54 protein-coding genes (1 of these 54 running past the window's edge) are annotated in these 57671 nt (G+C 36.5%); 31 read left to right on the top strand and 23 right to left on the bottom strand.

Annotated features, from left to right (window positions below; all coding sequences use genetic code 11):
• Positions 1 to 665 carry the 5' portion of a ribosome biogenesis GTPase Der gene (gene der, locus FHP04_RS09810; protein ID WP_139856008.1) on the bottom strand. Its footprint begins 643 nt before the window's first position, so the window shows 665 of its 1308 coding nt (coding positions 1–665); its start codon is at positions 663 to 665; its stop codon lies beyond the left edge, outside the window.
• 242 nt (positions 666 to 907) lie between these two features.
• On the opposite strand from der, the gene FHP04_RS09805 reads away from it, so the two are divergent.
• Positions 908 to 1399: a GTP-binding protein gene (locus tag FHP04_RS09805; RefSeq protein ID WP_139855927.1), complete on the top strand. Its 492-nt coding sequence runs from the start codon at positions 908 to 910 to the stop codon at positions 1397 to 1399.
• Positions 1400 to 1443: 44 nt separating this feature from the next.
• Here the strand turns inward: FHP04_RS09805 and FHP04_RS09800 are convergent, their stop codons facing one another.
• The gene (locus tag FHP04_RS09800; RefSeq protein WP_139855926.1) at positions 1444 to 2232 is read right to left on the bottom strand and encodes a M90 family metallopeptidase; all 789 of its coding nucleotides are present in this window, start codon (positions 2230 to 2232) and stop codon (positions 1444 to 1446) included.
• Complete coding sequence (gene era, locus FHP04_RS09795; RefSeq protein ID WP_139855925.1) at positions 2232 to 3119, bottom strand: GTPase Era; 888 nt, start codon at positions 3117 to 3119, stop codon at positions 2232 to 2234. The genes FHP04_RS09800 and era overlap by 1 nt, the downstream gene beginning before the upstream one ends.
• Positions 3120 to 3219: 100 nt before the next feature.
• Here era and FHP04_RS09790 point away from each other — a divergent pair, with 100 nt between their 5' ends.
• The 4 genes from FHP04_RS09790 (at position 3220) to FHP04_RS09775 (ending at position 6474) form a co-directional block, all read left to right on the top strand.
• Positions 3220 to 3411: a DUF5522 domain-containing protein gene (locus FHP04_RS09790; protein ID WP_139856007.1), complete on the top strand. Its 192-nt coding sequence runs from the start codon at positions 3220 to 3222 to the stop codon at positions 3409 to 3411.
• Positions 3412 to 3488: 77 nt separating this feature from the next.
• A complete protein-coding gene (locus FHP04_RS09785) occupies positions 3489 to 3866 on the top strand; it encodes a GxxExxY protein (protein ID WP_139855924.1) in 378 nt (125 codons plus the stop codon).
• Between the two features lie 76 nt (positions 3867 to 3942).
• A complete protein-coding gene (locus tag FHP04_RS09780) occupies positions 3943 to 5925 on the top strand; it encodes a urocanate hydratase (protein WP_139855923.1) in 1983 nt (660 codons plus the stop codon).
• A 12-nt stretch (positions 5926 to 5937) separates the two neighbouring features.
• A complete protein-coding gene (locus FHP04_RS09775) occupies positions 5938 to 6474 on the top strand; it encodes a DUF4136 domain-containing protein (protein ID WP_139855922.1) in 537 nt (178 codons plus the stop codon).
• Between the two features lie 63 nt (positions 6475 to 6537).
• Here FHP04_RS09775 and hemL read toward each other — a convergent pair whose 3' ends face one another.
• The 5 genes from hemL to FHP04_RS09750 all read right to left on the bottom strand — a co-directional run bounded on the left by hemL (position 6538) and on the right by FHP04_RS09750 (position 13451).
• Complete coding sequence (gene hemL / locus FHP04_RS09770; protein WP_139856006.1) at positions 6538 to 7827, bottom strand: glutamate-1-semialdehyde 2,1-aminomutase; 1290 nt, start codon at positions 7825 to 7827, stop codon at positions 6538 to 6540.
• A gap of 88 nt (positions 7828 to 7915) precedes the next feature.
• Positions 7916 to 8743: a glucosaminidase domain-containing protein gene (locus tag FHP04_RS09765; protein WP_139856005.1), complete on the bottom strand. Its 828-nt coding sequence runs from the start codon at positions 8741 to 8743 to the stop codon at positions 7916 to 7918.
• Position 8744: 1 nt separating this feature from the next.
• On the bottom strand, positions 8745 to 9668 hold the full coding sequence (locus FHP04_RS09760) for a 1-aminocyclopropane-1-carboxylate deaminase/D-cysteine desulfhydrase (protein WP_139855921.1): 924 nt from the start codon (positions 9666 to 9668) through the stop codon (positions 8745 to 8747).
• Between the two features lie 59 nt (positions 9669 to 9727).
• Complete coding sequence (locus FHP04_RS09755) at positions 9728 to 12220, bottom strand: DUF5686 and carboxypeptidase-like regulatory domain-containing protein (RefSeq protein WP_139855920.1); 2493 nt, start codon at positions 12218 to 12220, stop codon at positions 9728 to 9730.
• A 250-nt stretch (positions 12221 to 12470) separates the two neighbouring features.
• Positions 12471 to 13451 carry a pyruvate dehydrogenase complex E1 component subunit beta gene (locus tag FHP04_RS09750; RefSeq protein WP_139855919.1) on the bottom strand — a complete coding sequence of 327 codons (981 nt, stop codon included), beginning with the start codon at positions 13449 to 13451 and terminating at the stop codon, positions 12471 to 12473.
• A gap of 326 nt (positions 13452 to 13777) precedes the next feature.
• Here FHP04_RS09750 and FHP04_RS09745 point away from each other — a divergent pair, with 326 nt between their 5' ends.
• From FHP04_RS09745 to FHP04_RS09695, 11 genes are all read left to right on the top strand, one after another.
• The gene (locus FHP04_RS09745) at positions 13778 to 14518 is read left to right on the top strand and encodes an electron transfer flavoprotein subunit beta/FixA family protein (RefSeq protein ID WP_139855918.1); all 741 of its coding nucleotides are present in this window, start codon (positions 13778 to 13780) and stop codon (positions 14516 to 14518) included.
• A 126-nt stretch (positions 14519 to 14644) separates the two neighbouring features.
• Entirely contained in the window at positions 14645 to 15610 is a 966-nt protein-coding gene (locus tag FHP04_RS09740) for an electron transfer flavoprotein subunit alpha/FixB family protein (RefSeq protein WP_139855917.1), read from the top strand.
• 155 nt (positions 15611 to 15765) lie between these two features.
• Positions 15766 to 16389, top strand: a complete 624-nt coding sequence (locus FHP04_RS09735; protein ID WP_139855916.1) for a bifunctional nuclease family protein — start codon at positions 15766 to 15768, stop codon at positions 16387 to 16389.
• Between the two features lie 93 nt (positions 16390 to 16482).
• Positions 16483 to 18195 (top strand): NupC/NupG family nucleoside CNT transporter, encoded by a 1713-nt coding sequence (locus tag FHP04_RS09730; RefSeq protein WP_139856004.1) that lies wholly within the window; start codon positions 16483 to 16485, stop codon positions 18193 to 18195.
• A 155-nt stretch (positions 18196 to 18350) separates the two neighbouring features.
• Positions 18351 to 19175, top strand: a complete 825-nt coding sequence (locus FHP04_RS09725; protein ID WP_139855915.1) for a thymidylate synthase — start codon at positions 18351 to 18353, stop codon at positions 19173 to 19175.
• A 15-nt stretch (positions 19176 to 19190) separates the two neighbouring features.
• Positions 19191 to 19625, top strand: a complete 435-nt coding sequence (locus FHP04_RS09720; RefSeq protein ID WP_139855914.1) for an energy transducer TonB — start codon at positions 19191 to 19193, stop codon at positions 19623 to 19625.
• Between the two features lie 49 nt (positions 19626 to 19674).
• Positions 19675 to 20133: an energy transducer TonB gene (locus FHP04_RS09715; RefSeq protein WP_139855913.1), complete on the top strand. Its 459-nt coding sequence runs from the start codon at positions 19675 to 19677 to the stop codon at positions 20131 to 20133.
• Positions 20134 to 20244: 111 nt separating this feature from the next.
• Positions 20245 to 21426 (top strand): ergothioneine biosynthesis protein EgtB, encoded by a 1182-nt coding sequence (gene egtB, locus FHP04_RS09710; RefSeq protein ID WP_139855912.1) that lies wholly within the window; start codon positions 20245 to 20247, stop codon positions 21424 to 21426.
• Positions 21427 to 21440: 14 nt separating this feature from the next.
• Positions 21441 to 22412 (top strand): L-histidine N(alpha)-methyltransferase, encoded by a 972-nt coding sequence (locus FHP04_RS09705; protein WP_139855911.1) that lies wholly within the window; start codon positions 21441 to 21443, stop codon positions 22410 to 22412.
• Between the two features lie 51 nt (positions 22413 to 22463).
• The gene (locus FHP04_RS14715; protein WP_246051411.1) at positions 22464 to 22703 is read left to right on the top strand and encodes a Kazal-type serine protease inhibitor domain-containing protein; all 240 of its coding nucleotides are present in this window, start codon (positions 22464 to 22466) and stop codon (positions 22701 to 22703) included.
• Positions 22704 to 22757: 54 nt separating this feature from the next.
• Positions 22758 to 23138 (top strand): (deoxy)nucleoside triphosphate pyrophosphohydrolase, encoded by a 381-nt coding sequence (locus FHP04_RS09695; RefSeq protein WP_139855910.1) that lies wholly within the window; start codon positions 22758 to 22760, stop codon positions 23136 to 23138.
• Here FHP04_RS09695 and FHP04_RS09690 read toward each other — a convergent pair.
• Both FHP04_RS09690 and FHP04_RS09685 read right to left on the bottom strand, forming a co-directional pair.
• Positions 23127 to 25097, bottom strand: coding sequence for a DUF2075 domain-containing protein (locus FHP04_RS09690; protein ID WP_139855909.1), 1971 nt, complete (start codon positions 25095 to 25097; stop codon positions 23127 to 23129). The two genes, FHP04_RS09695 and FHP04_RS09690, sit on opposite strands and share 12 nt — an antisense overlap.
• Positions 25098 to 25367 (bottom strand): helix-turn-helix domain-containing protein, encoded by a 270-nt coding sequence (locus FHP04_RS09685; RefSeq protein WP_139855908.1) that lies wholly within the window; start codon positions 25365 to 25367, stop codon positions 25098 to 25100.
• Positions 25368 to 25910: 543 nt separating this feature from the next.
• Here FHP04_RS09685 and FHP04_RS09680 point away from each other — a divergent pair.
• From FHP04_RS09680 to FHP04_RS09660, 5 genes are all read left to right on the top strand, one after another.
• Positions 25911 to 26393, top strand: a complete 483-nt coding sequence (locus FHP04_RS09680; RefSeq protein ID WP_139855907.1) for a hypothetical protein — start codon at positions 25911 to 25913, stop codon at positions 26391 to 26393.
• A 96-nt stretch (positions 26394 to 26489) separates the two neighbouring features.
• A complete protein-coding gene (locus FHP04_RS09675; protein ID WP_139855906.1) occupies positions 26490 to 27365 on the top strand; it encodes a hypothetical protein in 876 nt (291 codons plus the stop codon).
• Between the two features lie 44 nt (positions 27366 to 27409).
• Entirely contained in the window at positions 27410 to 27889 is a 480-nt protein-coding gene (locus FHP04_RS09670; RefSeq protein ID WP_139855905.1) for a hypothetical protein, read from the top strand.
• Between the two features lie 366 nt (positions 27890 to 28255).
• Positions 28256 to 30262: an ATP-binding protein gene (locus FHP04_RS09665; protein WP_139855904.1), complete on the top strand. Its 2007-nt coding sequence runs from the start codon at positions 28256 to 28258 to the stop codon at positions 30260 to 30262.
• Between the two features lie 11 nt (positions 30263 to 30273).
• Positions 30274 to 30900 carry a response regulator transcription factor gene (locus tag FHP04_RS09660; protein ID WP_139855903.1) on the top strand — a complete coding sequence of 209 codons (627 nt, stop codon included), beginning with the start codon at positions 30274 to 30276 and terminating at the stop codon, positions 30898 to 30900.
• Positions 30901 to 31011: 111 nt separating this feature from the next.
• Here FHP04_RS09660 and FHP04_RS09655 read toward each other — a convergent pair whose 3' ends face one another.
• The gene (locus FHP04_RS09655; RefSeq protein WP_139855902.1) at positions 31012 to 31788 is read right to left on the bottom strand and encodes a DUF1206 domain-containing protein; all 777 of its coding nucleotides are present in this window, start codon (positions 31786 to 31788) and stop codon (positions 31012 to 31014) included.
• A gap of 179 nt (positions 31789 to 31967) precedes the next feature.
• On the opposite strand from FHP04_RS09655, the gene FHP04_RS09650 reads away from it, so the two are divergent.
• A complete protein-coding gene (locus tag FHP04_RS09650; RefSeq protein ID WP_139855901.1) occupies positions 31968 to 33446 on the top strand; it encodes an exonuclease domain-containing protein in 1479 nt (492 codons plus the stop codon).
• A gap of 91 nt (positions 33447 to 33537) precedes the next feature.
• On the opposite strand, the gene FHP04_RS09645 is transcribed toward FHP04_RS09650, so the two are convergent.
• The 10 genes from FHP04_RS09645 to FHP04_RS09600 all read right to left on the bottom strand — a co-directional run bounded on the left by FHP04_RS09645 (position 33538) and on the right by FHP04_RS09600 (position 46162).
• Positions 33538 to 34194, bottom strand: a complete 657-nt coding sequence (locus FHP04_RS09645; protein ID WP_139855900.1) for an HAD family hydrolase — start codon at positions 34192 to 34194, stop codon at positions 33538 to 33540.
• A gap of 90 nt (positions 34195 to 34284) precedes the next feature.
• A complete protein-coding gene (locus tag FHP04_RS09640) occupies positions 34285 to 35292 on the bottom strand; it encodes an LLM class flavin-dependent oxidoreductase (RefSeq protein WP_139855899.1) in 1008 nt (335 codons plus the stop codon).
• Between the two features lie 106 nt (positions 35293 to 35398).
• Positions 35399 to 36466 carry an NADH:flavin oxidoreductase/NADH oxidase gene (locus tag FHP04_RS09635; RefSeq protein ID WP_139855898.1) on the bottom strand — a complete coding sequence of 356 codons (1068 nt, stop codon included), beginning with the start codon at positions 36464 to 36466 and terminating at the stop codon, positions 35399 to 35401.
• 117 nt (positions 36467 to 36583) lie between these two features.
• Positions 36584 to 36910, bottom strand: coding sequence for a hypothetical protein (locus FHP04_RS09630; RefSeq protein WP_139855897.1), 327 nt, complete (start codon positions 36908 to 36910; stop codon positions 36584 to 36586).
• Between the two features lie 7 nt (positions 36911 to 36917).
• Positions 36918 to 39701 (bottom strand): aconitate hydratase, encoded by a 2784-nt coding sequence (gene acnA / locus FHP04_RS09625; RefSeq protein WP_139855896.1) that lies wholly within the window; start codon positions 39699 to 39701, stop codon positions 36918 to 36920.
• 171 nt (positions 39702 to 39872) lie between these two features.
• Positions 39873 to 40916 carry a T9SS type A sorting domain-containing protein gene (locus FHP04_RS09620; protein ID WP_139855895.1) on the bottom strand — a complete coding sequence of 348 codons (1044 nt, stop codon included), beginning with the start codon at positions 40914 to 40916 and terminating at the stop codon, positions 39873 to 39875.
• A gap of 81 nt (positions 40917 to 40997) precedes the next feature.
• Positions 40998 to 42218: a BaiN/RdsA family NAD(P)/FAD-dependent oxidoreductase gene (locus FHP04_RS09615; protein WP_139855894.1), complete on the bottom strand. Its 1221-nt coding sequence runs from the start codon at positions 42216 to 42218 to the stop codon at positions 40998 to 41000.
• A gap of 68 nt (positions 42219 to 42286) precedes the next feature.
• Entirely contained in the window at positions 42287 to 43006 is a 720-nt protein-coding gene (locus tag FHP04_RS09610; protein WP_158319134.1) for a T9SS type A sorting domain-containing protein, read from the bottom strand.
• A 71-nt stretch (positions 43007 to 43077) separates the two neighbouring features.
• Positions 43078 to 44517, bottom strand: coding sequence for a pyridoxal phosphate-dependent decarboxylase family protein (locus FHP04_RS09605; RefSeq protein WP_139855892.1), 1440 nt, complete (start codon positions 44515 to 44517; stop codon positions 43078 to 43080).
• Between the two features lie 175 nt (positions 44518 to 44692).
• Positions 44693 to 46162: a T9SS type A sorting domain-containing protein gene (locus FHP04_RS09600; protein WP_139855891.1), complete on the bottom strand. Its 1470-nt coding sequence runs from the start codon at positions 46160 to 46162 to the stop codon at positions 44693 to 44695.
• A gap of 100 nt (positions 46163 to 46262) precedes the next feature.
• On the opposite strand from FHP04_RS09600, the gene FHP04_RS09595 reads away from it, so the two are divergent.
• From FHP04_RS09595 to FHP04_RS09565, 7 genes are all read left to right on the top strand, one after another.
• Entirely contained in the window at positions 46263 to 47303 is a 1041-nt protein-coding gene (locus tag FHP04_RS09595) for an endonuclease/exonuclease/phosphatase family protein (RefSeq protein WP_139855890.1), read from the top strand.
• A 229-nt stretch (positions 47304 to 47532) separates the two neighbouring features.
• Positions 47533 to 49047 (top strand): catalase, encoded by a 1515-nt coding sequence (locus FHP04_RS09590; protein ID WP_139855889.1) that lies wholly within the window; start codon positions 47533 to 47535, stop codon positions 49045 to 49047.
• Between the two features lie 125 nt (positions 49048 to 49172).
• Positions 49173 to 49742, top strand: coding sequence for a YceI family protein (locus FHP04_RS09585; protein ID WP_139855888.1), 570 nt, complete (start codon positions 49173 to 49175; stop codon positions 49740 to 49742).
• A 2-nt stretch (positions 49743 to 49744) separates the two neighbouring features.
• Positions 49745 to 50125 (top strand): nuclear transport factor 2 family protein, encoded by a 381-nt coding sequence (locus tag FHP04_RS09580; protein ID WP_139855887.1) that lies wholly within the window; start codon positions 49745 to 49747, stop codon positions 50123 to 50125.
• Positions 50126 to 50387: 262 nt separating this feature from the next.
• Positions 50388 to 51635, top strand: coding sequence for an amidohydrolase family protein (locus FHP04_RS09575; protein WP_139855886.1), 1248 nt, complete (start codon positions 50388 to 50390; stop codon positions 51633 to 51635).
• Between the two features lie 67 nt (positions 51636 to 51702).
• Positions 51703 to 52434, top strand: a complete 732-nt coding sequence (locus tag FHP04_RS09570; protein ID WP_139855885.1) for an MgtC/SapB family protein — start codon at positions 51703 to 51705, stop codon at positions 52432 to 52434.
• A 54-nt stretch (positions 52435 to 52488) separates the two neighbouring features.
• Positions 52489 to 53661 carry an MFS transporter gene (locus FHP04_RS09565; protein WP_139855884.1) on the top strand — a complete coding sequence of 391 codons (1173 nt, stop codon included), beginning with the start codon at positions 52489 to 52491 and terminating at the stop codon, positions 53659 to 53661.
• 5 nt (positions 53662 to 53666) lie between these two features.
• Here the strand turns inward: FHP04_RS09565 and FHP04_RS09560 are convergent, their stop codons facing one another.
• Positions 53667 to 54023 (bottom strand): winged helix-turn-helix transcriptional regulator, encoded by a 357-nt coding sequence (locus tag FHP04_RS09560; protein WP_139855883.1) that lies wholly within the window; start codon positions 54021 to 54023, stop codon positions 53667 to 53669.
• A 209-nt stretch (positions 54024 to 54232) separates the two neighbouring features.
• Between FHP04_RS09560 and FHP04_RS09555 the strand changes: the two genes are divergently transcribed.
• Positions 54233 to 55156, top strand: coding sequence for a ClpXP adapter SpxH family protein (locus FHP04_RS09555; protein ID WP_139855882.1), 924 nt, complete (start codon positions 54233 to 54235; stop codon positions 55154 to 55156).
• A gap of 317 nt (positions 55157 to 55473) precedes the next feature.
• Positions 55474 to 56736 (top strand): T9SS type A sorting domain-containing protein, encoded by a 1263-nt coding sequence (locus FHP04_RS09550; RefSeq protein ID WP_158319133.1) that lies wholly within the window; start codon positions 55474 to 55476, stop codon positions 56734 to 56736.
• A 207-nt stretch (positions 56737 to 56943) separates the two neighbouring features.
• Here FHP04_RS09550 and FHP04_RS09545 read toward each other — a convergent pair whose 3' ends face one another.
• The gene (locus FHP04_RS09545; protein ID WP_139855880.1) at positions 56944 to 57456 is read right to left on the bottom strand and encodes an NADPH-dependent FMN reductase; all 513 of its coding nucleotides are present in this window, start codon (positions 57454 to 57456) and stop codon (positions 56944 to 56946) included.
• Between the last annotated feature and the right edge of the window lie 215 nt (positions 57457 to 57671).

Below are 57671 nucleotides of genomic sequence, written 5' to 3'. Positions count from 1 at the left end.
AATCCAAAACGGTTGTATTTTGTATCTATACTATCACGGGTAGTACCTGCAATATCTGTTACGATATATCTATCTTCCCCAATAAGGGCATTAATAAACGATGATTTCCCGGCATTCGGGCGACCAACAACAGCAAATCGCGGTAACTCACTATCATCTGGTTCATCAGTATCAGGTAATGCCTTTACAAGATCATCCAAAAGATCTCCTGTACCACTTCCATTTATACTAGATAGATTGTATTGATATTCAAATCCTAAGGAATAAAACTCTAATGCGGCATTCACACGTGAAGCACCGTCAACTTTATTAATAGCTAGAAAAATAGGTTTTTTTGATCGTCTAAGCAGCTTTGCAACTTCTTGATCCATACCTGTAACGCCACTTTCTACATCTACCATAAAGATAATTGCATCGGCTTCATCTATAGCTAATTCTACTTGTTTATCAATTTCAGCTTCAAAAATATCATCGCTCCCTTTTACATAACCACCAGTGTCTATTAGCGAAAACTCTTTTCCATTCCAATCGCTCTTTCCATAATGACGGTCGCGAGTAACACCGCTCACAGCATCAACTATAGCCTCTCTACGCTGAATTAATCTGTTAAAAAAAGTGGATTTCCCAACATTTGGTCTCCCCACTATGGCAACAATGCTCATAATCTTAAATTTAGGGTGCAAAAATAGGTTTTAGTTCGCACAAAAAATACTATTTTAACCGCTTATAAAAAAATAGTTACTATTTGATATTTTAATATCATTTAAAACTGTAACACTTAAGACGAAGGATAAAAGGGTTTTATAACTTAAAAAACGCCTCGAAAATCAGATAACCTTCAGGTTTAAAACAAGGTTTATAGAATACTGAATCTTCTATTTAATTATTAAAAGTACAAGAGTGAATTATGCTTCCGAATGAAATAGTTTTAAGACCGCGATTTAAAATCGAGTTAGAACAACCACACTCACAAATACTTGGCAAATTCTCTGAAGCAAAAAACGCACAAGAGAGATTTCATATATCTTGTATAGACGATCATATCTTCATAAAACTTCCAAAAAACAAGCAGGATTTTTGGTCTCCACAACTTCATTTAGAAATTTCTGAATCCGAAAACACTAGTACCCTTCACGGTTTCTTTGGACCAAATCCAACGGTATGGACTATGTTTATGTTTTTTCACGTGGTAGTAGCGATATTGTTTATGGTAGATTTAATTTGGCTTTATTCCAACCATAATTTAGGAAACCCTATAGCGCTTCAAATCGGGATAGCAGTAGCATTAATAATTATCTGGTTCTTGCTCTATTTAGCTGGAAGTATAGGAAAGAAAAAAGGAAAACCGGGAATGCGAGAACTGTATGATTTTATGAATGAAGTTTTAAATTCTAATTAGCAGACGACTATTCCTTTCCAATAAAGTAGAAACATTTTTAAGTTTCACTTTTTAGAATTCTTCTTCGCTGGATTTTGCTGAAAACATTTTTCTAGCATTTCATATAGTTCAGGATGTTTTCTTTTAAAAAGCGCTGGCCGCTCAAAAAAATATTCTGAAGCTACTGCTAAGAATTCAATCTCACTAGTTCCGCCATACGCCCGAATATCAGATTGATTATTATTTATGGCTTCCATTTCCTCGTGCATTAATTTCAACCAAGGAGTAATATATTGTCGTTGTAGTAGTCGCTCAGGCACACCATCTGCTTCCCCATCCATTTTATCGATAAGGTGAACAAATTCGTGAACCGATGTATTTCCTTTATCGGTTTCATTCTTAAAACCGTGATGCAGTGCTTTTTTAGAAAGAATCATTTGTTTTTCAAATCTTCCCGAACCAACAAGGCCGGCGATAACACGCTTTTCACCATTCGTTTCAAACACAAGCTCGTCGTTGAAATTATCTGGGTAAAGAATAATCCCGCTTAAATTGTTATAATGCCATTCTTTAAAACCAAAAACAGGAATTACAGAACTTGCGGCAATTAGCACTTTATCCAATTCCTCTAAATCTGTATTAACGGCTTCAATATAAACTTCGCTTAAAAAAAGCATCATTCGCTCGCGAAACCCTTTTTGTTCAGATTCAGAAAGATTTCTGTAAAAAAGTACATTCTCCTTCAAAAGCGGTTTCCATTCCTCAGGAAATGGTTTAACTGGACGTTTTTTGTTTTGTGTAAAAGCATAAACCGCAAACGCCACTAATGCAATAAAGAGAATTACATAAATCATTACTTGTTATTATACCCAAAACGGCGTAATTGTCTCTCGTCGCTACGCCAATTTTTATTCACTTTCACATATAATTCAAGGTGAATTTGTTTTCCGAAGAATTTCTCTAGATCCTTTCTTGCTTCTATCCCTACTCGTTTTAAGGCCGAACCTTTATGACCAATAATAATCCCTTTTTGGGTATCGCGTTCAACCATAATCACACTGCGAATTCGGATTATGTTGTCGTCTTCAAAAAACTCTTCTGTATCAATTTCTACAGAATATGGAATTTCTTTTTTATAGTGAATCAAGATTTTCTCGCGAATAGCTTCGTTTACGAAAAAGCGTTCAGGCTTATCCGTTAGCTGATCTTTTGGATAGAAAGCTGGTGATTCAGGTAATAATTCGATGATTCGATTAAATACTTCAGGAACTCCAAAATTTTGAAGTGCTGAAATAGCAAAAATCTCGGCATTTGGTACTTTTTCTTGCCAAAGCTGAAGGGCTTCAGTAAGCAGCTCTTCATTCCCTAGGTCGATTTTATTTATAAGAAGTAATACGGGAATCTTGGCGTTTTTAATTTTATTAAAGAAAGCTTCATCTTTAAGCTCCTTTTCACCTAATTCTACCAAATACAATAATACGTCGGCATCCTCAAAAGCAGATTTCACAAAATCCATCATACTTTCCTGCAACTGATAAGCAGGTTTTATAATTCCTGGAGTGTCGCTCAATAACACTTGAAAATCATCCCCGTTTACAATCCCTAAAATACGGTGACGGGTGGTTTGCGCTTTAGAAGTAATAATTGAAAGTCGCTCGCCCACAAAAGCGTTCATTAATGTACTTTTGCCCACGTTAGGGTTTCCTATTATATTTACGAATCCGGCTTTATGTTTTGTCATTACTGTAGTATTAGTCTTGCAAATTTAAAGCTTAATTATTGAATGGATGGATTACAATTCATTTTTAAAAATTCATCATCGAAATCCGTACTTTTGTAATATGTTATTTCCAAAGAAAAAAATAGAGCTAGAAGAAGGTGATTACTACCTTACTCCTGAAGGATATAAATGTTTTACCGAACAATATCATTTAAAACGTGGGTATTGCTGCCAAAGTGGATGTCGCCATTGTCCGTATGGGTTTGATCCTTCCACTTCGCGGGTAGGTAAGAAAAATGTAAAGCGTCAATAAAAACTTTGCATACTCTATACCATTGCGTGAACCCTCGCACCGCAGAGTCGCAGAGGACGCAAAGAAAAATATACAACATGACTGAAAACGAGATTTCTTCAAAAATTATCGGTGCCTGTATAGAAGTTCATAAACAACTCGGACCTGGACTTCTTGAGAGTACCTATGAAATCTGTTTAGCTCATGAATTAAAATTAATGGGTTTGGAAGTGAAACAACAAGTAGCTTTACCTGTAGTTTATAAAGATATTAAACTTAACGCAGGATACAGAATTGATATGATTGTAAATAACAAAGTTATAATTGAAATAAAATCTGTAGATGCATTAGCACCAATCCATACGGCTCAATTATTAACCTATTTAAAATTAAAAGAATTAAAGCTTGGTCTCTTAATCAATTTTAATTCTGTAAAATTAATTGATGGACTTAAAAGAATAGCAAATAACTTATAACTCTGCGAGCTTTGCGCCTTTGCGGTTAACATTTTCGATGTAAAGCTACAGACGTTTCACAGAAAACATATAAATAATGAACTTTAAAGAACAAATACAACAAGGAATTCCTTCTGTTTTACCAGAAAAGAAGGCCTACGACCCGTCTATTAATCACGCGCCAAAGCGAAAAGAAATTCTAACTGACGAAGAAAAGGAATTAGCTTTACGCAATGCGCTTCGTTATTTTGAACCGAAACAACACGCCACCCTCCTACCTGAGTTTCGTGAGGAATTAGAAAAGTACGGACGTATCTATATGTATCGTTTCCGTCCAGATTATAAAATGTACGCACGCCCTATCGAGGAATATCCAGGAAAGAGTGAGCAGGCAAAAGCTATTATGCTAATGATTCAAAACAATTTGGATTATGCTGTAGCGCAACACCCACACGAACTTATTACTTACGGAGGAAACGGTGCTGTTTTCCAAAACTGGGCGCAGTATTTATTAACGATGAAATACCTATCGGAAATGACCGATGAGCAGACATTAGCTGTTTATTCTGGACATCCTATGGGACTTTTCCCTTCGCACAAAGACGCTCCAAGAGTTGTCGTTACCAACGGAATGATGATTCCTAATTACTCAAAGCCGGACGACTGGGAGAAGTTCAACGCGCTTGGGGTTACCCAATACGGACAGATGACGGCGGGAAGCTATATGTACATTGGCCCACAAGGAATTGTACACGGAACTACAATTACGGTTCTTAATGGATTTAGAAAAATTAAAAAGGCAACTCAAGGCGGATTATTTGTAACTTCAGGTCTAGGAGGAATGAGCGGTGCTCAACCAAAAGCTGGGAATATTGCAGGATGCGTTACCGTTTGCGCCGAAGTAAATAAAAAAGCCACAGAAACCAGACATTCTCAAGGTTGGGTAGATGAGGTTATTTCAGATTTAGACGAACTTTCAAAACGTGTAAAAGAAGCTACTGCTAATAAAGAAACAGTTTCTATTGCCTTCGACGGAAACGTGGTGGAAGTTTGGGAAAAGTTTGCAGAAGAAAATATTAAAATTGATTTAGGAAGTGATCAAACCTCACTTCACAATCCGTGGGCAGGAGGTTATTACCCTGTTGGATTGACATACGAGGAAGCCAACGATATGATGGCTAACAACCCTGAGCAATTCAAAAAGGAAGTTCAGAGAAGTTTACGCCGCCAAGTTGCAGCTATTAACAAACACACTGAAAAAGGAACGTACTTCTTCGATTACGGAAATGCATTTTTGCTAGAAGCTTCGCGTGCCGGTGCCGATGTGCTTTCTGATGAAAAAGGAAAAGAATTTAGATACCCTTCATACGTACAAGATATTATGGGACCAATGTGTTTCGACTTTGGTTTCGGACCTTTCCGTTGGGTTTGTGCTTCAGGAAAAGCAGAAGATTTACAAAAAACCGATGAAATTGCCTGTGAAGTTCTTGAGGAATTGATGAAAAATTCCCCAAAAGAAATCCAACAGCAAATGCAAGATAACATCACATGGATTAAAGGAGCTCAGCAAAACAAACTTGTTGTTGGCTCTCAAGCCCGTATCCTTTACGCCGATGCCGATGGAAGAATCCAAATAGCTTCTGCATTTAACAAAGCGATTTCTGAAGGGAAAATCGGACCTGTTGTTTTAGGTCGCGACCATCACGATGTATCCGGAACCGATTCTCCTTACCGTGAAACCTCTAATATTTACGACGGAAGTAGGTTTACTGCAGATATGGCTATTCAAAATGTTATTGGCGATAGTTTTAGAGGTGCTACTTGGGTAAGCATACACAACGGCGGTGGCGTTGGCTGGGGTGAAGTTATAAACGGAGGTTTCGGAATGGTTCTTGATGGTACTAATGACGCACAACGACGACTTGAAAACATGCTTTTCTGGGATGTAAACAACGGAATATCAAGACGTAGCTGGGCAAGAAATGACGAAGCGGTTTTCGCAATTAAACGCGCAATGGACAACAATCCAAACCTAAAAGTTACGCTTCCAAATTTCGTTGACGATAGTTTATTCACCTAAAAAATAAAATCTATGAAAGCACTTAAATTTTTACCGCTGTTGCTGCTTTTCGTTTTCACTTCCTGCTCCACCGTTCGTGTAGCAACTGATTACGATAAAGAAGCAAATTTTAATCAATACCGTTCTTTTGCCTTTTTTAAGCCTGGAATAGACAAGGCTAAAATAAGCGACTTAGACAAAAAACGAATCCTTCGTGCTATTGATGCAAACCTAAGTGCAAAAGGAATGTCGAAATCTGAAACTCCAGACTTACTTGTAAGTATTTTTACTAAAGAACGCGAGCGTGTTGATGTTTACAACAACAACTTTGGCTACGGTTGGGGATGGAGCCCGTGGTACTACGGAACTTACTATGGTGGAAGTAGCGTTTCACGCACTACTGAAGGCACACTTTTTATAGATTTAATAGATGCAAAAACTAACAATCTGGTTTGGCAAGGAATGGGAAATGCAGATTTAGTGACTAGCAATATGGAAAAGAAAGAAGAAAGGATTCGCGAGATTGTAGCTAAAATTTTAGCTGAATATCCTCCAGGATTGAAGAAATAACCCAACAAAAAAAGGCTTTTACCGAAATGTAAAAGCCTTTTTTTATTCTTGTAAGTATTTCTGTTACGAAAGACTTTTAGCAACCTTGCGACAAGCTTCAATGGTGAAATCTAAATCTTCATACGTTAAAGCATCAGAGATAAACCAGGTTTCAAAAGCACTCGGTGCAATGTAAACACCTTCGTTTAGCATTCCGTGGAAAAACTTTTTGAAGTTATCATTACTCGCAGCAGCGGCAGAATCAAAATTAGTTACTGGCGTTTCAGAGAAATGAATTGAAATCATCGAACCAAGACGATTGATTGTGAATTTTACATTTTCAGAGGTTAAGGCTTCACTTAATCCTTTATGTAAGTATGCTGTCTTTTCGTTTATAGAATTGTAAATATTTCGATTAGCATCTAATTCTTTTAGCATTGCAAGTCCTGCAGCCATAGCCAATGGATTTCCACTTAACGTTCCCGCTTGATAAACAGGACCAATTGGCGCTAAATAATCCATAATTTCTGCTCTTGCAGCAAAAGCCCCTACAGGCAGTCCACCACCGATAACCTTACCAAAGGTTACAATGTCTGCATCAATACCAAAAAGCTCTTGTGCGCCTCCAGGTGCAAGCCTAAAGCCCGTCATCACCTCATCAAAGATGAGTAAGATGTTATTATCATCACAAAGCTTTCTCAACCCTTGTAAGAAACCATCTGCAGGTGGAATACATCCCATATTTCCAGCAACAGGCTCAAGAATGATACAAGCTATTTCGCCTTGATTTGCAGCAATAGTTTCAGCTACATTATCTAAGTCGTTGTAAGTAGCAAGAAGAGTGTCTTTCGCAGTTCCTTCGGTTACACCAGGGCTGTTAGGCTCTCCAAATGTAATCGCTCCACTTCCGGCTTGAATTAGGAATGAATCACTATGACCGTGGTAACAGCCAGCGAACTTGATAATTTTATCTTTTCCTGTAAATCCACGTGCCAATCTAACAGCACTCATACACGCTTCAGTTCCACTGTTTACAAAACGAATTTTATCAACATTAGGAACCATAGATACGGCTAGTTTAGCAATATCGGTTTCAATTTCAGTTGGCATACCGAAAGATGTTCCGCTTTTAGTTTTGTCGATTACCGCATCCACTACAGGTTTGTGAGCGTGCCCTAAAATCATTGGTCCCCACGAATTAATGTAATCTACCAGCTTATTGCCATCTTCATCATATATATAAGCTCCTTCTGCCTTTTTTGCAAAAACCGGCGTTCCTCCCACCGATTTAAAAGCTCTTACTGGAGAATTCACTCCTCCTGGAATTACTTTTTGTGCTTCTACAAACAAAGCACTACTTCTTTGATAAATCATACTCATAACAAAATTCTTTATTTCTATATCACACCTAACGCTACACCACATAAATAAAAAGTGCAGATAGGTATATTTTAATGCATTATTATTTTGCTGAACCCAAGTATAAAACCTGGCCTACAGAAATGGTGTTATCTTTTAACCCATTGTATCTCTTAATAGCCTCCACAGTTACGTTGAAGCGTTGCGATATATTATACAAGGTATCGCCTGGCTTTACATAATACGTAGCGATTTCGATATCGTTGGAAGTAGGTTCCGATACTTTTCCGCCTAAAACCTCTTTGTCGAATCTATCTAAACGATATCTTTCAATAATACTAATAAGTTTTTCTGGATATTTAGGGTCTGTAGCATAACCCGCTCTACGAAGTCCTCTCGCCCAACCTTTATAATCGTCTATACGAAGACTAAACAAATCTTGGTAACGGCTGCGTTGCGTCAAAAACAGGGAATGGTCGCGGTACGAATACTTTGGATGTGTATATTTTCGGAAACACTCTTGCTTTTCATCATCGTCGTGATACGCTCTTTCGCCTTCCCAACCTGTATGGCATTTTATTCCAAAGTGGTTGTTTGCTTTTTGGGTAAGTTCGCCCGCACCAGCACCACTTTCTAAAATCCCTTGCGCCAAAGTTATACTTGCAGGGATCTTGTAATTTACCATATTGTCCTTTGCAATATCGCGATACTGATTTATATAAAATTCAACGCGCTCATTATACGAAAGGTTTTTAGGTATAATAACTACTTCCGGCTCTTCCGCTTTTGTCCCTTTTTCGTCGGGTTGTTGCACTTTTACAACACGCTCTGTTTTGGGTTTTTTTGTATAGCGAGTAGCTGTTTTTTTGGATTTACAACTCCCGAAAAATATTACACTAATTAGTGAAAGGGCGATAAGTCTAGCAATCATTTTATTCAATTGTAGGAAGGTTTTTCGTTTTCAACTTTTTATTAATACCAGCAATGCCTTGAAGGCCTCCAGTATGCACGGCAAAAATACAGCTATTTTCTTTGAAATACTCATTTTTAAGCAGCTCAAAAATACCGTACATCATCTTGCCAGTATAGACAGGATCTAACGGAATTGCCGTTTTTTCCTTAAACTCATTTATGAAACGTATTAATTTAGGATCTATTTTAGCATAACCCCCAAAACAATACGCATCGGTAATAGTATAATTAGTTTTAGCAGTGAATTTTTTAATTTCAGAAGTCTGAAAATTTCCTTTTAAAGCTGAAAATCCGAGTACATTTTGATGCTCTTCTGAAGCATTTATTAGGCCAGCTATTGTTCCTCCTGTGCCAACTGCAACACAAATAGTATCGAATTGTTTAGTGTGTTCGTCTAAGATTTCTTCACAGCCTTTTACAGCTAAATGATTACTACCCCCTTCAGGAATGATATAACATTTGCCTGTATTTTTTATTAATGAATCAAGAAAGGACTGACTGTCTTTATTTCGATACGCTTCACGTGAAATAAAAAGAAACTTCATGCCACATTCTTTAGCAAAGCTAAGCGTTGGGTTTTCAGAGATTTTACTTTCGAGTTCTTCCCCTCGAATTACTCCGATGGTTTTAAATCCCATTTCCTTTCCTGCTGCTGCCACTGCTGCTATATGGTTTGAATATGCTCCCCCAAAAGTAAGTAGCGTTTCGTGATTTTCTTCTTTAGCACGCAGTAGGTTGTATTTCAGTTTTCTGAATTTATTTCCTGAAACGAATGGGTGCAATAAATCTTCGCGCTTTACAAAAAGCGAATATCCATTAATGCCAAACAAACTGAGATCAACTTCTTGAATCGGGCTCGTAATATGAGTGGTTTTTAATGGCATTTGGCAAAGGTAAGAGTATATTTTAAGTACTTAAAAGCACTTCTAAAGAAAAGAGTTTTCTAAAACTCAAACCCAAAAACTCCAGTAACACCAAAGTCTCTTGCCCCTGGATTGTCTAGGTAGTTTCCACGGAAGTTAAAGTCTAACCTAAACACGCGGAAAATATTCCCGACACCTACACTCCACTCCCAGTAAATATCTTCAGGGGCTTTGTAAACAATGTTCGATGCGTTTAAATCTATATTTTCCTGCGAAATGGTTCCGTAAACAGCTCTAAATCCAACTACTTCACGTAAGTCTAACTTTCGAAGCAATGGAATTCTAGAGAAAACTCTTCCTCCAAAGTTGTGTTGTAAATGTAACGAAGCATAAGTATCGCTCACAAATTCGTAATAATCCAGCTGGGTAAAAGTGTTGTATAAACTAAAGTACGTTTGGTTTCCAGGAATTGGGTTTAGCAAACTTAAAGGCACAGCTCCAATGGTTGTTCCTACTTCCACAGTAGATAACAGTCGGCCAATTCCGCCAATATTCCACGGTTGTGTGTATAGCGCTTGCAACTTTTTGTATTCAAAATCTCCACCCATTACATCTTTTAAACCATAGCTATAGCCTGCAAAGAATGATGGGAAGTTTCCAGTGTTTATAACTGTTCGTTCCACCCCATACCCTGAAGTTTTTCTACCCGGGGTATAGAAGAATCCAAACTGAATTTCAGCTTGTTTTAAATGGCTTTTTACATCTCCTGTAAAAACGCCATCTTCCATCACTTTATAATCGATACTAAAAGTATCGGTAGCCGATTTTAATGTTCGGTAAGATCCTGTTAACCGAATGATGAAGTTTTTCCAAGGCTCAATATCAAACCCAATTGTACTTAGGTTTATCCTCGAAAGTCGGTCGTTAGACCCTACAGAAAGCAGTGAAGACGACGCAAGGCTACGCCCTAATACATCGTTGCTGTTGGTTAAACTCGAACCAGTTTGTTCTACATCTCTTCTATTACCTCCAAAAACTGTTAGTCTTGATTTTCTATCTAAAAGCCATTTGGCTGATAGTCCGTATTTAAACCTATCGTCTTTAAAACCATAGGCCCCAAAACCTTCTAATCGCCATTGGTCGTTCTGACTAAAGTACGTACGTCCTCCAAGGCGTATTCGCATTCCTTCGGCTTCATTAAATCCGAAGATTGAAAACACTGGACCAATATCAAAATTGTTTACTTCGTAATATCCACTTGCTAGGGTTGCACCAATATTATACAAGGCTTTAAAACGCCCAACTGTTTTCAAGGTGTCGAGCATTTTATATACTCCCTTTTCATCCTTACTAAGCTTCTCCATTCTGTTTTCATCCCAGAAATCATCAGGACGGTTATAAACATCGTAATTGTATGGATCTACTTGTTTGGTGTAGAATTTCTTGTCCTTAGGAATATCAAAAACATACTTATCATAAAGTGTTGTTCTTTTTCCATAGATACCTTTGGCAGCTTCTTTCTTCTGAAAACTAAAATCGCTTAAGAAGTAATCGCGGGTAATAAGGAAAATGGAGTCGTTTAACACATCAAACTCCTGCTCGATATACACATCACGTACCCAGTTTAGGTTTGCACTTTTTGAAGCTTGAAGATTAATTTCCTTAATCGCCCAAGTGGTGTCGTTTACCCAAAAATCTCCTTTAAAAGTAAGTTCGTTTTTACGACGTGGATAGTACACAATATTGTAACACCATTTGTTGTCACGATACGCACTGTCTTGAAGCACATAGTTGTACACATCTATTCCAGTGCGAGAAAGCGGACTGGTAAAAGCTTTATCAAAAAACTTTAGGTAGTTATCGTAAACGTCGTATTCGCTATAAAGATCTTTTATAAATGCAATAAGCGTTTGATTGTTGTCAAAACCAGAGTTTTTATTCCCTTGAAGCACTTCTTTTTCTTGCTTCAGAGTATTATCACCATACACTTTTGAAACTGCTTCATTTATAAAAATTGGCAAATAAGTATTTCCTGTAATTCGAGAGGTATCGGTTTGTTCAAAGACAAATTCCATTCCTTTGAAAATACGATTACTCATTAGCGCGCTATCGATTGTGTTTAAATCGAACTCTAACTTTTCATATTTATCGTATTGGTATTGTTTGAACTTTTTAACCCCGTTCTCTCTTCTGTTTTCCCAAATTTTACGCAGTATGTCTAGTGCCGGGTTATCTTTTTTAGAAGTTTTTCCGGTATAAATTACTACTTCATCCAGGGCATCGGAAGTTTCTTCCAAAACCACTTCCATATTATAAGTGCTTCGTGCGGTAAGCTCCTGCTCTTTAGTAGTAAACCCCATAAATGAGAATACTACAGCCCTATACGTTTTATCGCTTTCTAAATAAAATCGACCGTTTTCATCAGAGATAGTTCCCTCTTGCGAATCTTTAAAAATAACATTGGCAAATGATACAGGATATCCCGTTTCATCCTTAATTACCCCACTAACTTTCGTTTGGGCAAAAATCGAGGCACTTAGAATTAAAAGCGAAATGACTAAAAAGTGCTTCATATAAATTTACTCTGGAGGATAAAATATTTATTCTTTAAGAATGACTAAATAACAAATCACAAATAATAAAACATTAATTAAAAGGAAAAACTATTTTGATGATTTTTCGATAATTGCTGAAAGAATTTTCTTAAACGCTGTTATTTAAAAAAGTAAACTTTTAGTTACATTTTAATTCGGCCAATCTGTAATAAGTCAACAAAAATATCTTTTGTTTCCCAACTACAAATTAGCCACTCCTCGCTACCTTCTACTTTTTATAAAGCACTTTCTTCACTGCCTTAATAACGTCTTCGCTATCTGGCAACCATTCTTTTAAAAGAACAGGTGAATATGGTGCTGGAGTATCAGCGGTGTTAATTTTTACAATAGGAGCATCTAAGTAGTCAAACACATTGTTTTGAACTTGATACGTAATTTCGGTAGCAACGTTTCCGAATGGCCACGCTTCTTCCAGAATCACCAAGCGGTTTGTTTTCTTTACCGATTCGTAAATTGCTTCATAATCTAATGGACGAACAGTACGAAGATCTATAATCTCACATTCAATTCCTTCTTCAGCAAGAGTTTCGGCAGCTTTATAAGCTTCTTTAATAATTTTACCAAAAGACACAATGGTTACATCCGTTCCTTTTCTTTTAATATCGGCTACTCCAATTGGGATTAGGTATTCTCCTTCTGGCACCTCACCTTTATCACCATACATCTGCTCACTTTCCATAAAAATAACGGGATCGTCATCGCGAATTGCACTTTTCAACAAACCTTTTGCATCGGCAGGGTTACTAGGAACAATTACTTTTAATCCAGGACAGTTAGCGTACCAGCTTTCAAAAGCCTGGCTGTGGGTTGCAGCAAGCTGACCCGCAGAAGCAGTTGGCCCACGGAAAACGATAGGAATATTAAATTGTCCCCCGCTCATCTGGCGCATTTTTGCGGCGTTATTTATAATTTGATCAATTGCAACTAAAGAGAAATTGAAGGTCATAAACTCAATAATAGGTCTATTGCCATTCATAGCAGACCCTACACCTATACCTGAAAAACCATTTTCTGAAATTGGAGTATCAATTACACGTTTTGCTCCAAACTCATCTAGCATTCCTTTACTAGCTTTGTAAGCCCCGTTGTATTCGGCAACTTCCTCACCCATTAAATAAATAGATTCGTCGCGACGCATTTCTTCACTCATCGCCTCAGCAATAGCTTCTCTAAATTGTAGTGTTTTCATATCTCGTTGTAGTTTATCCTAAGCTTTATTATAAACCTAGTAAGCCTTACATATTTATTTTATAATTTTTTATCCTTGTTCCGCTTTTTTAAAACGTTGCAGCCTCTTAAAAAACCCAAAGAATATTTTCTTAAGTTTTTTTTAGGGAAAGCAAAAATACTATAATTCCAATCTGATTAAGTAATATTTCAAAGATTTAACCAAAATTTATTATGCACGCATAGCAAATAAAAGCTAAATTATTATTAACTTCGCCCGCAAGCAAACCGCTGTATATTACCTATAGTAGGTTTGTACAATTTTTACAATTCAAAAATAGTATAAAAATGAAGATATTAGTCTGTATTAGTCACGTACCGGACACAACGTCAAAGATTAACTTTACTGATGGCGACACTAAGTTTGATACTAACGGTGTTCAGTTTGTAATTAATCCAAACGATGAATTTGGTCTTACACGTGCAATGTGGTTTAAAGAAAAGCAAGGTGCAACTGTACACGTTGTAAATGTTGGAGGTCCAGAAACCGAACCTACACTTAGAAAAGCGTTAGCGATTGGTGCTGATGAAGCAATTAGAATCAACACTGCTGCAACCGATGGTTTTTCTGTTGCAAAACAACTTGCAAACGTAGCTAAAGAAGGTGGGTACGACCTAGTAATTGGTGGTCGTGAGTCTATCGACTACAACGGTGGAATGGTTCCAGGAATGGTAGCAAAACTAATAGGAGCTAACTTCGTAAACACTTGTATTCACCTAGAAGTTGACGGCGATAAAGCTACGGCAATTAGAGAAATTGACGGTGGTAAAGAAACGCTTAAAACATCACTTCCGCTTGTAATTGGTGGACAAAAAGGATTGGTAGAAGAAAGTGATCTTCGCATTCCTAACATGCGTGGTATTATGCAAGCGCGTACTAAGCCATTGAACGTAAAAGAGCCTGTTGACGCAAATACTGAAACAAGCACTGTTTCATTTGAAAAACCAGCACCAAAAGGAGCTGTGAAATTGGTTGATAGCGTAGACGAATTAATTAACCTACTTCACAACGAAGCGAAGGCTATTTAATTTGAAGCACCAAATGTAAGCACCAAATAACAAAAAATTGGAAGTTATTTGGAATTTGGTGCTTCAGATTTGGAATTCCAATCCCGATAGCTATCGGGAAAATAATAATTACAAAATAAAACAGATATGATCTTAGTATATACCGAATCAGAAGAAGGAAAATTAAAGAAAATAGCTTTGGAAGCAGTTTCTTACGCAAAGGGAATTGCAGACCAAATGGGTACTTCCGTTACAGCTGTAGCTATCAATGCGAATGATACTTCAGAATTAGGAAAGTACGGTGCTTCTAAAGTTTTAGAAGTTTCTGACGATAAATTAAACAAGTTTAACGGCGAAGCTTATGCAGATGTAATAGGTCAAGCTGCTAAAAGTGAAGGTGCAAAAGTTATTGTTTTAACATCGAGTGCAAACAGTAAGTTTTTAGCGCCTACATTGGCTGTAAACCTAGAAGCAGGTTTTGTTCCTAACGTTGTTGAATTGCCATCTAGCACTTCACCTTTTAAAGTGAAGCACAGCGTTTTCACAAACAAAGCTTTTGCTAATACCGAAATAACAACTGATATTAAGATTGTTGGAATTGGTAAAAACTCATACGGTTTAAAAGAAAATGAAACTTCAGCTACTACTGAAGCCTTCACTGCAAACCTTGACGCTCACGATTTTGATATGGAAGTAGTTTCTGTAGATAAAGCTACCGATACTGTTACTATTGCTGATGCTGAAATAGTTGTTTCAGGAGGTCGTGGACTTAAAGGACCAGAAAACTGGGGAATGATTGAAGAGCTTGCAGGTATTTTAGGTGCTGCTACAGCTTGTTCTAAGCCAGTAAGCGATATGGGTTGGAGACCACATAGCGAACACGTTGGGCAAACTGGTAAGCCAGTAGCTTCAAACCTTTATATTGCTATTGGAATTTCTGGAGCAATTCAACATTTGGCAGGAATTAACGCTTCTAAAGTGAAAGTTGTTATCAACAACGATCCGGAAGCTCCTTTCTTTAAAGCTGCAGACTACGGGATGGTAGGCGATGCTTTTGAAATCGTTCCTGAGCTAAACAAAAAATTAAAAGAGTTTAAGGCTCAAAACGCATAATTTTTTATTAATTTGTGCCTCGAAAAAGGCTGTTTAAATAAGGAAACACCCTCATTTAAACAGCCTTTTTAATTGATTTAAATTCGTTATTTTTATAAACAATTGTTTAAAGAACTGCGCATTGACGAAACTCACTGCGTATTGATTACTGAAGAATGAGCTTAGTAAAACTTAGCATAAAAGGAATTTCGTACAGCCAAACGCAAAATGGTGCCTATGCACTTATTTTAAATGAGGTTGACGGCGAGCGTAAACTACCAATAGTTATTGGTGCGTTTGAAGCACAGTCTATAGCAATAGCACTTGAGAAGGAAATAACGCCTCCGCGCCCACTCACGCACGATCTGTTTAAAAACTTTGCCGACCGCTATGAAATTGTGATAAAACACGTGATAATTCACAAATTAGTGGATGGCGTATTTTATTCAAGTATTATTTGTGAACACGACAAAATAGAAGAAATAATAGACGCTAGAACTAGTGATGCCATTGCCTTGGCTCTTAGGTTTAATGCTCCTATTTTTACTTATAAAAACATCTTAGACAAAGCTGGTATATATTTAAAAACTCCTACTTCAAAAAAACCACTCTCTAAAAAAGAGGAAGAAGTGATTGAGAATTTAATTTTAGGGGATGATAAAGAATCTAAAAAACCAGCCGGAGAAGATTACACAAAGTTCAGTTTAACCGAACTGAATAAAATGCTAGATGAAGCCGTAAAAAATGAAAATTACGAAAAGGCCGCTAGCATACGTGACGAAATATCGAAACGAAAGTAAATAAGTGGCAACTACCGGTTAACGTAGCAATATGAAATACCGCAAATTCAACCACTAAATATGTTAGAATATAATTTTTGGGATTTTAAGTATATGTATAAATTTACTCTTGTAGCCTTTGCGCTTTTATTCTTCGGAACCGTTTTTGGGCAAAGCATCGAAAAGAATTGGCAATTTACCGAAGTAAAAGATCAAGCCGGACTCTCCATCATAGATATCAATCCCGAAAAAGACTACCTAAATCTTAAGGATGGTTCTTTTGAATACCTTCTAGCTCCAAAAGATAGCACCCTAGCAAGTGGAGATTATATTCTTCAGAATAACCTACTAGTACTTTTCTTTAACAGTGCAAACGACAGCATTCGTATATTTCGAGTAGAACAACTAACAGACAGCACACTTACACTTTCCGAAAACAACTTTACATACAGTTTACAAGCCGATATCATTGAAGCTGCAACTGTTTTGGATATCGACACTAGCAATTCGCAAATAATCCCAAGCCAAGGGATTTCATTCAATAGTATTTGGCGTGGTGCCTTAGGAATGATTTCCCTTATATTAATTTCAGTGCTTTTCAGTTCAAACCGAAAAGCAATTAACTGGAAGACAGTAGGAATCGGACTCCTATTCCAAATGGTAATTGCAATTGGCGTATTAAAAGTAGGATTTATAAAAGCTACTTTTGAAGCCATTGGTCAGGTTTTCGTAAACGTATTAGATTACACAAAAGCAGGAAGTGAATTCCTTTTTGGAGGAATGTTAGACGTAAATTCATACGGATTTATTTTCGCCCTTCAGGTGTTACCAACTATTATATTTTTCTCTGCCTTAACCTCAGTGCTTTTCTACTTAGGTATTATACAAATTGTAGTAAAAGGAATGGGGTGGTTACTCACCAAAATCCTACACATTTCTGGAGCAGAGAGTTTAAGTGTTGCAGGAAATATCTTTTTGGGGCAAACAGAAGCACCTTTACTTATTAAAGCATACCTAGAAAAAATGAACAAGAGTGAAATGCTCTTGGTTATGATTGGAGGAATGGCAACCGTTGCTGGGGCCGTACTTGCAGCCTATATCGGATTTTTAGGAGGCGACGACCCTGCGCTTAGACTTACTTTTGCAAAACACCTTTTAGCAGCTTCGGTTATGGCGGCACCAGGAGCAATTGTAATATCAAAAATATTATACCCACAAACCGAATCGATAAACACCGACGTAAAAGTTTCTTCTGAAAAAATAGGATCTAACTTTTTGGATGCTATTGCAAATGGAACTACCGAAGGGTTAAAACTTGCAGTAAACGTTGGAGCTATGTTATTAGTTTTCGTAGCGTTTATTGCTATGATAAACGGAATATTAGGCTGGGTTGGAGACACCACAAACCTAAATGATTGGGTGGCAGCAAATTCATCATATAAATCACTTTCTTTAGAAGCCTTACTCGGTACTGTTTTCGCACCTTTAATGTGGCTAATTGGAGTGGCTAAAGAAGACATGATGATGATGGGACAACTATTAGGGATTAAACTTGTAGCTAGTGAGTTTGTAGGATATATTCAACTTGCTGAACTTAAAGATGTAGCTAACGGACTTCACCTTAACTACGAAAAAAGTATTATTATGGCTACGTATATGCTTTGCGGTTTTGCCAACTTTGCTTCTATCGGAATTCAAATTGGTGGCATTGGATCTTTAGCTCCAGGACAACGTAAAACGCTTTCTAAGTTTGGAATGAAGGCATTACTTGGGGGAACAATAGCATCGCTTATTTCAGCAACCATCGCTGGAATGATTATTGGGTAGTATACCTAACAGCTTTTAATTAGAAAGTAACCACTTCTGAAATAGAATGGTTTAACAATTTGATTTCCTTATACGATAGCAATAATTGTTCTATTTTTTAGTTTAATAGTTGGTTTGATTATTTATATTTATTTTCTGAATTATTTTTCTTTACAATGAAACAATACCACGATTTACTTAAACATGTAATTGAAAACGGAACTGAGAAACAGGATCGTACTGGTACAGGCACAAAAAGTGTTTTTGGCTATCAAATGCGTTTTGACCTCAGCGAAGGTTTCCCGATGGTTACTACTAAAAAACTTCACTTAAAATCTATCATTTACGAACTATTGTGGTTTTTGAATGGAGACACCAATATAAAGTACTTACAAGAAAACGGAGTTCGAATTTGGAATGAGTGGGCAGATGAAAATGGCGACTTAGGACCTGTTTACGGACATCAATGGAGAAATTGGAACAGTGAAGAAATAGATCAGATTTCAGAAATTGTGGAAACCCTTAAAAAGAATCCAGACAGCCGCAGAATGTTAGTAAGCGCTTGGAATCCTAGCGTAATGCCCGACACTTCAAAACCTTTTGCTGAAAATGTAGCAAATGGAAAAGCTGCACTTCCACCTTGCCACGCATTTTTTCAGTTTTATGTAGCCGATGGAAAGCTGTCTTGCCAACTATACCAACGCAGTGCCGATAGTTTTTTAGGGGTGCCGTTTAATATAGCGTCTTACGCACTACTTACAATGATGATGGCACAAGTTTGTGGCTACGAAGCAGGAGACTTTGTTCATACTTTTGGCGATGCGCATATTTACAGCAATCACTACGAACAAGTTGCACTTCAACTCTCTCGCGAGCCGCGTCCACTCCCAAAAATGATTTTAAATCCGAATGTAAAAGATATTTTTAGTTTCACTTTTGACGACTTTACTCTAGTGGATTACAATCCGCATCCACATATTAAAGGTGCAGTTGCCATATAATTTCAAAAACCTATTATGAAAAACCTACTCATTGCCGTTTGTATATTATTTTCCACAACCATCTTTGCGCAAGAAGAATGGGGTAATGTAAATAAAAACGAAGTTACACTTAAGGAAATTGGTCCTGTATGGCCTGGATGTGAAAAAGGTAACGTAGCCGAACGCGACAATTGTTTCAACCAAAAGTTATCGGCTCATATTTCTAAAAACTTTAAATATCCTGCCGATGCTTACAAGAGAAATGAGCAAGGAAAAGTAACCGTTGAGTTCGTTATCAATGAAAAAGGACTGGTTGAAGTAACCAAGGTTACCGGGGGAACCAAATCGCTACAAGAGGAAGCAAAAAGAAATATTATGGCCATCCCTAAAATGGCGAAACCAGGAATGATGGCAGGGAAACCAAGAAAAATTAAAATGGCCGTTCCCTTTAATTTTAAAACTGGAAAGTAGTTTTTAAACAGGTTTCTTCTAGTATAAAATTAATTTTATCCCTGCACTTATGAAAAATTTTCTACTCATCTTAGCTTTTGGTTTTACTACAATTTCATTCGCTCAAGACGCTAATGCACCACGGGAGGATGTTCCATTTGCAGTTATCGACCGAGTTCCCATATATCTGGGATGCACTGGAACCGACAATGAAGTATTAAAAAAATGCATGTCCGAAAATATCTCGGCCTTTATCAACCAGCATTTTAATATGAAAAAAATGGAGGCTTTAAATTTGCCTCCAAAAATTTACAGAACTGCCGTACAGTTTAAAATTGATAAATACGGAAACGTAGTAGATGTTCAGGCGAGTGCAGACCGACCTGAAATTGAAGCAGAAGCCGAACGCGTGGTAAGCAATTTACCTAAAATGATTCCTGGAGAACACAGAGGGAAACGTGTGGGTGTATTATACTCACTTCCTATTATCTTTAAAATTGAACCTCCAAAAAGAACGCGTAAAAATTAGAATTTCTAGTTTAACAACTGTTTAACGAGGCAACAATAGTCTTAAACAATATTAATAATTATATTTAAAGTGTAGATAATATGTGAGTTTACTCAGATAAAACACTTTTTTATGATTGTTACCGATACTTTGGTTTCATTTTTTCTTGAAACCCGCCAACATACAGAAGACATTTGCAAGCCGCTGGAAATTGAAGATTATGTCGTTCAGCCTATTGTAGATGTTTCACCTCCTAAATGGCATCTAGGGCATACCTCATGGTTTTTTGAGGAATTCATACTAAAGCCCTACAAGCCAAACTATAAACTTTTCCACGACGACTTCGCCTTTGTATTCAATAGTTATTACGAGAATGTAGGAAAACGGGTGGTTAGAAACGACCGCGGAAACCTCTCCCGACCTGGCGTAGCCAAAGTCTATGATTACCGGCACTACGTAACTTCAGAAATGAAAGATTTTCTTACTGAACTGCACAACACCGACAAGGGAATTTCAGAAAAAATAAAAGATGTGCTTTTAATAGGAATACATCACGAAAAACAACATCAAGAACTACTTACAACCGATATAAAATACATCCTAGGGAATAATCCCTTGTTGCCTAAATACAACGATAACTTTTCTGAAAATCCCATCCAAAACTTCGAGAGAGAATGGATAGACATGAAAGAAGGAATTTATGAAATTGGGCATAACAATCCAGATGCGTTTTGTTACGACAATGAGTTGGGACAACATAAAGTATATCTACACGATTATAAAATTTCGAATAAACTCGTTACCAATGCCGAATACCTAGCGTTTATAAATGCTGGCGGGTATGAAGATTTCAACCTATGGCACGCCGAAGGTTTAGATTGGGTAAAAACGAACAATATTAAAGCTCCTATGTATTGGCATAATATTGAGGGGAAGTGGCATCAATACACCTTACAAAGACTTCGAGAAATAGATCTTGACGCGCCACTGTCACATATTTCTTATTACGAAGCCTTTGCTTATGCCCAATGGAAATCCTGCCGACTACCTACCGAATTTGAATGGGAAGCTGCACAAAACAACTTTGAATGGGGCAGCCGTTGGGAATGGACCGAGAGTGCCTATCTCCCCTACCCCAATTACACCAAAGCCCCAGGAGCTATTGGCGAATACAACGGCAAGTTTATGGTAAACCAAAAAGTGTTGCGCGGTGGCTCTGTAGCAACCTCAAAGAACCACACCCGACCAACCTACCGCAACTTCTTTCAAACAAACCTGCGTTGGCAGTTTACAGGTTTGAGATTAGCAAAATAACAGACACCTAACCTATGGATATAAAAGCGAAAACTCAAAGAGATACTACATTTAAAACCGAAGTTAAGGAAGGACTTAGCAGCTTCCCGAAATACCTATCGTCTAAATATTTTTACGATAAAAAAGGCGACAAGCTATTTCAGGATATTATGGCTATGCCGGAATACTACCTTACCGGTTGCGAATTTGAAATTCTCGCTACCCATACCAAAACCATAGGCGAACTTTTTCGCGATCGCGAAAATGGTTTAGATTTAATCGAACTTGGCGCTGGCGACGGTAAAAAAACAAAATTGCTGCTCAAGTATATGACCGATAATAACTTCAATTTTGTTTACAAGCCTATAGATATTAGTGAAAACGCAGTAAAATTACTTACAAACAACCTAGCTCAAGAAATGCCTTCGCTAACGGTAGATGCTGAAATAGGAGAATATTTTGAAGTTTTAGAACGCCTTAAAGGGTTCAACAAACGAAAAAAAGTGATTGTGGTTTTAGGCAGTAATATTGGCAACTTGCTACATCCAAAAGCCATCGACTTTCTCACCAAACTAAAAGACACTATGTTGGCAGAAGACCTACTGTTTATGGGTTTCGATCAAAAGAAAAATCCGCAGACGGTTTTGGATGCTTATAACGACCAAACAGGAATTACCGCTGCCTTCAACAAAAACATTTTAACCCGAATAAACCGAGAGTTAGACGCGAATTTTGATGTAAATAAATTTACGCATTGGGAATCCTACAACCCAGAAAGCGGCACTGCAAAAAGCTTTTTAATAGCTACGGAAGCAATGGATGTACGTATTAAAAACCTTGATCTCGATATAAGTTTTGAACAGTGGGAAACCATCCACACCGAAATATCACAAAAATACGACGATAAAACTGTGGCTTGGTTGGCCGAACAAGCAGGCCTAACCATTGAAACCTCCTTTACCGACAAAAAAGGATATTATAAAGACTATGTGTTGCGGAAGATTTAGGAAATATTGTTTAATTTAGAAGTTCTTATTTCTAACTAAACCAGAAGCAACTTGAAAACATCACCCTACTTTCTACTTATATCATTTTTACTGATTGCCCTACTCATAATTTCTTGCGCAGTAAAAAATCCCACCGACTGTATTGACGAATCTAAAATTAGCGACGGCCCTTGCACTATGCAATACGACCCAGTATGCGGCTGCGATGGCAAAACCTACTCCAACCCCTGCGTAGCCGAAAAAGCTGGAGTAACCGCTAGTGTTCCTGGGAAGTGTGGGGAGGATAGGTAAATTCTACCAAACATAGTTTACACTGAATAAACTTGATTTTTAAGCCTTATAAAAATGATTGAAGTAGTCTGTGCTATCATATTAAAAGATGATAAAATTCTTGCTGTACAACGAAGTTCTACGATGTTACTTCCTTTGAAATGGGAATTTGCAGGTGGCAAAATTGAAGAAGGTGAATCTGAAATAGAGTGCGTAAAGCGTGAGGTTCTAGAAGAATTAAATATTAATATTGAAGTTAAAGACAGACTTACACCCGTCACCCATGCTTATCCTGATTTTAAAATAAAATTGATTCCTTATACCGCTGACTATGTTTCAGGGGAATTGAAGCTACGAGAGCACGCGGATTATATTTTAGCGGATAAAAAAGAATTACTTGCCTTGGATTGGGCAGAGGCGGATGTTCCTGTGGTGGAGGAGTTGTTATTTAACTAACTCTTCTATCCCTATTTCTTTAAAATAATTATAGGTGCCATCATAAAATTTACTTGGGCGGGTATGGTCTAACTTCGAACCTTCAGGGATAAAAATCACCATGCCTTGCCTTGCACGAGTTAACAAAACCCGATATGTATTTTTAAGATAATCTTTGCTAATTTCCTGATTAATATTCATCCACTTGCTTCCTTTAAAATTTTGATATACCCATTTATTATTATCAATATAAAAATTTGCCCCCCATAATAAGCAAGTTCTATCAATTTCTAAACCTTGAATATCAAATTCTGTAGCAACATCTTCTAAAAAATATGAAGACCTTACATCTTCTTTTTCATTTAAAAACCAGTTAGGTGGAGAAATTTCGTTTTTTACATCAATTCCTAAAGCTCTCAATCTCCTTGCTCCTGAAGAAGCAATTAACCCAATTCTTTCAGAGCCTTTACTTACTTCTCTGAGCCATTTCTGAGCCACATCTAAATCTCTAGTAATATAAATTGGAAAATCATTATTTATTTCTAAATACACCCTCTTAGCCTCATCAATATTTAAATCCAAAAGCTCTTGCACAAATTCTGAAACTTTTTCTGATCTAAAAGAGCGAACAGATACTGATAAATGTAACTCTGTTACAGAAGTAGCATTGTTAAATAGCCATTGTCGTTGGTTTTCTGTTTTTATATAGTTAGGACCATCAACTATTAAATTAGAATAATGAATATCCCAATTTTTATAATCGTTTTCAAAAGCACTAATCCATTCCTCTAATCCAGCTTCACCTGTATTTATTTCCTGACCCCCACCAATTAAACAAACTACAGTACACCAATTCTCATGACGATTCATAACATCAATCAAAAATTCTGGTTCTGACATACCAAAGTTCTCTATCCCTTTCTTCCTTTTCATAAAGGAACTAACTTGGTTTTTTGTCCATGCTCTTTGAGCTTCATCAAACACAACTACTTTTTCAGTTGGTTTTATATTATAATTAAGATATTCATCTCTGAAGTGATGTATATTTTGAATAAATGCATTCGTCCTTCTTTTTGCATTTTCTTTTGTCACACGCTCACCTTTTTCCTTAGAAGTTAAAACGTAATCTCTAGCTAAGGCTTCTCTTAAGACATCTACTAAGGGTCCGTTTCCTGATAAAAAAACAGCATGCTCGTCTTCATCCGCTAGCATTCTTTGATTTGCTACACTTAACCCTGCTAGTGTTTTTCCTGCCCCAGGTACACCAGTAACAAAACATATTGATTTTTTCTTATACAATTTAGAATTTTCAATAACCTGATTAATATATGTAGAAGTTCTAGAAAGATTTATAGCTCCAGCATCATGACGAGATATTTCTTCTACTTTATGACCTTTATACAAAGCCTGAGCAACCTCTATAATTGTCGGCGTAGGCTTGTAAATAGAATTCTCCCATTTTTTAATATCTATTTCTTGTTTTGTAAAATCAGTGAACTTTTCAACAATTTCTCTTAATCCAGATTTATTGCATTTTGCTACTTGATTATGTTTTTCAACCTCACTTACAATACAATGTTTGGAATCTGCATTTGTTGATACTAATACTGGTATTAATTTAATATGATGACTTCCTTCATGAAAATTTTGTAAATCTAGGCAATAGTCTATTACTTGAGTTTGCGCATGTTTACCATAAACGTCATCACCCACTTTAAATTCAACAACAAAAATACAATCATTTACAATTAATATATTGTCAACTCTCTTTCCCATTCTAGGTATAGTAAACTCAAAATATATTGCACCATTTATACCTTTTAATTGATCCTTTAGAATATGAATTTGTTTAACCCAAGCATTCTTTTGCAAGTCCTCTAAAGACCTATTAGTATGATTTAAACTTAATTGCCCTAAAATTGAATTTGAGTCCTCAGTTAAGAAGCCTAAAATCGTATTATTATAATAAGCTCTCTTCATTTAACTATCAGCCTTAAATTCATAATCTTGATAGCTAAGTTTTGACTTCTGATTATTGAAGTTTACCAATTCAGAAATATCCATTTCAAACGCTTTCGCAAATACTGCGATATTTGTTAAAGAAATATTTCGTTCTCCCCTTTCAATCATTCCAATATAAGTTCTATGGAAACCTGTTATAAAAGAAAGTTGTTCTTGACTTAGGTTTCTTTCTGCCCTTAGCTCACGAATTTTTGCGCCAAATTCTTTAAGTAAAAATTTATTTATCATTATCCGAAACTATACTTATTGTATGCAGAAATCAACATACAATAAGTCTCATTTCTATGTTTTCACTAAGATATTAAATGAACTCTTGGGACTTCAGAAAATTAAAAAACTACAACCCTGGAAGAGCATCAGCAATACCATTCACTGCAACTCTTACGGAATTAATGAATGTGAAAACATAGATTGCAACCTCTCTCCTTCTTGAATTTTAATAACTTAGAAAAACGCTCTTCTAATCCCAATTCACCCAACTTTTATCACCTAAATAAATATAAACACGGATAGAAATTATAAAAAAATCCTTGAAGGCGATTCGGTTACAAGTACATTACAAAACGTTTGATGAGTTATTTTTATAATTTTTCAATTCTTACTTCTCGCGCTACACACCAATACAAATAATTGATTACCAATTATTAAAAGCTGTTTTTTCAATCTATTATTTCATCTAACATTTGCTTCAAAAAAATAAATAGGGTTAACCACTACATCAAAATTTAGCAATTGGCTGAAGTTTGCAATAGAAAACTAAACCCTATCAAAATGAAAAAACTATTCTTAACTTCTATCTTATTTTTAGCTGTAGTAACCTTAGCTTCTGCCCAAATAACTATCAACTTACCTTATTCAAGATCTATTGGATTTGAAAATGGTGGATGGGAAAAATGGCCTTCAAACTGGGAATCTCAAAAAGCTGAATACGGCTTTATCCCTAATTTAAGTATTAAACAAATTAATCTTGGCACTTTTGAAGTATCCTTATACGAAGGAGGGTCTGCTAGTGGGATTTTTGTAGAAACCGTACATTTTGATGCTGCAGAGACGAAAAAAGTCCGCAAAAAAAGCAACAACGACAATATAACGGTCTATAAATATTACAATTCTCCAAATTACATGTGGACCGAAAATGTAACCCTTCCGCAAATTGTAAGCAACAAGGCTAACTGGACTTCAAAAGCAAATTCTAGAATTTACATTTGGTACAACGACCTTGGAAGTGCAGTGATATACAAGCATAATAAGTAGCCGATTGCCTTAAAGCAAAATCATTTTGACATTTAAAACAAGCTTTTAGCCTTATTCACTTCTATAAATAATTACTGATTAATCAAATTCAATAAAATGAAAAAACTTATAATTTCTTGTATCATATTAATGTGCGCTACAATGGTTAAGGCGCAGGTTCGAATCGAATTACCATATTCAAGGTCTATTGAAATTAAAAATGGAAAGTGGGAAAGTTGGCCTTCTAATTGGGATTCTGAAAAACAGCTATACGGATCTATTCCTTCTTTGGCTGTACAACATCTAAGTGGTGGCAGCTATGAAGTAAAACTATATGATGGCGGCGATATGTACACCGATAAGGTAATTTATGATTCTGTAGAAACAGAAAAAATTCGCAAGCAATTTACAAACAACCATCTAACTGCCTATAAATATGCCGATTCTAAAAACTATTTATGGACAGATAACATTACCCTAAAACAAATTGCGAAAAGTCCATCCCTTTGGGTTTCTACGGCTAAAGCACAAATCTACCTGTGGGAACACGAATTGGGAAATGCCATTCTTTATACCGCTAAAACAATAGCTTCGGCACCTAAAAATTATAAAACTAGTTTTAAGGCAACCAAGAAATACATAAAAGGTACTTGGGCAGCTTGGAGCGCTTGGCAAACCATGCCTAGCAATACATACTTTCAGCTAAATATGTTAAGAGAAAATAGCGAATATAACTTTAAGTATTACGAAGGAGGGTCTTTGGTGAAAAACTACAATATCACCTATGATAGCGCACGAACCAAAAGCGTAAGAGAAGAAACTAAAAACGCGACAGCCTATAAAATTAATGGCAGTAGTAATGAATATATATACCTGCTAAATACTGCTATGAGCACCATTATGAACAATCCAGACAAATGGTCTCAAGAAAAGGATGCTGTGATTCTTATAGCTGATATCAATAAATCGGGTATTCAAACAAAGATTAAGTAAAACTTAGCGCTACACTAATTACAATAATTATTAAATCTAAATATATGAAAAATATAATTTTCTCATTTGCATTCTTACTTTTTGCCTCCTTATCAGTATACGGGCAGTTTGACGACAAAGGTTACAAAGGTTTAAAACTAGGTATGACTTATACCGAAGCAGAAAAAATCACGCCTATAGATCTGGCAGAAGACGATTCGGCAGTTACACAATATGATGATCTTAAGTTTGATTTAACCTTCGCATTTAACGGTAATGACGAATACGTGTTATACACAATTAAAACCAAATATAAGGATGCAAAATTGGATGGAGTAAGTCAAAATCTTATTGGGAAGTCCATTAAAGAAGTAAAAAATGTGTTAGGAGAAAGGCTAGCTCCTTTTGAAGCTGCAGGACCTGGTAGCCCATATTATATTTATTATAAAAACAAGTCTGCCCAAAACAATTACGATACAAGCTGTGTGCTAGAATTTAATAATTCCGGAGTACTATCCACAATTATGGCTAGCCACAATCCATAAAGAAATACTGTATAACGAAAGTTTTATGAAGTTGAATTAAAAATGTAGTTATATAAATACTGTTACTATTAACCTTGCTAATATTGGGGAGTATTAAGTTGAGTTAAAACACGTAATTATGTAAATATACAGTTGACTAATGGTCTTGTTGTTAGTGGGGATTTTCAGCAGGCCATTAGTTTTATAATTGCGGTATATTGTAATAAATTTTACTGTATATCGCATAATTTCATACTAAATCATAGGTGAAAAAAATATAAAAAATTAAATCGAAAGTTCTATATATTTGAGAAAACCAAACTTACATCACCGCTAACTCCCACGACTGAAATTTCAGATTCTTAAAACCAACTACCCCCACATCTTATGAAAAACCTATTCTTGTTATTTTTTAGCGCTGCTTTTTATTTATTTGCTATAAGTTGCGACACTTCTTCTGAACAGAAACTTCCTCAAATCGAGGAAAAAAATGTTGAGGAATACAGGCATACACTTCCTGCTTATGAATGGTTAGAAAATGGGGCTAATTATAGAACAGAAATTTATAAGGACAGTGCGTTGTATCATTTCAACCATCAAATAGAAAACAAAAATTATGAAGATGCTGCCAACTATCTAATAGCTTATGGTAACGCCTTAGACAGAAATATTCACTTTGATAGCATATATTTTAAAACCAGTAGCGATTTCTACAATACTCACAAAAAAGACATTAGCGGGGAAGCTCAGAGTTACCTGTGTTATTATTTAGGAGCTCAAAGCTATTTTAACCATCAATTAGACCCAAGTTTTAAATGGTTTAAACAAGGAATCGAATTAAAACCAGAGTCGAAATCGCACAAGCAGATAATTGGGTTTACCAACTTCTCCTTAGCACAAAATTACTCACTAGTTCGTGATTTCGAAAACACTGAAAAACACCTTATAGCAGCATTACGCATTTTTGAAGATATTGGCGATGTTACCAACCAAGGGACTGTTTATTTACTGCTACACGACATTTTTGTAAAAACTTCTGCCTTAGATGAAGCTGAAAAGAACTTAAAAAAGGGACTTCAAATTGTAAAACAGCAAGGAAACAAATCGCTTACTTTTTCGGCATATTCTCTTTACGTTAACTTCAATATTGCAAAAGCAGATACGATAGGCGCAATAAAATATATTGATTCGATGGCTATTCACGCCAAACAATATCCTGGAATCAACAATTATCACAAAGCATTATTAAATCAACTTTTAGCTTTTAAGCACATTGCACAAAGAGAGGATAAGGAAGCTTTAGACTTTCTTAAAATAGCAAGAGAGATGACAGATCAAAGCAACAGTCTAGATCTGCAGATGCGTACCCTATTCCAAGAAATAATGTATGCCGAAATCTTTGACAAAACTTTAAAAAATCCTGAGGAAGCAGAAAGATTCTACAATGAAATAGCGGCGGAAGAAGAGCCAAACACCCAGTTTATGACTCAATTGGGAAGTGGTTTGTACACATATTACACCAAAAAGAAAGACTTTGAAAAAGCAAATATTTACGCCACCTTTCTTCTAAATAATAGAGACAAAGAATCGAAAGAACTTATTCAAGGAAAACTCTTTGAATTAGAGCGAAAGTTTAAAACTGAACAAAAAGAGAATAAAATCTTACTTCAGGAAAAACAATTAAAATCACAAAGAGAATGGCTTTTTGCTATGACGATAGGAGCAGTGTTCCTAATACTGATTTTTATTATATTTATGATTTGGCACAAAAGTAAAAGTTTAGCAAGAGAAAAGGTGTTGGCTGAAAACTTCACCTCGCTCTTACTGAGTAAAACTGAAGAAGAACGCAAGCGTATTGCCTCCGATTTGCACGATAGCGTAAGCAATGAATTAGTTAATCTACGCCAGGCACTCGAAACAAATAGCTCTAAATTTAGTGTAAAAATCGACAATATTTTAGAGGAAGTTAGAAATATTAGTCGTAACCTGAGCCCTACTTTATTCGATAAATTAGGATTAAAGCTGAGTATTGAACAATTAACCGATCGAGCGCAAAATCAACATAGCTTTTTACTTACTTCAGACATAGATTACAGTGGCGATTTAAGTGATACTGTTGAACTGCAATTGTATCGAATTATTCAGGAAGCTACTACCAATATGATGAAGCACGCCAATGCGATGGCGGGTAAAATAACAATTACCGAAGATGATAAATATGTGTACGCTGAAATAAAGGATAACGGAAAAGGTTTTGACGCCGATAAAATGTTGGAAAAAGGAAACTGCTTCGGCTTATTGAACATCACAGAACGCACCAAATTTATAAATGGTACAGTTAACATTAAATCGAATAAAAACGGAACAACCATTAAATTAACAATTCCAAAATAAAAGCTTAGATTATGTACTTTGTAATTGCAGACGATTTCCCCCTTTCCATATTAGGCACCCAAGTACTGCTTGAAGGAATGGGGCATGTTGTATTGGAAAGTCATAATAACGGACAAGAAGCGTGGCTAGCTATAAAACGTTTAAAGCCAGAATTTGCTATTTTAGATATTAGTATGCCGGATATGGATGGGTTAGAAATAGCCGAAAACATTAGATTATATCAAATCCCAACTAAAATCATCCTACTTACTTCACACAAGGAAAAAAGCATTTTTATGAAGGCTGAAGCGCTTAAAATAAACGCTTACCTTTTAAAACAACACGCCTTAGAGGAGTTAAAAACCTGTATCAATTATTTAGAAAATAACGAAGTCTATTACAGTCATAGATTAAAATTGGATATCGAAACTGATATCGATTATCTAAAAGGCGAAGCACTCGGAAAATTAACTTTTTCTGAAAAAAAGGTGTTCGAATTAATTGTACAGCAAAAAACTACCAAAGAAATTGCCAAGATGCTTTTTCTATCAGAAAAAACAATAGAGGCACAAAGAGCCTCAATCATAAGAAAACTAGGAATAGAATCTGATAAAAATGCACTCTTAAAGTATGCAGTTAAATTCTGGAAGCCCGAGTAGTTTAATGAAGATTTAAGATGGTTACCTTAATAATTTAAATATGCTACCTAATTTTAATTTTATCAAATTGATAGTCTAGCATTTTAGCTGCTAACAGAATACTGCACTAACCTACTTCTCCTCAAAACTCCTATATCGTGTAAGAAACACATAAAACGCACCATAGGAAATAAAACCTACAGCAGTAATTGCCATTAACACTTTTCCAAAGCTGGATTGGTTTAAAAATTCAAAAGCTTCCTGTATTCCTTTAATATTATTGTTCCCAGTATAGAACCCAGCGTGTAAAAAGAAATAAGCAATAATTCCCACTACAAAAGCGCGTGAGTAAAAACCAAACATCCCCAGCCTTCGAATAACTTCTGAATATTTCTTGCCTTCAAGATTAAATTGGTCTAACATTCCTCCCTTAAAAACGCTTATAATTAAAACAACCGTTTGTATCGCTAGGATAATTCCAATTCCAACAAAAACAATAGCAAGCGTAGTAGGCTCCAAAAAATCGAGATAGGTACTTTTTACTATTTCATTATCCGTAGGAGTAGCCAAGTGATAGAATGCCAAAACTGCTATAAAAACGTAAACCAAACCTGTGATAAACAAACCCATTCGTTGTAATAAGGCATTTCGGGTAGCGCCTTTCTTTTCAGGATCTTTTATACTTTGTACAAACATCCAAAACGAATAACAAAACAAACCAACACCTAAAAACAACAAGAGAATTTGCCCGAAAGGTTGCTTTTTTAAAAACGTGAGTGCCTGATTGGTTCCAGAACTCTCCCCTCCCATATTTAATGCCGCCAATAAAGAAAGTATCCCTATAACCAAGTAGATTATTCCCTTGGAAATAAAGCCAATAATAGCAAGGGTTTTAAAAGAGTTTTTCACAGTAAACCATCAAGTATTAATATAAAAACATAAAGATACTACTACTAAAGAAAAAAATTATTGCTCCCTAAAGCATTTAAACATTTTAAAATACACTGAATTGGATTATTTCCATTTTACAGGAATAATTCCAAATATTAAAAATACTTTTCCTACATTTGTTTTTCAAGTAATTAAAAATGCAATCACAACTTTTTGCAATTATAGATGTTGAAACTACCGGAGGCGGTATTGCAGGGAATAGGATTACCGAAATTTGCATCGCACTTTTAAAAGATGGCGAGGTGATAGACAAGTTCACATCGCTTGTAAATCCGGAGCGTGAAATCCCGTTGCATATCACGGCCCTTACAGGTATAGACAACGAAATGGTAGCCGATGCTCCACGCTTTTTTGAAATCGCAGAAACTGTCGAAGAATTCACTAAAGATGCCATTTTTGTAGCTCATAATGTTAGTTTCGACTACAATGTTATTCGAGGCGAGTTTAGAAGAATAGGACAACATTACAACCGAAAGAAACTCTGTACCGTTAGACTGTCTCGCAAATTGATTCCTGGCCATCTTTCGTATAGTTTAGGCAGACTTTGTAACACCATAAACATTCCACACCTCAACCGACACCGAGCGGAAGGCGATGTGGATGCAACGGTTATTCTTTTTCAGCGATTGCTTTCCTTAGATGAAAATTGGGAAACCATCAATACATTTCTAAATCCGCGTTCTAAACAAGCTACACTCCCACCCCATATTGCCACTGAACAGATTAACGAACTCCCAGAATCCCCTGGGATTTACCTTTTCAAAAACCAAAAACATCAGGTGATTTATGCGGGGAAAGCGAAGAATATCAAGAAACGGGTGCTCTCACATTTCTACGATAAAAAAACCAAGGAATACCAACTCGGGCAAGAAACACATTTTATAGATTTTGAAATTACAGGGAACGAGCTATTAGCGCTTTTAGTGGAGTCGGAACATATCCGAAAGCATTACCCAAAGTTTAACCGCGCCCAAAAGTGGCCTACAACTACCTATCAAATTATTAGCTATACCAATCAACGCGGGATAATTCAGCTTGCGCTAAGCAAGACCAAGGTATTGCACGATTCGGTTGGCACTTTTTACAATAAAACCGAGGCTCTTGAAAAGCTAGAGGAAATTTGTGAGACTTATAAACTCTGTCCGCGATTTTGTACGCTGCAAAGCAATGTTGAAATATGCAGTCACTACCGAATAAAAAACTGTGAAGGAATTTGTGAGGACACTGAAACTATAGAAGATTACAACGCTAAAGTACAAGCGGCTCTACAAGATTTATACGAAAACAAACCCAGTTTTGCCATTCAAGGGAAAGGTAGAACGGAAGACGAAATAGCTTTTGCCTTAGTTGTTGAAGGTCAGTATCGAGGGTTTGGATATTTTGATAGAAGCGACGCTATTTGCAATGTTGAAGATTACGAACCTTTCTTAAAACTCCAACAAGCTACGTATCACACCCACGCCATTATTAGAAGTCATCTTAAAAAACACGGAGAAAAAAATGTAGTACACTTTGATGAATCACCTCAACTCGCAAATTACAGAGTAGAAACCTTGCGAAAGAAAAGGGTTAAGTCTACTGTAGAAGATGTCTTTAGCCATTGGGATTTGGCTTAACTGGTTTTTCTACTGAACTTAGACCTGACAGGTTTCTCTCCCAGAGCTAGACCTGACAGGTTTTAGAAACCTGTCAGGTCTTTAGAATCGGCTAGGATAAATCCGTTAATTTCTCGTAACGAATCTCATCAAAACTAGTAATCACCTTATCTGCTTTGGTGTAGTCTTGGTTTACCGAATGTGGGCTTTTAAAACCTACACAGTAAATATTTGCCGCTTTCGCAGCTTTAATTCCGTTAGTAGAGTCTTCAATCACCATACAATTTTCAACAGGTTGTCCAGCAAGCGCTGCCGCTTTAATAAATATTTCAGGATGTGGCTTTGAAGCTTTTAAATCGGCGCCACTAATTTTTGCTTTAAAATATTTATTTAAATCAAATCGGTCGAAAATACGATTGATATTAGGCATAGAAGCCGACGAAGCCAATACTAGAGTTAGATCGTTTTCGTAATAGTTTTTTATCAAGTCGTAAACCCCATCTAGAAGATCGAGGCTAGTATCATTTTCAAAAAGGTATTTAAAATGCTTTCTTTTAGTTGCCACCAAGTGTTCTGGAGCATCTGTAAGACTAAAATGTTCACACAAAGTTCTACAAATTGGCAAAGTGGCCTGTCCTGTAAACGAATCGTAAAGTTCTTCATTTACATCTATTTTTACCTCTTCAAACATTTTGAAGTAAGCTTTACGGTGTAAAGGTTCGGTGTCTACAATAACACCATCCATATCAAAAAGAACAGCTTTCAGCATTTTTAAAAATTTTTGACGAAGGTACAGAAAACAAAGTTTTTTAAAAACTTCCTTTTAAAAGTAGATGTCAATCCGTTTAGGGTTTAGGCACTATTGCTTTAATTCCGACAGTAATTCAAACGATTTTAATCTCGCTTCTTGATCGTGAATATGGGCTACGACAATAATTTCGTCAATTCTTGTTTCTGCTATAAAATTGAGAAGTTTTTTCCGAACTGTTTCCTTGCTGCCAATAAAAGTGAATTCCATCATTTTAGTTATATGTGCTTTTTCCATCGGACTCCACACTTCATCCATATCTTTTATAGGCGGTGGCAGTGGGGCGCGAGTATTTCTGATAATATTCAGCATAAACAACTTCATACTTGAAGATAAATATTCGGCTTCCTCATCGGTATCGGCAACTACCACATTAATTCCAGCCATAGCATAAGGCTTTTCCAATTGTTTTGAGGCTTCAAAATTACCGTGATACAATCTTAAGGCATCGTGCAAATGTGTTGGCGCAAAGTGACTCGCAAAGGCATACGGCAATCCTAATGCTCCTGCTAATTGCGCACTATAGGTACTTGAACCTAAAAGGTAAAGTGGCACCTCCAATCCCTCTCCAGGAATGGCTCTAACTAAACTGTTTTGATTGCTTGCAGAAAAAAATTGTCGTAACTCCTGCACATCATTCGGGAAATCGTTTACAGATTCGGTACGCTCCCGCCTTAGCGCTCTCGCCGTAAGCTGATCGGTGCCTGGCGCACGTCCTAAACCTAAGTCAATTCTATCTGGATAAAGCGTAGCAAGCGTTCCAAACTGCTCTGCTACAATTAAGGGAGCGTGATTTGGCAACATAACGCCACCAGACCCCACGCGAATAGATTTAGTGTTTTCGGCAACATAACCAATTAGTAATGGCGTAGCAGAACTCACTAAACTTTCTGCATTGTGATGCTCCGAAATCCAAAAGCGTTTAAAACCTAGCTCCTCAACTTTTTGAGCTAAAGCCAGACTACTTTCCATGGCCGTTTTATGACTACTTCCCTGTATTACAGGAACAAGGTCTAAAACTGAAAATGGTATGTTTATTTTATGTTCTTCTTTAGTCATAATATGTTTAGTAGCTATTAATTGTTTTGTATTACTTTAAAATGAATCACAGCGACCATCTTAAAAAGCGATTAGGTTTTCGATTGCCACAAGATCAACTCTGTAACTATAATTTAGCTCGTTGGTATTGTATTGGCCATTCGATATCTGCGTTTAACTCCTTGGCGGCACGTAATGCAAAATGTGGATCTCTTAAACTTTCTCTTCCGTAGAAAATTAAATCGGCTTTCCCTTCTTTTAAAATTGCTTCCGATTGCTCAGCAGTGGTAATTTGACCTACTGCACCGGTTAAAATGTTTGCTTCTTTTTTAATCTGTTCGGCAAATTTAACTTGATACCCAGGCTCACTCGGAATTACTGCTTTAGGCACATTCCCTCCAGTAGATGTATCGATAAGATCTACCCCTCGTTTTTTTAATTCTACAACAAGTTTTACCGAATCTTCAATCGTCCATCCTCCTTTTGTCCAGTCGGTAGCTGAAATACGAACAAAAAGTGGTTTTTCCTCTGGCCATTCTGCTCTAACTAATTCGGTAACTTCAAGAAGTAAGCGAATTCTATTTTCGAAACTTCCACCGTATTTATCAGTGCGATTATTTGCTAAAGGCGAATAGAATTGGTGAAATAAGTATCCGTGTGCCGCGTGAATTTCAACCACGTCGTAACCTGCTTTTTGCGCGCGACGCGTGGCCGCTACATAATCTTGTTTTACTTTTTCAATGCCGTTGGCATCTAACGCTAGCGGCGCTGGCTCCCCTTCTCTAAATGGCAATGCTGAAGAAGAGTACGTTTGCCAACCGTTTTTATCGTCTGGTGATATTTTTCTAGCTCCCTCTTGTGGAAGTTGATGACTTGCTTTTCTACCCGCGTGAGCCAATTGAATCCCTATCAACGCCTTTTGTGCGTGAACAAAATTTACTATTTCTTTCGGCTTTAGAATGTGTTCATCACTCCATATTCCCATATCTCCGTAGGATATTCTTCCTTCAGGGGAAACGGCCGTAGCTTCTTGAATAGTTAAAGCCGTACCTCCCAAGGCGCGGCTTCCTAAGTGAACTAAATGAAAATCGTTTGCAAAACCGTCAACACAACTATACATACACATAGGTGAAATTACAGTTCGATTTTTAAGTGTGGTATTTTTTATTTTTAGAGGAGAAAAAAGTATGCTCATTTATATTTTTATAATTTTTAATATAGACCTCAATAATATTCTCAGATTAAATTCATAGCCTGAAAATCATTTAGCCATTTCAAATTTGTTTGTTGTTTACAGGGGTAGTTTTAAAACTTATAAAAACTTTAAAAACCCATAGAACTTTCGTTTTTTCAAGTAACCAAAATCACTTTGATAGTAATAAGCTTCTCTTTCAAATGAAATATTTCTATAAGCTTGATTTCTATTTCGGTATTGAATACAGCGAATTAAAAACTCAAGGCTGTACCAGATATAGAATAGTACAATCAATAGCTCCACTTGTTGGCGTAAATGAATACGTTCGTGATTTAATAACACAGCATCATTCTTTAATTCCTGATGCTTTAAAATCACAAAGGGCCAAATAGTAATTCCGTTAAAATTTTTACGGAGAAGCTTTGATTGTACTATTAATATCAACTTATGGTTACTGTTTTAAAAACTGACGCAAAACATATTGTAAGATTCCCTCATTTTGGTAGTATGCAACTTCAATTGGAGAATCTAGTCTTGCTATGGCTTTGAATTCAATTTCCTTGCCATCCTCTGTTTTGGCAGATACCGTTACTTTCTTTAATGGCGACAAGTCGTTTTCGATTCCTGAAATACTAAACACTTCATTCCCCGTTAGCCCGTGTGAGGCAGCCGATTCACCTTTAACATACTCTAGCGGAAGTACTCCCATCATGATTAAGTTACTTCGGTGTATACGTTCGTAGCTCTCTGCCAAAACGGCCTTTACACCCAGTAAAATTGTCCCTTTGGCGGCCCAGTCGCGAGAAGAACCACTACCGTATTCTTTTCCAGTAAGCACAATAAGCGGAGTTTTATCGGCTATATATTTCTGCGCGGCATCATAAACAGACATTTGCTCTCCTGTAGGAAGATAAGTTGTATAGCCTCCTTCTCTATCGGCCAATTGGTTTTTTATACGCACGTTTGCAAAAGTACCACGCACCATCACTTCATCATTTCCACGTCTAGAACCATAACTATTGAAGTTTTTCTTTTCAACCCCACGAGAAATTAAATACTGTCCTGCAGCTGAGTCTTCCGAAAAAGCTCCAGCAGGTGAAATATGGTCGGTGGTAATACTATCTCCTAGCATCAGCAAAGCTCTTGCTCCTTCAATATTTTTGAGTGGTTGAGGATCGTCTGACAGATTGTGGAAAAACGGCACTTCCTTAATGTAAGTAGAATCATCTTCCCATTGGTAAAGTTTATCTTTTGGAACTTCTAGGTTTCTCCAGATTTCATTTCCTTCAAAAATTTCGTCGTAATTCTTTTTAAAGTCTTTTGGCGTTAACACCTTGCTCATTACTGCATGTATCTCATCGTCTGTTGGCCAAATATCTTTTAGGTATATCTTTTTACCGTTTCTATCGCAGCTAAGCGGTTCAGTTGTAAGGTCTATATCTACCCTTCCAGCAATGGCAAAAGCTACCACCAGCATTGGCGACATTAGGAAATTCATTTTCACCTGTGAGTGAATACGCGCCTCGAAGTTTCGGTTTCCGGAAAGTACTGAGGTTACAATTAAATCGTTTTCTTCCACCGCTCTTGAAATTTCTGGTGGCAACGGTCCTGAGTTTCCGATACAAGAAGTACATCCGTAACCTACTAAATGAAACTGAAGCGCTTCAAGGTCTTTTAGCAAATCGGCTTTTTCCAAATAATCGGTTACTACTTTTGAACCTGGCGCTAAGGAGGTTTTAACCCAAGGTTTTACGTCTATCCCAAGTTCTCTTGCTTTTTTTGCAACTAATCCCGCCCCTATCATTACAAACGGATTGGAAGTATTGGTACAAGACGTTATAGCCGCAATGGCTACTGCCCCGTCTGAAAGCATATACTTTTCATTTCCATGAGAAATCCAAACCGTTTTTAAACCATTTTTCATTTCGGCCTTCTCTATCTCTACATCTGGTGCAGGGTCGTGAGGTTGTTTTGTTGGTTGACTTCCTCCTTCTTCTTTCCAACGGGTAATCGCCTCTTCCCGTTCAGACGGTTCAATGTACGTTCTGCCAAAAGAAGCGTGTTCTAGCTCGATAAACTTTTCTTTTAAATCTTTAAGAAGAATTTTATCCTGAGGACGCTTAGGACCCGCTACTGTAGGTTGAATGGTTGAAATATCTAGCTCTACAACATCGGTATATTCTATTTTGTCTTCATCTTGACGCCAAAGCATATTTGCTTTGCAATACTCTTCCACTAACTTTATCTGCTCTTCGCTTCGGTTGCTATCTCGCATATATTCCAAAGTCTTGTCATCTATTGGGAAGTATGTAATAGTACATCCAAATTCTGGCGACATATTTCCGATAGTCGCTCTATCTGGCACAGAAAGATTATCAAGTCCAGGTCCGAAAACCTCAACAAATTTTCCTACTACTCCATATTTTCGAAGTAGGTTAGCAATGGTAAGCACCAAATCTGTGGCAGTAGAACCTAATGGAAGTTTTCCTGTAAGTTTTAAACCGATAACTTCTGGACTAATAAAATAAATTGGTTGTCCTAAGATAGCTGCTTCGGCTTCAATTCCTCCCACACCCCAAGCTACTACTCCAATTCCATTTACCATTGGCGTATGGCTATCGGTTCCTACTAAGGTATCTGGAAAAACCATTCCGTCGCGAGCGATTGCGCCTTTAGAGAAATATTCTAAGTTTACTTGGTGACAGATTCCCATCCCTGGAGGCACCACGCTAAAATTATCGAAAGATTGCTGCGCCCATTTTAAAAATGTATAGCGCTCCTTATTTCGCTTATACTCTTCTTCTATATTTTTATCATAAGCATATTGTGCTGCAAAATAATCTACCTGCACACTGTGGTCTATCACTAAATCTACTGGAATAAGCGGATTAATTTTCGAGGCATCTCCACCTTTTCGGGCCATTTCGGCACGTAATGAAGCTATATCCACTACCGCTGGGACTCCTGTAAAATCTTGCATCAAAACACGAGCGGGTTTAAAGGCTACATCTTTTTCACTCTGTTCTGGCGTCCAATTTAATACTGTTTTTAAATGGTCTTTAGTTACAGAAAAATCGTCGTAATTCCGCAATGCATTCTCTAGAAGAATTCGTATTGAAAATGGGAGTTTACTTATGTTATGTCCTTGTTTTTCAAGCTCGGGAAGGCTGTAGTAAGAAAGTTTGCCTTTTGAAGTATCGAGCGATTTTTTAATGTTGTAAATATCTTGTTTCATGGTGAGTAGTGTTTAACTACTAAAGTTAACCATAATTAACTATCCCTACACACATAGACTTTTGTTTAACAATGTGTTAACAAATTGAAAATAATTTACCCTTAAAAATAAAAAAAGCCCCTGAGAGACATTACCTCGGAAGCTTCTTTATATCACGTTCATAAACCTAAACTATTTCTTTATAATTTTTATGGTAGTTGTGCCATTTTCGGTTTCTAACTGAAGGAAGTAAACACCTTTAACTAGGTTTTCTACATTCATTTCTCCATTGGTAAAAACTGCACCGGTATCTTTGCCGAGTAGGTCAAAAAGTCTAACGTTATTAAATGCAACTTCCGTAGGATTCTCAATGTTTATAATGTTAGTTGCCGGATTTGGGTATACAGTTACTGAGGTCAAATTATTTTCATTTACCCCAAGAGATTCGCCTTTAATAGCAAACAGGCTATATTGTCTAGAGCCACCAAACCCAAGTTCTGTAAGTTCACCATTTGCAAGATTTACTGTATAGAATTTATTCCAAATTACCCCATCACTATTCAGCAAAACGGCATACATCACATTGGTGGCAGGGTCAACAGAAAAACCATTTCGCACTGGATATGTGCCACTCGGAAGCATATTACCCACAACGCTCCCCACGCCTGTATTGATATCTACAATGTACAAATTTCCCGTATTGGCATCGGCAACATACACCTTCCCGTTGTTGTCGATTTCCATAGCAACTCCATTTAAAATCCCAGTGCCAATACCTATTGGCGTTAGTACACCGGTGGTAATATTAACTTCATAAAATTGCGTTCCAGAGTTATTGTTAGGATCCGCACTCAATGCGTAAAAAGTATCGTTTGTAGGATTATAAGATAACTGATTTAAAAATTGTCCACCAACATTGCCTGATACGGTAATAGTATTATTTATAGCTCCCGTAGTTATATCTACAGTTCCCAATACATAGTCTGGATCTTGGTATACAAATGTATATAGTTCTCCAGCATCGTTGAAATCGCCTCCCAACATTGTAGGAGCACTACCCGTAATTACTGTACCTAACGGATAATAAGGTCCCGCGAGTGGAATAGTACCAAACTGGCCCGGATTGGTAAAATTTTCCATTACATAAACATCTGTTGCAGCCCCAAGTAAATTTTGTGACTTGACGGAAGTTGCAATAAATGTGAATAAAAGAGTAAAAAGAAGAATTTTTTTCATGACATATAGTTTTAAGGATTATAACTATATATCGGACGAGTATTAAAAAGTCATCATTTTTTGGGGAAGAAGTTACAGAGATTAAAGGTTTTGCGAAACGATATAGCCACCAGTCCAAGCATTTTGAAAGTTAAATCCTCCCGTTATAGCGTCTATATCAAGAACTTCCCCAGCGAAGAAAAGATTTTTACAAACCCTACTTTCGAAAGTTTTAAAGTTTACTTCTTTTAAATCTACCCCGCCGGCTGTGACAAATTCCTCTTTAAAGGTACTCTTTCCGTTTACTTCAAAAATTGCTGCGGTAAGTTGATTGGCTAGATTTTGAAAATTCTCGCGGGTTGCCTCAGCCCATGTAAGCGTTTCGGCAATGCCTGCGGCTTTTACCATACTTTGCCAAAGGCGCTTGGGCAATTCGAATTGTGCGTATTTATAAATTGTTTGCTTGCCTTGTAATATTTTTAAATTTTTCAAAGAATCCAACACATCCTCTTCCGTAAGCGTATTAAGCCAATTCACTTCAATAGTAAAATTGTATTTTATAGGCTCTAATATTCTAGCGCCCCAAGCCGAAAGTTTTAAAATTGCAGGACCACTCATACCCCAATGGGTAATTAGTAACGACCCGTCGCTTTCCAAAACTGTTTTACCATTTTTATCTAAAACTTTTACCGAAGCATTTGTGCTAAGTCCGGGCAAATCTGCTATACGACTATCTTTGATGTTGAATGTAAAAAGTGAAGGTACGGCGGGAACTATACTATGCCCTAAATCTTTGAGCAACTTCCAAATTTTAGGATTACTACCCGTTGTAACCACAATTTTTTCTGCGGAAAAAGTATCGGTACTAGTAGTTAAAATATATCGGCCTTCATTTTTCTGAATTTCCTTTACCGGCTGACTAAGCAGTACCTCGACCCCTAATCTTTTTGTTTCTGAAAGAAAACAATCTATGATAGTTTGTGAAGAGTTTGAAACCGGAAACATCCGCCCGTCCTCTTCAATTTTGAGTTCCACGCCTCTTTTTTCGAACCATTCAATGGTATCGCCTGTCATAAAAGTATGGAACGGCCCTAAAAGTTCTTTTTCGCCACGTGGATAGTTTTGGGTTAATTCTTTTGGAAGAAACTCGGCGTGGGTTACATTGCATCGACCACCGCCAGAAATTTTTACTTTGGTAAGAACCTCTTTTCCACGTTCTAAAATTGCAATTTTAAGATGGGGGGTTTTTTCCGCAGCGTTTATTGCCGTGAAAAATCCCGCAGCTCCGCCGCCAATTATAATAATATCTAGATTTTTTGGCAATGAAAATAGTATTTTGGTTTACAAGCTATAAAAGTAACAAATAGAAAGCCTACAGTGTAAAGCACAACCTATTTTTTAATAAACCTTTTAAGCAAACTCTCTCCAGCCTCATTTTTAAAAATCACAAAATACAATCCTGAATTTAAATCATTTATATTAATGGTTTCCAATTTTTCGTTAATAGTATAACTTTTTAAGTTTTTACCATTCACATTATAAATTGAAACATCAACTGGTTGATTAAAATTATTTTTAATGTTTAAGGTTTCATCAACAGGGTTTGGGTAAAAACCAAAACTTGAGTTATCAAATTCCGGTGTAGTTAACAACACGCTATTATATATTGCAAAATCACCCTCAACATTTGTTACGGTTAGCTGTAAGTAATCATCTACAGGCTCGATTATATAATTGAAGGGATTTTTTGAGTTTACGTGGCTATAAAAATATACTGAATTATGAGTACCTATAAAATCATTTTGTGGTGGATTACAAAGCCCAATTAAAACAATCCAAGGTTCAGTTTCTGAAACTATAAAACTATTCGCGTTTATTACCACATTATTACTATAACATTCATCGCAGCTTGGATAACATAAATAAATTTCTTCACTATTAAAAGTAACCTCTATAAGATGTTCTTCTGGGGGCAGAAAAAATATTTCACCATCCAATTCACCAGTTACAAAATACCAAGTATTGTCAAAAAGATTTGGATCTTGTGCATAAAGATTATTTTGCTGCTGATTAAGAATTATATATTGTAGATTAAATAGAAATATTAACAATAAAAGTGATTTTAGATTAATATAATTTTTTGTTTTATTGTTTTAGTAAATTCTTTGGACATCCGCTTGTTTCACGACAAGGATTTTTCTTCTGCAAAAGATTCGCAAAGTGCGATAGTTTCCTTTACATCGTCTAATGTTGTTCTAGGGTTTATCAAGCACATTCTTAGTACTATCTGCCCGTTAAGAACAGTAGTTACCAATAAAGCTTGTTTTGAATCAACCACACTTTGAGAAATTCGTTGGTTAAGCGCGTCAAGCTTTTTCTCTGAAAGTTTGTTGCCAATTGGGTTGTATCTAAAGTTAATAACCGCCAATGTGGCTGGTGAAATAACCTCCCAATTGCTACTCGATCTTAAAAAATCTTCTGTTGCTTCTGCCAACTTAATATTGTAGGTTATGGCCTGCCTGAACTCACCCATTCCAAAAGTTTTTACCGACATATAAAACTTCAAAGCTCTAAAACGTCTTGTAAGCTCAATACCGTGATCGTAAAAATTAATTTCAGACTCATTGCCTTCAATATCGCGTAAATATTCAGGTTTTTCGGTAAAAGTTCCTTTAAGCCATTTGTGATTTTTCACTAAAAGACAACCGATTTCATAGGGCTGATAAAACCATTTATGAGGGTCTATAGTAAGTGAATCGGCTTTCCCAATTCCTTTTAAAAGCTGTTTTCCATCTTCAGAAAGTATAGCAAAACCACCATAGGCCCCATCGATATGAAACCAGATATCTTCTTTTTTACAGATTTTGGCAATGTCGGAAAGCGGATCTACCGTTCCGGTATTTGTTGTCCCGGCAGTTGCAATCAAGCAAAAAGGTTGTAGCCCTTCCAACCTATCTTTTGCAATAGCGTTTTTTAATTTATTCAATGAGAATTTAAACTCCCCATCAGTAGGAATAATTCTAATCTGTTCTTTTCTAAAACCTAATACGCGAATGGCTTTAATATTTGAAGAATGCGCTTGGTCTGAAAGGTAAATTACAGCTTTACTAAAATCGTCGCCACATTTTACTCTTCGAGCAGTTACTAAGGCAGTTAAATTGGCCATAGAACCCCCACTAGTAAAAATTCCTCCCCCTTTTTTCTGAGGGAAGCCGAACATTTTTAAAAGCCAGTTCATAGCTACAATTTCCATTTGTGCGGCTGCAGGAGACGCTTGCCACCCACCAGAGAATATATTGAAACCAGCTGTTAAGCTGTCTGCCATGGCACTGATATAGTTACTAGGCCCTGGCACAAATGAATACGACTTTGGATGAGAAACAATATTACTTTTGGTCATTACCTCCTCCAAAACAAAATCCAACACCTTTTTAGGGTCGGATGGAGTTTCAGGAGCTTCTTCTAGAAATAATGCCTCCATTTCTTTCCTTGTACCCGAAACCACAGGGAGTTTTTCATTCTGTGTAGAAAAATGATCTACAATTGCATCAACTACCTCATACCCATAACTTTTCATTTCGTCATGGCTTAACTCTAATGTCGCTTTATTCTGAATCTTCACGTGTCTTTTTCTTTATTTTTTTCAAAGTGCAAAAATACTGTTTTAGATAGGGAAAAACAGTGTTTATTTCAATAAAAAATGCCTTGATAATTACATCAAGGCATTTTAGAAAATAGCTGATCTAGTCTTTAAAAAAATTAGGCCTCGACTGCGCTCGACCAGACATTCTTCTCGTTTATTGAACAATCATCTTTTTAGTAATACTGTTATTATTATTGCTGAAGTTTACAAAATAAAGTCCAGAAGCAAGGTTGATTGACATTGTATTAAGCCCTTCAGAAATGTTTTTTGAAACGATTAGGTTCCCTTGAACTCCGTATATTTCAACTTTCTCAAAAGAAAAGATATTGTTGAAGTTAATTTCATTTTTTACTGGATTTGGATAAAAGCTAAAGTTTGAAGCAGCTACATCGTTAACTGAAGCAACTCCACAATCAAATGGATCGAAGGTAACTAAACCTAATGTTGCATCATCTACTTGGTGAAAAATTACATCTTCAACCTCTTCCACAGTACTTTCTTCCCCTTCAATCCAACAGTTGTTTTTGGCCATTACTGGATTAGCTGTATTGTTATAAAGCGCATAAACTACACCACCGTTTCCATTTTCAGAAAACACATTTCCTCCTGGGTTGTCAATGTCATCCCCAAGGTTAATTGTTGCTTGGTCTTGTAGTGTAATACCCCAAATATTTCTTCGTATTGTATTACCTGTAACTACTACTTCATTTCTAGCAGAACTTGTAAGTATATTAATTCCACTTCCACCAAGAGCAGGATCTCCTTGAGTGTTATTGTCTTCAATTAGATTGTTTTTAATTAAAGCAGCATCTACAGGCCCCATAATAGTAATCCCGTATCTGTTGTTTTGAATAATGTTGTCTTGAATAACTGCATTTACATTTGCACCCACAAAGTTTGCAATTGCAATACCACCAACCTTGGTTAAATTTGGATCTCCGATAATTATATTTTGAATAATCTGCAAAGGCTCGTTTGCTAATGTAGTTCCGATGTTAATTTGCGGACGGTTAGCATTATCGGTATTATTTCCTTCAATATGGTTATTATAGATATATGGAGAAACCCCAGAGTTTGCAGCAGAACCAACGGCAGGATTTTCATTAAACTGTATAAGGTTGTTCGTAATCTGCGCCATCCCACGAGAAAGCTGAATAACAGCACTTGACGTAGCTCCAGAAACATTATTGGTTATTGTACAATTGTCAATAGAAAAAGTTTCAGTTAACACTCGAAGCCCTCCCCCGTAAGATATAGTTGCGTTTTTAATATCTATTTCTGAAAACTCTTCAAAACGAAAACCTTCATAAGGAGCAGCTTCGTCTAAAGCAGTAATTGTAACTTCGTTGGCACTTACAGTAAAAGCACCATAAACTTTAATTAATAAATCAGCATCAATTAAAAGAGTTAAGTCCGTATCGATAACTACGGCATCATTTTCAGCAATTTCTAAGTTTTCTAAAAGGGTATACTCACTGCCAGAAACCGTAATTGTAGTAGGGCTTGCTGCAGCAATATCATCTAAGGTCCAAGTAACTCCTGTGTTGGGAGTTGTATAGGTCTGTGCGAATGTTATGGCAAACGCAAAAAAAGTTAATAATGTTGTAAGGGTAATTTTTTTCATTTTATTGGTTTTTATGAACTGTAAAAATAGGTAGTAGCGACTAGGTAAAAAAGAATTTTCAAACCTTATTACATCGCTACAAATTAACTAACTTTGAAATATGGTATTATATATTTTCACGATATTTTTCATCCTTAGCCCCTTCTTTCCAGCTACTAGGCATCCTCATTGGTTTTTTCGTACTGCAGATTTTGTAAGACTTCAATCGGTGGTTATACAATTAATCCTACTCGGAATTTTCATTTACACCGAAGAACACTACACTACTTTTAGTTGGATTTTACTTTTTGCGCTTATTGCAAGCATCATCTACCAACTTTTTAAAATAACACCATACAGTTCACTTTTTCCAAGAAGAAGATCGCACGATGCTACAGACGGATATGTTTCTATTTTAGCAGGAAATGTTTTACAAACAAATAACTGCTACTCAGACTTCCTGAAAGAGGTAAAACGATTTGACCCAGATTTAGTACTCACGATGGAGTCTAACAAGGATTGGGAAAATGGACTTTCCGAACTTGAAAAAGACTATCCTTTTACCGTAAAGGTACCTTTAGAAAATTTCTACGGAATGCATCTTTATTCTAAAGTTGAAGTAAAAAACGTAGAAGTAAAATATCAGATTGAAGACGATAAGCCTTCTATATTTTTCGACTACTATACCGATAAAGATTCGCCTATTTTCTTTTGCTGTCTTCACCCGGCTCCTCCAAGTCCTACAGAAAATGAAACTTCTAAGGAACGTGATGCCGAATTAATGCTTACAGGAAAGAGAATTAGAAAAATTGACAAGCCAACGGTGGTTTGTGGCGATATGAACGATGTAGTATGGAGCCGCACAACGCGTCTTTTCAAAAAAATGACAGGGATGATAGACCCTCGTGTGGGGCGTGGATTCTTTTCTACTTTTCACGCAGATTATTTCTTTTTAAGGTTTCCCCTGGACCATCTTTTTCACACCCGCGATTTGTATGTAGGTAAAATGATACGTTCCAAGAATTTTGGAAGTGATCACTTTGCGATGTACTATGAAATTCATCATAAAAAAAAAACAAAAACTCCCAAAAACCCTAAATTAAATGGGGATGAGAAGGAAGAAATCGAGGAATTGATTGAGGAAGGGAAAGACAACGAATAAATCTTTTTCTATAAAAACTATTGTCTTTACACACTGTAATTACTCTATTAACCTACCTCAAAATTTTACTGTGTTTCAAAAACACAAAACGTTCAAGCCTGAATATTGAATTGAATGTCCAAAACATAGCATTTTAAAACCTAAAAGGGTTTAAAACTGATTTATGTCAGTTGAAAAGTTTAGGAATTTTCGTAACTTCATTCGCTAAATCAATCTTAAAACTAAAGTAATGGATAAGAAAAAACCTAAATTAACTAGGCAAACAGGAGCTCCTGTTCCAGATAATCAAAATGTACAAACAGCTGGGCCACGTGGCCCCATGTTAATGCAGGATGCTTGGTTTCTTGAAAAAATGGCAAACTTCGACAGAGAAGTTATTCCAGAAAGACGAATGCACGCGAAAGGTTCAGGTGCTTTTGGAACCTTTACAGTTACACACGATATCACACAGTACACAAAAGCTGACATCTTTAGCGAAGTAGGAAAAAAAACAGAAATGTTTAGCCGTTTCTCCACAGTTGCTGGAGAAAGAGGGGCAGCAGATGCCGAAAGAGATATTAGAGGATTTGCACTTAAGTTTTATACCGATGAAGGAATTTGGGATTTGGTTGGAAATAATACCCCCGTGTTTTTCTTCCGTGACCCGATGAAATTCCCAGATTTAAACCACGCTGTAAAACGCGACCCTAAAACCAATATGCGGGATGCTAATAACAACTGGGATTTTTGGACTTTACTTCCTGAAGCTTTACATCAGGTTACTATAATTATGAGCGATCGTGGTATTCCAAGAGGATACAGACATATGCACGGATTTGGAAGCCACACCTATAGCCTTATCAACAAAGACAATAAAAGACATTGGGTGAAATTCCATTTCGTAACCCAACAAGGTATCGAAAACCTATCCGATGAAGAAGCGGCAAAAATTGTAGGTATGGACAGGGAATCGTCTCAGAGAGACTTATTCGATGCCATTGAAAATAAAGACTTCCCAAAATGGAAGATGTATATTCAAGTAATGACGGAGGAAGAAGCAAAAACTTACCGTTTCCATCCATTCGACTTAACGAAAGTTTGGTCTAAAAAGGACTTCCCTTTAATTCCTGTAGGGGAATTTGAATTGAATAGAAACCCAGAAAACTACTTCCAAGATGTAGAGCAAGCAGCATTTAATCCGACGAATATTGTTCCAGGAATTGGTTTCTCTCCAGATAAAATGCTTCAAGGAAGATTGTTTTCATATGGAGATGCACAACGCTATAGACTTGGTGTAAACCACTATCAGATTCCGGTAAACAAACCTACTTGCCCTTACCACTCTTATCATAGAGATGGAGCGATGCGAGTAGATGGTAATTACGGTGCAACAAAACATTACGAACCAAACAGCTATGGCGAATGGCAAGAACAACCTCACGCTCAAGAACCGCCTTTAGAATTGAGTGGCGATGCTTACGCTCATAACTTTAGAGATGATGATGAAGATTACTTCACCCAACCTGGGGATTTATTCCGCATTATTAAAGCCGACGGAAAAGCTGACATGTTATTTAAAAATACGGCTGCTCAAGTTGGTGGTGCCGAGAAGTTTATTCAAATACGACATATCAGGAATTGCTATAAAGCCGATCCAGAGTATGGCGAAGGTGTAGCAAAAGCACTAGGTTTATCGATGGACGAGGTGAATAACTTCGATATGACACCTTATAACAAATGGGCACCAAGACCAAGTAATGGATAGTGCTTTTTAATAAATAATAGCAATAAAAGCAAATGCCATAAATGGTCGAAATTCGATTATTTATGGCATTTATGTTAACTTTAAATATTTCACTAACATTTAATAACTTTTAAAATTTAGATACTATGAAAAAAATTATGTCATTAGTTGCAATTGTATTTTTTACAATAACTTCATTTGCACAAACACAATGGAAGGTAGATCCTTATCACTCCTCGTTAAACTTTAATATTTCCCATTCAGGAATTAGTATTGTAAACGGCAGCTTTTTAGAATACACAGGAAACTTAACCACGGAAGGAGAAGCTTTAAATAATGCAAACTTCGATTTTACTGTAAAAGTAAACAGTATAAACACCAATGTAAAAGATAGAGACAATCATTTGAGAAGTGCTGATTTTTTTGAGGTAGAGAAATACCCTAATATGACTTTTAAAAGCACTAAAATTTTAGCTACTGGAAAGCCAGACAAATATTTGTTGTATGGTAAATTAACCATTAAAGACGTTACTAAAGATGTGATTTTTGACGTGCATTATGGAGGATCTGTTAAGAGTGATAAAGGTGAAAAATTAGGTATGAAAGCCAAAACCACCATTAATAGATTTGACTACAACATCAATTTTGATCCAGCTGCTGCAGGTGTTGGAAAAGACGTAACTATTGTTGTTCACTTGCAATTTGCAAAACAATAATTATGAAAAATTCACCAAAAGACGTAGTCGAAAAAATGTTTGAAGCCTTTAGTGAAGGTGATGTAGAAAAATTTGTAGGCACGGTTTCCGAGGACACCGTTTGGGTTTATCACGGAACCCAAATAATTCCCGCCGGTACCTTTGAAAAAAAGGAAGGTGTTAGAACCTTTTTCACTAATATCATGGAAAGGACTGAGATAATCAATTTTGAACCTCAGCAATATATTGTTGAAGACAATATGGTAGTGGTATTGGGACAGGAACACCAAAGGGTTAAGCGTTCTGGAAGAGAACTTAAGCAGAAATGGGTTCAAATTTATACCGTTGAAAACAATTTAATTACGAAAATGGAAGAGTTTGCTACTTCGGAAGAGGTATCATAAATTTTGAATTTTCTTTTAAAAATGAACCTAGTGTTAGCAGTTTATAACACTAGGTTTTTTTATCTAATTATATTTTCAACTCATCTGAAAATGTCATTTCACACAACAACAATTCACTTATAACCAATATATTGTATGACATTTATCATTGCAAATTTCACCTTTAAGGTTTAGATTGTAAACTTGTCCTAACGCCAATTATATAGGCGATTTTTAAATTTTGGGCATTACTTAATAGTATTAACTTTTAAATAAATGTATAATGAAGAAGAAGTTTTTTAATGCGAAAATCTATCGCAATGATGAAGCCACGGAAATGATTGTAGAAAATGGTAAGATCACCCAAATCGGGAAAAATTTATCTAAATGTGATGAAGAAATTGATTTAGGCGGGAAGCTTGTTTTACCTCCTTATGTAGACCCTCATTTGCATTTGGACTACGTTTATACATTATCGGAACTAGGACAAGAAGGCGCTGGCTCAGGAACCTTATTTGAAGCGATTGAGTTGTGGCCAAAGTTTAAAGAAACCTTGACTGTTGAAAGTGTGAAAAAACTTGCGATGAAAGGAATTCACGATGAGGTTTCCCAAGGTGTGCAGCACATACGTACGCATATAGACGTTACCGACCCAAATTTCACGGCCTTAAAAGCGATGCTGGAAATGAAAGAGGATTTAAAAGAAACGGTTGATATTCAAATTGTGGCTTTTCCGCAGCAAGGAATGTATACTTATAAAGGTGGATTAGAACTCGTAGAAGAAGCCTTGAAAATGGGGGCTGATGTAGTTGGAGGAATCCCACATTACGAACCAGCTAGGGAATTTGGAGAAAAATCTGTTCACGATATTGTTAATCTCGGATTGAAATACGATAAGATGATTGATGTTCACTGCGATGAAACAGATGACACCCATTCGCGTTTTGTGGAATTACTGAATGCACTTGTTCTTATGGAAGACTATGGTACAAGAACAACCGCGAGTCACACCTGTTCCTTTGGTTCGGCAGATAACTCCTATGCTTTTAGAATGATGGACCTTTTCCAAAAGAGTAAGTTGAACTTTATCGCTTGTCCTACCGAAAACGCTTATCTTCAGGGTCGACAGGACAGCTACCCAAAACGTCGTGGATTAACTAGAGTAAAAGAATTTATAGAATTAGGAATTAATGTTGCCTTCGCACAAGATTCCATAAACGATCCGTGGTATCCAATGGGGAACGGAAATATGATGAACATTCTAGATAACGGAATCCATTTAGCACAAACCATGTCGCCAGAAGAGATAAAAACAAGTTTCGACTTGATTACCTACAATGGTGCCCGTTGTATGAATATTCAAGATAGTTATGGATTAGAAGTAGGGAAAGCAGCCAATTTTATCGTGCTTAACGAATCTACAGTTTATGAAGCGATAAGAAAAAGAGTAGATGTATTGGCGTCAGTTAGAAATGGTGAGTTTTTATTCCGACGCAAAGAGGTAGAATACGACGTGCCTTTGAATCTTTAAACTTATCTTGTACACTTCTTTTAGGAAAAGCATAATAATTTCAAACCACTAATTTTTCAAAGATTTTATGGATGGATTTGTAGAGTTATCAGAATACATTTTTCGCATAGGCACTGCTTTTATATTAGGCGGAATTATTGGTTTTGAAAGACAGTGGCAACAAAAAAACGCAGGATTACGAACCAATACCTTAGTGGCGATTGGCGCTGCTTCTTACGTATTACTATCTATAGACCTTTATAGTTTAGCGGGTGGAGATCCTGGCAGGGTAACGGCGCAAATTGTTACGGGTATTGGTTTTATTGGGGCTGGGGTTATAATGAAAGATGGGTTTAATGTAAGAGGACTTAATACCGCAGCCACCATATGGTGTTCCGCAGCAGTGGGAACTTTGGCTGGGATGGGCTTTTTACTTGAAGCCTTGATTACTACCATCGCCGTGGTTTTATCTCACCTAGTCTTAAGACCGATAAGTGTTCGTTTATCAAAGCTTTCAGCATATAGGAAGACTAAAGTAAAAGAAACTTACTACCAAGTTTCTATCCAATGTCTTTTAAATATGGAATCAAACGTTCGGTTTTGGCTATTAAGCCATATTGAAGCTAATGATCAGTTACTGGTGCGTTCAATTAATAGGAATACGCTAGAAGCTAATCCAGAAGAAATAGTTATTCAAATAGAAGTGGCAACTATTGGCGAACAAGAAAACTTATTGGAAAACTTGGTTACAGGTCTTACTATGGAACTCGAAGTAACTCGAGCAGGCTGGAAATTGGTAGGACGAGAAACAGAGTATTAGCCCAACTCATTCTATTAAATTATTTGTGTATTTCACACAGTTAAAAACAAAACTATGAGCAAACAAAATATTGCGGAAAAAACTAAAAGTGTTTTTCCGTGGTTGATAATGATTTTAATGTCGTCTGTAACCTTTGTGGGGATTCTCTCTGAATTAATGCCTTCTGGGGTTTTACCTCTTTTGATGGACGATTTAAACATCAACGAAGTTCAGACGGGGAATTTAGTGGGGTATTACGCCATTGCTTCGGCTATTTTTGCAATTCCACTTATTTCCTTGACGATGCAATTCAACAGGAAATATTTATTACTCCTTTTATTAGGAGGTTTTGCTATTTCCAATATTATCTCAGGACTTGTTTACGACTATACCACCATCATTATTTTAAGAGTTATTGGAGGTATTTGTGCGGGAGTCATGTGGCCAATGATTGCTGCTTATGGAATGAGGTTGGTAGATGAAAAGCATCACGGTAAAGCAATTGCAGTAATTATGGCAGGAACAACCTTGGGGATTAGCGTGGGAATGCCAATAATGACAACTATTGGGAATGACTACGGCTGGAGAACAGAATTTATAGGTCTTGGTGCATTTATCCTTGCTATTGCCGTAATTAGCTTTTTTGCTTTGCCCTCAACCCCAGGCGAAAAACTCTCTAAAAGCTCCTCGCCATTTGCATTACTAAAAATACCTGAAGTGTTAATTATACTTTTACTTACATTACTGGGAGTAGTAGCACACTATGGCGTTTATGTGTATATCACAAGTCTTGTGGATGAAATTCAGCTAGCAGGTGGTGTGGAAATGGCGCTGTTATTTTTTGGAATTGGTTCGTTAATTTCAGTCTTGATAGCTATAAAATACACCGATAAATATTTAAGACTACTAACTATAGCGATGTTTGCATTGATTATTTTTTCAATGGTTATTTTCCTAATGTTTGGAGGCACAACAGGTATGGGACATTTCGCTTTCTTTTTATGGGGAGTTTCCTTTGGTCCGTTAGTGACGCTATTACAAGCCGCGGTAAGCAGGCAAGTAGAAACTGCTAAAGATGTAGCTACATCGGTTCAATCATCGGTTTTCAACTTATCAATTATGATTGCGTCATCTGCTGCCGGCCTACTATTGGGAATTTACACTCCAATGAGTTTGGTTTATCTTGCAATTGCACTTTCCATACCTGGAATTATAATTTCAGTATATGCTAAAAAAACTTTGAGTTGATTTTATTATCCGTGCACAGATTGCCTATATTCAATACCCCATTTTGCCAATTCGTTAATAAGTGGTGAAAGTGTCGCACCATATTCTGTTATAGCATATTCAACGGTTATAGGCTTTGTATCTAAAACTGTTCGACTAACTAAATGATTCAATTCAAGATCCTGAAGTTCTTTGGAAAGCATTTTAGATCCTATCCCATCAATTTCCCTCATCAAATCCATAAACCCAAGTTTGTTACCCTCTATTAGCGTTCCTAGGATGTGAAACTTCCATTTCCCAGATAAAATACTCATCGTATCACTGATAGCTTGCATCCTAACCTGGCATACAGGGGTGTCGTTTATTTTTGCTTTCTTTTTCATTTCAATATAAATATTTCACAATTACAACTTAAATGCACTAAGGTAGTTTCCTACAGGAAAGCACTTCCCAAAAGGAAACGCATATCAAATATACACTTAATTTTCAGTATATTTGTATTCATACTTGAAAACATAACAGCTTAAACCTGAACTAGGTAGAACTATGATAAATGTATTCAAGTAAATAGATAACAATTTAAAACAATATTATGAATAACGATAAATTAAAAAACAATCCACTGCTTTGCGATCCAGAAACAGGAATGTGCGAAATGCCAAGCGAGGATGTGCAAGATTCCACAGTAGAAAAAGCTCAATCATCTGAAAAATCAGTTAAGCTAGTTTACTTTACAGACCCAATTTGTTCTTCTTGTTGGGGAATTGAACCTCAGTTGAGAAAACTGAAATTAGAGTATGGAGACCATATTGAAGTTGAATACAGAATGGGTGGTCTTTTACCAGATTGGAGTTACAATAGCGGAGGTATAGGAAAACCATCAGATGTTGCTTCACATTGGGACGAGGTAAGTATCTATTACGACATGCCAATTGACGGAGATTTATGGTTAGAAGATCCCTTAGACTCGTCATATCCTCCTTCTATTGCCTATAAGGCAGCACAAATGCAAGATAAAGAGAAAGCCAACCTATTTATGCGGGAAATTCGTGAAATGGTTTTCTTACAAAAGAAAAATATTGCAAAATGGGAACATTTAGCAACTGCTGCCAAAAATGTTGATCTTGATGTTGAGCAGTTAAAATCGGATTTTGAAGGAAAAGCAAAAACATTATTTCAAGACGATTTAATAATTGCAAGAGAATACGGTGTAAGAGGGTTCCCTACTATTTTCGTAGTTGACAACGAAGGGAATAAAGAAACCGTTTACGGCGCTAGACCGTATGCTTTTTATGAAATGGCAATCTTAAAAACGAATCCAAATATTTTAAAAAGCGAATACAGTAAAAATTGGGAATCACTTTTTGCTATCTACCCTACTCTTACAGCTAAGGAGTTTTCTGAACTTTCAGGTACGCCTCGAGAGGAAAGTGAAAACGTACTGAACGAACTTACAACCAAAGGTTCTTTAGAAAAACTATCGACTAAAAACGGTTCTATTTGGAAAGTAAAATAGGTTCAATTTAAATTAGACACTATCACTCAAAGTGTGTAAGTGTAAATACAAGGGTAGACTTTTAAAAAAGCCTACCCTTTTTTTTTAGAACGTAAAGGTTTGATTTAAAATTACATATTCAAAAACAGCCCAAATCTAGCGGATACCTTACCTACTAATTTCCCGCTAAAAATGGCTGATATTTCATGGAATCAGTAATACATTAGTAGGTGTCAATGATACAGAAAAAACTCTTTCTAAAATATTTTTATATACAATTGCAAAACGGCAATTTTTCTTTAAGTTTACGCCCTGTTAACAAAAAACTTAATTTTACAATGTTTAAAAAATTACCCACTAAAAGACTTTTAAGTCTTCTGATGATTACACTTTTTTCAGGAGTGACTTTACATGCAAGTAATGTAAACAACCAAGGCAACCCCCTTAACGATACACCTTGCGATGAGAAAATCGTGATAGAATGCGATACCGTATATACGGCAGATTTAGTTCCGAATGCGGGATATTGGACAAATTATTCAAATGTTCCTTATAACTATACTGGATCGGAACAAGTATTTGAATTTACCGCTACTGCCTCGGGTCTTCACATAATGGATTTAGATCAAGGAGCAGGCGATGCAGATTTTATGATTATGAATGCTTGTGGAAATATGGCCGGAAATATCACTGGTTTTTATTGGACTGGAGAGCACTCGGAATATATAGAATTAGTTGAAGGTACTACTTATTATATTATTGCCGATTTGTATGAAACAAGCGGACCGACTACTGTAAGTATAAAGGTAAATTGTATGGGAGATGTGGTTGTTCCTGAACCAGATTTTGATTGCTTCCAAGGTATGGGGATTGCTCCAAGCCTTGATGCTGCATTTAATTTAGATCCACTTAACCCAAATACATTTGTAGCTAATGATTTTACAGTTGAAGCTAATACTACTTTTGCACTTCAACAAATCTCACTTAGTACAAATCAAGTTCAGGTTCCAGATCACGGTGTTTTCAATATTAGAGCAAATAATAATGGAATACCAGGTGAGGTAATTGAGGTGATTGAAGCTGATGTAACATCTGCTATAGCTTACGCAGCATTATACGACGAGCCAGTGTATCACGTTGTATTTGACCTGACTGAAACTGTTCTTTTTACGGAAGGAGTTTATTGGTTAGAACCAAAAATCACTACTCCACAACCTTCTACTGTGTGGTGGGCAGCTACAGAAAACGGAACAGATGGTGCAATTACCATGTTGTCTGAAGATGGAGGTGCTACTTGGATGCCATTAGAAGCAGAATCTATATTTTTCGTAGCAGGAGAATGTGAAACCTTAGGCGTTTCTGATTTCACATCAGTTGACTTTGATTTTTACCCAAATCCAGTAAACGACGTGTTAACTATTCAATCACAGAAAACTGTAGAGTCGATTGAGGTTTATAACGTAATGGGGCAAATGATCCTAAATTCAAGCACAATTTCAAATGGAGAAATTGATTTAAGCACTCTTAAATCAGGTATCTATTTAGTGAAAGCAACTTTTGAAGGCGGACTAACTGAAACCCTGAAAATTGTAAAAAAATAATAGAAATAAATTAGATTTCTTAAAGCTTAAAAGCCGTCTCACTTTTCTAAATGGGACGGTTTTTTTTGTTTGCCATGTCCGTCAATTACGGTAAGGTCAAAGGCATAAACCGCATATAGTTGGAGAATACCACGAGTTGAGGCCGATAGTTCCCACCGAAGAACCGTTCAATTTTGGGTAACAGGTGGAAATTGAAGTAATTCCAATTTATCGATACAAGTCAATGGCAGCATTCAAAAGTTCAACAACTTCTGTCGGTAACTCTATTTTATTTTCTTTAATTTCTACGTCTATCTTATAAAGTGGGAGCTGAGTTTCAATCTTAGCTTTCATTGTTTGTAGCGATTGCAATAATGATGTCATTGCGTGTTCCCCTCTAGGTTGATAGGGTGTAAATGTTATGGGAAGAACATTCTTTTGTGCAAATTCCCCAGAAGCAGTGCACCACTCGATTAGGTTTTTTAATACTGCAGGGATATTATGCGTGTATTCAGGAGTAGCAATGATTATCAATTCAGCAGCATCAATTTTTTCTTTCAATACAAGAATATTTTTAGGAATGCCCGCTGTTAATCTGGAAGGACTAAACAACTCAAAATCTTGTAAACCTTCAAAAACCTGCATTTCATCCTTTTCCTGCAGCAATCGCTGAACTGCTTTTAGAAGATGAAAATTACTGCTAGATATGCTTGCAGAAGCAGATATTCCTAATATTCGCATGGGTTTTACTTTTAGTCAATACAAATTACAAAAATATATTCTGTTGAGACTATGTAGCCTTTAACCATAAAATGCTGTAACAACTCTCACTTCTACTTTTGCAATAATTAGGGATCATTCTCAAAAGTTGTGTGTGAATTGAAATAGAATTCTGATTTTTGTTTTTTAAAACAAAGCTTTGGACAATTATCTAGACCTACTGAAACTTATCCTGC

The organism is Aequorivita sinensis (assembly GCF_006346335.1).
Taxonomy (GTDB): domain Bacteria; phylum Bacteroidota; class Bacteroidia; order Flavobacteriales; family Flavobacteriaceae; genus Aequorivita; species Aequorivita sinensis.
The sequence above is the reverse complement of the archived record's forward strand: the minus strand, read 5'-3'. Positions and strand labels throughout refer to the sequence as shown.

Coding starts and splice junctions, on each gene's coding strand:
- FHP04_RS09805 (WP_139855927.1), top strand. CDS start 908: ATGCTTCCGAATGAAATAGTTTTAAGACCGCGATTTAAAATCGAGTTA.
- FHP04_RS09800 (WP_139855926.1), bottom strand. CDS start 2,232: ATGATTTATGTAATTCTCTTTATTGCATTAGTGGCGTTTGCGGTTTAT.
- era (WP_139855925.1), bottom strand. CDS start 3,119: ATGACAAAACATAAAGCCGGATTCGTAAATATAATAGGAAACCCTAAC.
- FHP04_RS09790 (WP_139856007.1), top strand. CDS start 3,220: ATGTTATTTCCAAAGAAAAAAATAGAGCTAGAAGAAGGTGATTACTAC.
- FHP04_RS09785 (WP_139855924.1), top strand. CDS start 3,489: ATGACTGAAAACGAGATTTCTTCAAAAATTATCGGTGCCTGTATAGAA.
- FHP04_RS09780 (WP_139855923.1), top strand. CDS start 3,943: ATGAACTTTAAAGAACAAATACAACAAGGAATTCCTTCTGTTTTACCA.
- FHP04_RS09775 (WP_139855922.1), top strand. CDS start 5,938: ATGAAAGCACTTAAATTTTTACCGCTGTTGCTGCTTTTCGTTTTCACT.
- hemL (WP_139856006.1), bottom strand. CDS start 7,827: ATGATTTATCAAAGAAGTAGTGCTTTGTTTGTAGAAGCACAAAAAGTA.
- FHP04_RS09765 (WP_139856005.1), bottom strand. CDS start 8,743: ATGATTGCTAGACTTATCGCCCTTTCACTAATTAGTGTAATATTTTTC.
- FHP04_RS09760 (WP_139855921.1), bottom strand. CDS start 9,668: ATGCCATTAAAAACCACTCATATTACGAGCCCGATTCAAGAAGTTGAT.
- FHP04_RS09755 (WP_139855920.1), bottom strand. CDS start 12,220: ATGAAGCACTTTTTAGTCATTTCGCTTTTAATTCTAAGTGCCTCGATT.
- FHP04_RS09750 (WP_139855919.1), bottom strand. CDS start 13,451: ATGAAAACACTACAATTTAGAGAAGCTATTGCTGAGGCGATGAGTGAA.
- FHP04_RS09745 (WP_139855918.1), top strand. CDS start 13,778: ATGAAGATATTAGTCTGTATTAGTCACGTACCGGACACAACGTCAAAG.
- FHP04_RS09740 (WP_139855917.1), top strand. CDS start 14,645: ATGATCTTAGTATATACCGAATCAGAAGAAGGAAAATTAAAGAAAATA.
- FHP04_RS09735 (WP_139855916.1), top strand. CDS start 15,766: ATGAGCTTAGTAAAACTTAGCATAAAAGGAATTTCGTACAGCCAAACG.
- FHP04_RS09730 (WP_139856004.1), top strand. CDS start 16,483: ATGTATAAATTTACTCTTGTAGCCTTTGCGCTTTTATTCTTCGGAACC.
- FHP04_RS09725 (WP_139855915.1), top strand. CDS start 18,351: ATGAAACAATACCACGATTTACTTAAACATGTAATTGAAAACGGAACT.
- FHP04_RS09720 (WP_139855914.1), top strand. CDS start 19,191: ATGAAAAACCTACTCATTGCCGTTTGTATATTATTTTCCACAACCATC.
- FHP04_RS09715 (WP_139855913.1), top strand. CDS start 19,675: ATGAAAAATTTTCTACTCATCTTAGCTTTTGGTTTTACTACAATTTCA.
- egtB (WP_139855912.1), top strand. CDS start 20,245: ATGATTGTTACCGATACTTTGGTTTCATTTTTTCTTGAAACCCGCCAA.
- FHP04_RS09705 (WP_139855911.1), top strand. CDS start 21,441: ATGGATATAAAAGCGAAAACTCAAAGAGATACTACATTTAAAACCGAA.
- FHP04_RS09695 (WP_139855910.1), top strand. CDS start 22,758: ATGATTGAAGTAGTCTGTGCTATCATATTAAAAGATGATAAAATTCTT.
- FHP04_RS09690 (WP_139855909.1), bottom strand. CDS start 25,097: ATGAAGAGAGCTTATTATAATAATACGATTTTAGGCTTCTTAACTGAG.
- FHP04_RS09685 (WP_139855908.1), bottom strand. CDS start 25,367: ATGATAAATAAATTTTTACTTAAAGAATTTGGCGCAAAAATTCGTGAG.
- FHP04_RS09680 (WP_139855907.1), top strand. CDS start 25,911: ATGAAAAAACTATTCTTAACTTCTATCTTATTTTTAGCTGTAGTAACC.
- FHP04_RS09675 (WP_139855906.1), top strand. CDS start 26,490: ATGAAAAAACTTATAATTTCTTGTATCATATTAATGTGCGCTACAATG.
- FHP04_RS09670 (WP_139855905.1), top strand. CDS start 27,410: ATGAAAAATATAATTTTCTCATTTGCATTCTTACTTTTTGCCTCCTTA.
- FHP04_RS09665 (WP_139855904.1), top strand. CDS start 28,256: ATGAAAAACCTATTCTTGTTATTTTTTAGCGCTGCTTTTTATTTATTT.
- FHP04_RS09660 (WP_139855903.1), top strand. CDS start 30,274: ATGTACTTTGTAATTGCAGACGATTTCCCCCTTTCCATATTAGGCACC.
- FHP04_RS09650 (WP_139855901.1), top strand. CDS start 31,968: ATGCAATCACAACTTTTTGCAATTATAGATGTTGAAACTACCGGAGGC.
- FHP04_RS09645 (WP_139855900.1), bottom strand. CDS start 34,194: ATGCTGAAAGCTGTTCTTTTTGATATGGATGGTGTTATTGTAGACACC.
- FHP04_RS09640 (WP_139855899.1), bottom strand. CDS start 35,292: ATGACTAAAGAAGAACATAAAATAAACATACCATTTTCAGTTTTAGAC.
- FHP04_RS09635 (WP_139855898.1), bottom strand. CDS start 36,466: ATGAGCATACTTTTTTCTCCTCTAAAAATAAAAAATACCACACTTAAA.
- acnA (WP_139855896.1), bottom strand. CDS start 39,701: ATGAAACAAGATATTTACAACATTAAAAAATCGCTCGATACTTCAAAA.
- FHP04_RS09620 (WP_139855895.1), bottom strand. CDS start 40,916: ATGAAAAAAATTCTTCTTTTTACTCTTTTATTCACATTTATTGCAACT.
- FHP04_RS09600 (WP_139855891.1), bottom strand. CDS start 46,162: ATGAAAAAAATTACCCTTACAACATTATTAACTTTTTTTGCGTTTGCC.
- FHP04_RS09595 (WP_139855890.1), top strand. CDS start 46,263: ATGGTATTATATATTTTCACGATATTTTTCATCCTTAGCCCCTTCTTT.
- FHP04_RS09590 (WP_139855889.1), top strand. CDS start 47,533: ATGGATAAGAAAAAACCTAAATTAACTAGGCAAACAGGAGCTCCTGTT.
- FHP04_RS09585 (WP_139855888.1), top strand. CDS start 49,173: ATGAAAAAAATTATGTCATTAGTTGCAATTGTATTTTTTACAATAACT.
- FHP04_RS09580 (WP_139855887.1), top strand. CDS start 49,745: ATGAAAAATTCACCAAAAGACGTAGTCGAAAAAATGTTTGAAGCCTTT.
- FHP04_RS09575 (WP_139855886.1), top strand. CDS start 50,388: ATGAAGAAGAAGTTTTTTAATGCGAAAATCTATCGCAATGATGAAGCC.
- FHP04_RS09570 (WP_139855885.1), top strand. CDS start 51,703: ATGGATGGATTTGTAGAGTTATCAGAATACATTTTTCGCATAGGCACT.
- FHP04_RS09565 (WP_139855884.1), top strand. CDS start 52,489: ATGAGCAAACAAAATATTGCGGAAAAAACTAAAAGTGTTTTTCCGTGG.
- FHP04_RS09560 (WP_139855883.1), bottom strand. CDS start 54,023: ATGAAAAAGAAAGCAAAAATAAACGACACCCCTGTATGCCAGGTTAGG.
- FHP04_RS09555 (WP_139855882.1), top strand. CDS start 54,233: ATGAATAACGATAAATTAAAAAACAATCCACTGCTTTGCGATCCAGAA.
- FHP04_RS09550 (WP_158319133.1), top strand. CDS start 55,474: ATGTTTAAAAAATTACCCACTAAAAGACTTTTAAGTCTTCTGATGATT.
- FHP04_RS09545 (WP_139855880.1), bottom strand. CDS start 57,456: ATGCGAATATTAGGAATATCTGCTTCTGCAAGCATATCTAGCAGTAAT.